This window comes from Streptomyces sp. NPDC005728 (assembly GCF_040630895.1).
In the GTDB taxonomy this organism is placed as follows: domain Bacteria; phylum Actinomycetota; class Actinomycetes; order Streptomycetales; family Streptomycetaceae; genus Streptomyces.
In genome coordinates this window covers 1-57,671 of sequence record NZ_JBEXYL010000061.1, presented here as the reverse complement: position 1 = coordinate 57,671, position 57,671 = coordinate 1, and the positions used below count along the sequence as shown (strand labels likewise).

Here is a 57,671-nt window from a genome sequence, read left to right as displayed (position 1 = left end):
AGGGCTCCGATGGCGCTCACGCTTGGCGCGAACGGGTCCGGCAAGTCCATGTACCAGCGCAACCTGATCAAGGGCCTCGCTCAACTTCCGGTCGGTCTGGTCGGGATCGACTGCAAGCGCGGGGTGGAACAGAACGCCTACGCACCGCGCCTGTCAGCGCTGGTGACCAACCCCGATGAAGCCGCCTCCCTGCTCGCGGTGCTGGTCGCGGAGATGGAAGACCGCTTCGACCTGCTGAGCAAGCTCCGTGTCTCGGACCTGTGGGAGCTGCCGGAGAACCTGCGCCCGGTGCCCCTGGTCGTCCTGGTCGACGAGATCGCAGAACTCTTCCTGATCTCCTCCCGCAAGGACGAGGAACGCCGCGAAAGGCTCGTGACCGCGTTGATCCGGCTCGCACAGATGGCCCGCGCGGCCGGCATCTACCTGGAGATCTGCGGGCAGCGCTTCGGCCACGACCTGGGCAAGGGCGCCACCATGCTCCGTGCCCAGCTCACCGGCCGGGTCGTGCACCGCGTCAACGACAAGCAGACCGCAGAAATGGGCTTGGGGGACGTCGCCCCCGACGCGGTCCCCGCCGCAAGCCTGATCCCGATGAACCGCGCCGGCACCGCCGTTGCGGCGGACACCTCCGGCGGCTGGTCGAAGATCCGTACCCCGGAAACCTCCCGTGACGAAGTCGCCGCCGTCTGCCGGGACTTCCGTCACCTGGTCCCGGACCTCCCGTTCCTCGAACCCTTCCGCCCCGACGCGCTCGCGGAGGCGCCGGCGGACGGCCCGTCGCTGGTCAAGCCGCGACCGGTCACGGAGTAACACCCCTGCTCCACCGGTCGGCGCGACCGCCCTTCGCGCCAGGTCCCTACCCGGCCTATGCCGAAAACCGGAAGGAGGGCACCGCCCGTGGCCACACCTGACACTGCCCCACCCAAGACCGACAGCAAGGAATGCCCGGTCTGTAAGGGCACCGGTGAGGTCTCCCGCACCGTCCGCGTCGGTCGCAAGCGCCGCGCCGTCGGCGAGCAGGCCGGCCTCTGCCTCAACTGCCTCGGCTCCGGTCAGAGCCCCGACTGACCTCCGCCCGCTCCTGGGCTCGACTCCTGTGAAGGGATGTGTCACACATGCCCCGCTCCGCTGTCCGTCCGGATGCGGTCCTGATTCAGGCCGTGATCGCGGGTGCGCTGTCCTTCGCTCACCTGCACGACCTCGCGGCTGCGGCCGGGCAGTCCGGGTGGAAGGCCTGGGCCTACCCGGTCTCCGTCGACCTGCTGTTGGTCGCCGCATGGCGCCGGCTGCGGACCGTCCGGCGTGACCGCTCGGCCTGGACCTGGTTCGTGATCGCGCTGTCTGCCTCGCTCGGCGCGAACATCGCCACCGCCGGACTCCTCGACCTGGGCCAGGTGCCTTCCTGGCTGCGGATCCTCGTGGCCGGCTGGCCCGCCCTGGCCTTCCTCGGCGGAACCCTCCTCGTCCACTCGCCCACAGCCCCGCTCCCGGCTGACCCGATGCCGGAACACCGCACCGAGGAGCTGGCCGTGCCGGAAGTAGAGGTTCGCCGCACCGATGAGCCCGCTCCGGCTCCTGAACTGGACCCGGTGCCCGTGGAGTCTGCCGTTCCTACGCCGGTCGTCCCCGCTGCGTTGCTGGATCACGCCCGCAAGCTCGTGGAAGTTCACCGGGCCTCCACCGGGTCTCCGATGCCTGCCGACGTTCTCTCGGCCCGGCTCGGGCTGCCCGCCGACATGACCCGCGCGATCACTGACCAACTCCAACTTGCCTGAATCGAAGGGAGGTTCATCCGTGAATGCCTACCGCCGCTTTCGCAACGTGATCCGTATCGGGCCCGTCGAGGTCGGCACCTCCTACGACGGCCGCGGCCGCGAGATGCACACCGCCGTCTGTACCGCCCCCGGCTGCGGCTTCGCCTCCGACTACCCGACCCGGGCCGGCGCCGAACTCGCCGCCCGCACCCACCGCTGCAAGGCCTAGAAGGGACACGCCCTGTCATGCAGGTTCCGCTCTGGCTCGCTCTGCTCGCCGTCGGCTACCTCGGCGTCAAGCACGTCCGCCCGCCCTGGTGGCTCGTGGCCCTGCTCCTGATCGGCGGCTACCTCATCGCCGGAAGCTTCCTCGGCCCCGCCGTCGGCACCGTCATCGACAAGTAACCCAACCCGAAGGGACAAGCCTCGTGTTCACCCCGAAGTACCCGCCCCAGGACACCGCACCGCCCCCGACCACCATCCATCCGCAGACCACCACCCCGGCACCCGCCGTCCAGGCCCCGGCCCCGGTCGCCCCGACGGCCCCGGTGGCGAACCGGCCGGTAGTCCAGCTCACCCCGGGCAGCGCGCTCGCCCTCGCTGCCGGTGGAGGCGCCGTGGTCCTCGTCGTTGGCGCGGTCCTGGTCTCCCTGCTCCTGGCGGTCGCCATCACCGGCATGTCCGTTGCCGTGACCGCCGTTGTCCTCCGCTCGCTCGTCAACAACCAGAAGGGTCACTGACATGGGGATCTTCGGCCGCAAGAACAACGACCCCGAGCCTGCCCGCAACGAGGAGATGGTCGAACTCGGCCGCGAGTACGCCATCGCCCGCCGTCACCGTGACACCAAGGCCATGAATCGGATCATGCGGCAGGTCGGCAACGACAAGGACATGACCGACCTCAGCGACTTCCGCGAAGGCCAGGAGTCCTACGACTCCATCCCGCCCATCCGGCGCGGCCGCAACAACCGCCGTCGCTGAACGGCCCCCGGAGCGGCCTCGGTCGCCAAACTTCCGCCGCTCCGGGCGCCTGCCTCCTCATCCAGATCCAACGGACCCGAAAGGGAAGCCCCATCATGCCCCAGCGCGCCCAGAACACGCCCGTCTGCCGTGACTGCGACGGCTTCGCCACCGCCGCGATCACCACCGGCACCCGCAACGGCGACGGCAGCCGCGCCACCCTTACCGTCACCTGCCCGGCCTGCAAGGGCACCGGCAGCCTCCGCGCCTCGCGCACACAGGAGGTGACCGTCTGATGCCCCGCAACTGGAGCCGCGGCATCAGCCGCATCCACTCCGACGGACTCGACGGCGAGTACGAACGCGCGAAGAAGACCGCCAAGGCACACGAGCTGCACGACAGCGGACGCGACACCACGCCGTCCCGCCCCGGCCGCACGGACCTGTCCGGCCCGTCCAGCAGCGACGCCAGCACCCCGCAAAAGCGGCGCTGGGGGCGGTGACCGTGGCCCTTCTCGACTGGCGCTCGCCCGAGCACTTCGACCACACCGGCGACCAGCCGTGCGTGATCTGCACCAAGCCCACCCCGCTCCGCTCCGACCGAGGCAAGCCCGTCCACAAGGTGTGCGCCGAGGACTGGATCGACCGCCACCCGCCCAAGGGGGAGAACGCGTGACCAACGCCGCCACCACGGCGGGCCTGGACCCGGCCACCCTCACCGACCTGCTGAGGCTGGCCGGGTCCACCGGCTTTGACCGCATCCAGGACCAGATCCGCTGCACCGGCGGCTGCACCGACCCCATCCACCTGACCGGCTCCACCGTCACCCGCGACAAGACCACCGGCCAGGTCCTGCACCACTACTCGACCGACACCGAACCCGGCGGCCGACTCCGGATCGCCTGCGGCAACCGCCGCGCCTCCCGCTGCCCCGCCTGCGCCTGGACCTACGCCGGAGACACCTACCACCTCATCCGCGCCGGGCTCATCGGCGACCCCGACAAAGGCACCCCGCACACCATCCGCGACCACCCGCGCGTGTTCGCCACGCTCACCGCGCCGTCGTTCGGCCCGGTCCACAACCGGCCCGGCAACCGGCCCTGCCGCTGCGGCACCCACCACGCCGAAGACGCCTCGGAACTGGGGATCCCGCTCGATCCGGAGACGTACGACTACGCGGGCGCGGTGCTGTGGAACAACCACGCCTCTGACCTGTGGCGCTACTTCACGATCTACCTGCGCCGCGAGATCGCGAAGCGAGCCGGCCTCACCCAGAAGGACGCTCGCGAGGAGTCCCGGGTCTCCTTCGGCAAGGTCGCCGAGTACCAGAAGCGTGGGGCCGTGCATTTCCACGCCGTGATCCGCTTCGACGGACCGGACGGGCCCGACAGCCCGCCTCCGCCGTGGGCTACCGGCGATCTCCTCGACGGTGCGATCCGCGCCGCTGCCGCCCGCGTCGCCGTCGATGTCGACCCCGCTGGGGACCAGCCGGCCCGCACGCTGCGGTGGGGTGAACAGATCGACGTGCGCCCGATCCGGGCCTTCGGCGACGGCGAGGAGATCACCGAACAGGCCGTCGCCTCCTACGTCGCTAAGTACGCCACCAAGGCTGCCGAGACCACCGGCACCGTGGACCGCCGCATTGGCAACAGAGAGGCCCTCGACCTGCTCGGCGTGCCGGACCATCCGCGCCGGTTGATCGAGGCATGCCTCGACCTGCACCCGCTTTACCCCGACCGCAAGCTCCGGGACTGGGCCCACATGCTCGGCTTCCGCGGCCACTTTTCCACCAAGTCCCGCCGCTACTCCACCACCCTCGGCGCCCTCCGCCAGGTCCGCGCCGACTACCGGGCAGCCCAGCAACGCCATGCCCTGGGTCTGCCCGACCCCGACGACGAACCGGAGGCAAGCACCCTGACCCTCGCCCACTGGACCTACGCCGGCCACGGCCACACCCCCGGCGAATCCTGGCTCGCCGCCAACATCCGCCGCGACATCCAGCACAACCGGGAGATCGCCCGCGAAGAACTGCCTGCACAGCTCGCCCTGGAAGGAGCGCACGACCATGAATGAGCGGTACCTCAGCGTTGATCAGGTGGCCGAGATGCTCGGCACGACCGTGCGCTTCCCCCGGCGCCTGATCGAAGAGCGGCGGATCACCTACGTGAAGGTCGGCCGGCACGTACGCATCCCGGAGAGCGCCGTACGCGACTTCATCAGCGCCAACACCGTCGCACCGCGCCGCCGCGTCTCTGTTCGCCGGGCGGTGGCTGCCTGATGGCTGGAAAGCGTCGACAGTTCGGCCGGGTCCGCAAGCTCTCGTCCGGGCGCTATCAGGCCCGCTACGTCGGTCCTGACGGGGTTCTGCGGCCGGCGCCTGACACGTTCCGTACGAAGCGTGAGGCGGATGACTGGCTCGCCGACATGCAGACAGAGCTGCGGCAGGGCGATTGGAGGGACCCGGACGCGGCCAAGGTGCCGTTCGGGAAGTACGCGGTGGCCTGGGTGAATGAGCGTCCACTGGCGGTCAGCACGGCCGAGCTGTACGCGATCCTCGTACGGGTGCACCTGGCGCCCACCTTCGGGCGTCTGGCCATCGCCGACATCACCCCGGCTGCCGTCCGCACCTGGAGGCGTGCACGTCTGGACGCGGGTACCGGCCCGACCACCGTCGCCAAGGCCTACTCACTGCTCCGCACGATCATGGGCACGGCCGTGGGGGACGGTCTCATCCGCCGCAACCCGTGCCAGATCAGGAACGGTGGCACGGTGAGCACCCCGGAGCGGCCCACAGCTGCCGTCTCGGACGTCTTCGCCATCGCCGATGCCTCGCAGCCCCGCTACCGCGCCCTGGTCCTGCTCGGAGCGTTCTGTGCCCTGCGCTGGGGTGAGCTGGTCGCACTGCGCCGACGGGATGTCGACCTGGACGCGGGCATGATCCGGGTGCGCGGCTCGGTGGCCGAGCTGAACACCGGCAAGCACGTCTACAAGGCGCCCAAGAGCGAGGCGGGCAAGCGGTCCGTGGCCATCCCGCGCTCGATCCTGCCGGTGGTCGTCGCCCATATGAAGCAGTTCGCCGAGCTCGGTGCGGACGGCCGGGTCTTCGTCGGCGCGAAGGGCGCCACGCCCCGCCGGAACCACTTCAATGGCCTATGGCACAAGGCGTGCAAGGAGGCGGGCATCGAGGGTCTCCGGTTCCATGATCTTCGGCACACGGGCAACACCTTGGCGTCTCAGACGAACGCCAGCACACGCGAGCTGATGACCCGGCTCGGCCACAGCTCGACTCGCGCGGCGCTGATCTATCAGCACACCTCGGAGAGCCGTGAGCGGGAGATTGCCGACGGCGTGGACGCGGTGATTGTGGACGCTCTGAAGCGGCGTCGCCGGCCGATGGGGCACGCGGGGGACACGGAGGGCTGACCGGCCCCAAGAACGGACGAAGGCCCAGGGAGAGGAAAACACCCTCTCACCTGGGCCTTCGTCAAACAGAGCGGGCGACGGGAATCGAACCCGCGTAGCTAGTTTGGAAGACTAGTGCTCTACCATTGAGCTACGCCCGCAACAGTGCGCCGTCGGTCGGCGACCGCGGCACTGCAGAGCATCGTAGCGGGTCGCCCGCTGCGGAGGCCAACGTGTTGGACTGCGGCGACGCCGCGCGCGTGGCTGTGGGTAAAGCGGCCGACGGAACCGGCCGGGGCATGTACCCTACGTGTCGCACCAGACGGGGTGTGGCGCAGCTTGGTAGCGCGTCCGCTTTGGGAGCGGAAGGCCGTGGGTTCAAATCCCGCCACCCCGACCACCGGCTCACGTCACCGGATTGATCGCCTTTTGGGGCGCTGAGCGGCTGCGGTTACTATGCAAGCTGCGCGCCCGTGTGTCCCGGCCCACTCGGCCTACGAACTCCTCCGGGCGGCTAAATCCGCCGGACCAGTCTGGCTCCGGCAGAACCCAAGAAGTCAGCCACAAGGAGACCGAACCGTGAAGAGCGCCGTGGAGACCCTGAACCCGACCCGGGTTCGGCTCACTGTCGAGGTGCCCTTCGAGGAGCTCAAGGACAGCCTCGACGCGGCGTACAAGAAGATCAACCAGCAGGTCACGGTGAAGGGCTTCCGTAAGGGCAAGATCCCGGCCCGCGTCATCGACCAGCGGTTCGGCCGCGGTGCGGTGCTGGAGGAGGCCGTCAACGACGCGCTTCCGAAGTTCTACACCGAGGCGGTCAACGAGGCCGAGCTGAGCCCGCTGGGCCAGCCCGAGGTCGACATCACCGAGCTGAAGGACGGCGAGACGCTGAACTTCACCGCCGAGGTCGACATCCGCCCGGCCCTGGAGATCCCGGACTACTCCGGTATCGAGGTCGAGGTCGACGCCGTCGAGGTGACCGACGAGGACATCGAGAAGTCGGTGGAGCAGCTCCGTGAGCGCTTCGCCTCCACCTCCCCGGTCGAGCGTGCCGCCGAGGACGGCGACGTGGTCACCATCGACCTGGAGGCCAAGGTCGACGGCGAGGTCCTGGAGGACGGCGTCGCCAACGGCGTCTCCTACACCATCGGCTCGGGCGAGCTGCTGGACGGCATCGACGACGCCGTCAAGGGCGTGGAGGCCGGTGGCGAGGCCACCTTCACCTCCGAGCTGAAGGGCGGCTCCGCCACGGGCAAGGAGGCCGAGGTCACCGTCAAGGTCACCCAGGTCGCCGCCCGTGAACTGCCGGAGCTGGACGACGAGTTCGCGCAGCTCGCCTCCGAGTTCGACACGCTGGACGAGCTGAAGGCCGACAGCCGCAAGCGCCTGGCCAACATGAAGCAGTACGACCAGGCCACGCAGGCCCAGGAGCGCGTCCTGGAGAAGCTCCTCGAGCTGGTCGAGGTCCCGGTCCCCGAGAAGCTGCTCGAGGACGAGATCAACACCCGCAAGCACAACCTGGAGCACCACCAGCTCGGCCAGATGGGCCTCACCCTCGACAAGTACCTGGAGATCCAGGGCAAGACCGCCGAGGAGTTCGAGACCGAGACCCGCGAGGCCGCGGTCAAGGGCATCAAGACCCAGTTCGTCCTCGACGAGCTGGTCAAGAAGGAGAACCTCAACGTCAACCAGGAGGAGCTCACCGAGCACCTCATGCGGCGTGCGGCCTCCTCCGGCATGTCCCCCGACCAGTTCGCCCAGGCCGTCGTCGAGGGCGGCCAGGTGCCGCTCCTGGTCGGCGAGGTCGCCCGCGGCAAGGCCCTGGCCGTCGTGGTCGAGGCCGCCACGGTGAAGGACACCAACGGCGAGGTCGTCGACCTGGACGACGAGGACGAGACCGAGGCCGCCATCGAGACGGTCGAGGCCGCCGAGGGCTCCGCCGAGGACGCGGACGAGGAGAAGGCCGAGGGCTGAGTCCCACGGCGTCTCTGACGACGTAGACGGGCCCCTGGGGACTTTCCCCGGGGCCCGTTTGTCGTACCGGGGGCGAGGTCCTGCTCAGGGGCGCCGGGCTGATCGACATGCGGCTCCGCCGCGGGGCGCGACAAGCCACAACGCACCCGCAGCCGACCATGACGGATTGGCACCACGGCGCTACGCCCCCGGCGAACACTGGCTTCTCCGGGATTCCCCGAAGGGGCCGTCGCGTTAGGGTCCATGAAAGGCAGAACAATGAGACGGCCCGGCGCCGTCGTAAGACGAGCAGGTGGATACGTGACGAATCTGATGCCCTCCGCCGCCGGCGAGCCTTCCATCGGTGGTGGCCTCGGCGACCAGGTCTACAACCGGCTGCTCAACGAGCGGATCATCTTCCTCGGCCAGCAGGTTGACGACGACATCGCCAACAAGATCACCGCGCAGCTGCTGCTCCTCGCCGCCGATCCGGCCAAGGACATCTACCTCTACATCAACAGCCCCGGCGGCTCGGTGACGGCCGGCATGGCGATCTACGACACCATGCAGTACATCCCGAACGACGTGGTCACGATCGGCATGGGCATGGCGGCCTCGATGGGCCAGTTCCTGCTCACCGGCGGCACCGCCGGCAAGCGCTTCGCCCTGCCGCACACGGACATCATGATGCACCAGGGCTCTGCCGGCCTGGGCGGTACGGTCTCGGACATCAAGATCCAGGCCCAGTACCTGCTGCGGACCAAGAAGACCATGTCCGAGCTGACCGCGCTGCACTCCGGCCAGACCGTCGAGACGATCGTCCGCGACGGCGACCGCGACCGCTGGTTCACCCCGGAAGAGGCCAAGGAGTACGGTCTCATTGACGAGATCATCACGCACGCCTCGGGTGTTCCGGGAGGCGGCGGCACCGGTGCCTGACCGGCCCGGCCACGCCACGCACCGCCACGACCCCAGCCCCCAGAACGCCACCAGGACGGTGAACACCCTCATGAGCAACTTCCACGGCGCCGCCAGCGGCATGTACGAAGGTCCCCGGCCCGACAGCCGCTACGTCATCCCGCGCTTCGTCGAGCGCACCTCCCAGGGCATCCGCGAGTACGACCCGTACGCGAAGCTCTTCGAGGAGCGCGTGATCTTCCTGGGCGTCCAGATCGACGACGCCTCCGCCAACGACGTCATGGCGCAGCTGCTGTGCCTGGAGTCGATGGACCCGGACCGGGACATCTCGATCTACATCAACAGCCCCGGTGGCGACATGACGGCCCTCACGGCCATCTACGACACCATGCAGTTCGTGAAGCCCGACATCCAGACGGTGTGCATGGGCCAGGCGGCCTCCGCCGCGGCCATCCTGCTCGCCGCCGGTACGCCGGGCAAGCGCATGGCGCTGCCGAACTCGCGCGTGCTGATCCACCAGCCGGCCGGCTCCACCGGCCGTGGTCAGCTCTCGGACCTGGAGATCATCGCCAACGAGTTCACCCGGATGCGTACGCAGCTCGAGGAGATGCTCGCCAAGCACACCAACCGGCCGATCGAGAAGGTCCGCGAGGACATCGAGCGCGACAAGATCCTCACGGCCGAGGAAGCGCTGGAGTACGGCATCGTCGACCAGATCATCTCCACCCGGAAGATGAACAACGAATCGGTCCGCTGACGCGGGTCGACGCAACTGTCGACGTATTCTCTGTCCCTCTTGGCACGGTGCACGTCAAAGTGAACCCTGCCAAGGGGGGCCCGAACACGGGGCCCGGCAAGGTACCGTCGGACATAAGGCAGCACCAGGAGCCGCTGGATTCGAAAGCGTCCAGGCGTCTCCCAGGCGAAGGGGAAGCACACCGTGGCACGCATCGGTGACGGCGGCGATCTGCTCAAGTGCTCGTTCTGCGGCAAGAGCCAGAAGCAGGTCAAGAAGCTCATCGCAGGGCCCGGTGTGTACATCTGCGACGAGTGCATCGATCTCTGCAACGAGATCATCGAGGAGGAGCTCGCGGAGACGAGCGAGGTCCGCTGGGAGGAACTCCCGAAGCCCCGCGAGATCTACGAGTTCCTCGAGGGCTACGTCGTCGGCCAGGAGGCCGCGAAGAAAGCCCTCTCCGTCGCGGTGTACAACCACTACAAGCGGGTCCAGGCGGGCGAGAACGGCGGCGCCCAAGGCCGTGACGACGCCATCGAGTTGGCGAAGTCCAACATCCTCCTGCTCGGCCCCACGGGCTCCGGCAAGACCCTCCTCGCGCAGACCCTGGCGCGGATGCTGAACGTCCCGTTCGCGATCGCCGACGCCACGGCGCTGACCGAGGCGGGCTACGTGGGCGAGGACGTCGAGAACATCCTCCTGAAGCTGATCCAGGCGGCCGACTACGACGTCAAGAAGGCCGAGACGGGGATCATCTACATCGACGAGATCGACAAGGTCGCGAGGAAGAGTGAAAACCCTTCCATCACCCGCGACGTCTCGGGCGAGGGTGTCCAGCAGGCCCTGCTGAAGATCCTGGAGGGCACCACGGCCTCCGTCCCGCCGCAGGGCGGCCGTAAGCACCCCCACCAGGAGTTCATCCAGATCGACACGACGAACGTCCTGTTCATCGTGGGTGGTGCCTTCGCCGGTCTGGAGAAGATCATCGAGGCGCGCGCGGGCGCCAAGGGCATCGGTTTCGGCGCGACCATCCGCTCCAAGCGGGAACTCGCCTCCAAGGACATCTTCGAGGACGTCATGCCGGAGGACCTGGTCAAGTTCGGCATGATCCCCGAGTTCATCGGCCGGCTGCCCGTGATCACCTCCGTCCACAACCTGGACCGCGAAGCGCTCCTCCAGATCCTGGTCGAGCCCCGCAACGCCCTGGTGAAGCAGTACCAGCGCCTCTTCGAGCTCGACGGCGTGGAGCTGGACTTCGAGCGCGAGGCCCTGGAGGCCATCGCGGACCAGGCCATCCTCCGCCAGACCGGCGCCCGCGGCCTGCGCGCCATCATGGAGGAGGTCCTCATGTCGGTGATGTACGAGGTCCCGTCCCGCAAGGACGTGGCGCGGGTCGTCATCACGGCGGACGTCGTTCACTCGAACGTGAACCCGACGCTGATTCCGCGGGATGCGCGGGGCCGGGGGCCGGGAGAGCAGAAGACGGCGTAACAGCCCCGTACGACGCCGAAGGGGCGTCCCGACCGGAATTTCCCCGGCGGGACGCCCCTTCGGCGTACGGGCAGGGCCGCTCAGGCGCCCGCTGCGGCGCCGGAGCGGTGCAGGGCGGTGCACACGGCCCGCAGCGACGCGGTCTCCGTGTCCGGCGCGAAGCCGCAGCCCCAGTGGGGCCGGCCGCCGACCTCGCAGCGTGCGTACACGAGGGTGCCCTCGACCCCGGCCAGGGTGACGCGCTGGGCGCTGTGCTCCAGCACCTCCACCGGCCGCCCGTCGCCCCCGAGCGCGTCGGCGAACGCGGACGCCACGTCCGCACCCGAACCGCTCACCGTCCGGGACTCACCGTCGACGGCCAGCTCCGCCTTCAGCGCGGTCACCCCCGACGGCCCCGCCGACGTCTCGTACCGCAGCAGCGCGACCCGCGGAGCTTCGGGCAGCAGCTCCCCCGCGAACACTGCCCACAGCTCCTCCGCCGGCACCTCCCGGCCCTCCCCGTCGGACAGCGCCTGCACCAGGGCCGACACCTCCGCCTGGAGCCCGCGGGGCAGCCGCAGCCCGTACAGCGAGCCGAGCAGGTAGTCCACGCCGCCCTTCCCCGACTGGCTGTTGACGCGGATGATCGCCCGGTAGGACCGCCCGATGTCCTTGGGGTCGACGGGCAGATACGGCACGTCCCAGCCGAACTCGGCCAGCGGCACGCCCGCTTCCGCCGCGTCCTGCTCCAACGCCTTCAACCCCTTGTTGATGGCGTCCTGGTGGGACCCGGAGAACGAGGTGTGCACCAGCTCGCCCGCGTACGGGTACCGCTCGTGCACCCGCATCCGGGTGCAGTCCTCCACCACCTCGCGGACCGAGTCGAGGTCGGAGAGGTCGATCTGCGGGTCCACGCCCTGGGTCATCAGGTTCAGCGCCAGGATGACCAGGCAGACGTTGCCGGTGCGCTCGCCGTTGCCGAACAGGCACCCCTCGATGCGGTCCGCCCCGGCGAGCAGCCCCAGTTCGGCGGAGGCCACCCCGGTGCCGCGGTCGTTGTGCGGGTGCAGCGACAGGCACACGTGCTCGCGCCGGGACAGGTTCCGGCTCATCCACTCGACCTGGTCGGCGAACAGGTTGGGGGTCGAGCACTCCACCGTCGACGGCAGGTTGAGGATGATCTCCCGGTTCCGGTCCGGCTCCCACGCGTCCATGACGGCCTCGCAGATCTCCAGCGCGAAGTCCGGCTCCGTCTGCGAGAACGACTCGGGCGAGTACTGGAAGCCGATCCGTCCGGGACGGCGGTCGGCCAGCTCCCGGCAGAGCCTCGCGTGGTCCACGGCCAGCCGGACGACCCCGGCCCGGTCCATGCCGAAGACCACCCGGCGCTGTGTCGGCGAGGTCGAGTTGTACAGGTGGGCGATGGCTTGCGGGGCCCCCTCCAGCGCGTCGAACGTGCGCCGTATGAGGTCCTCGCGGGCCGGCACGATGGCCTGGACGAGCACGTCCTCGGGGATCTCGTCGTCCTCGATCAGCCGGCGGACGAACGCGAACTCGGTGTCGCTCGCGGCCGGGAAGCCGACCTCGATCTCCTTGTAGCCCAGCCGCACCAGCAGCCGGAACAGGCGTGTCTTGCGCTCCAGGTCCATCGGGACCGGGAGGGCCTGATTGCCGTCCCGCAGGTCGGTGGAGAGCCAGCGCGGCGCCCGGGTCAGGCGCCGCCGGGGCCAGGTGCGGTCGGCCAGGTCCACCGTGGGGGCCGGCCGGTAGCGCGCGTACGGCAAGGAAGTGGATCGCTGCCGGGGGAAATCCACCGGAAACGTGTCTTTGCTCATGAGCGTTCTCCCTGAAACGGATGCGATCGGCTCATGGGGCCACGGCGAACCGTCCGGCGCTCCCTCGGGCCGGTCAGTCGGTGTCGCTGCCCGGTTGCTTCCTCCGGACCGCCCGCAGAGCGTCGGGGCCGCAGGCCAGGGCCCCGATGACGATGGCGCAGATGGGCAGGGCCATGCCGAGCCGCAGGACATCGGCATAGGCGGCCGACGCGTCCGGAGTGCGGCCCGCCATGCGCTGCTCGATCAGCAGGTTGACCAGGGTCACCGCGATGACCGGGCCCAGCTGGCGCACGGTGTTCAGCACACCGGAGGCCGCCCCCGCCAGCTGGGGTGGCATCCCGCGCATGGCGACCGCGGCCAGCGGGGCGATCAGCAGGCCGTTGCCGAGCCCGATGACCACCATGGGCGGCAGGAACTGGGCCCAGGCCGTGTCGACGTCCATGACCGCGGTCGTCCACACCATGCCGACGACGGTCAGGACCAGACCGGCCAGCAGGATCGACCGCGCCTCGAAGCGGTCCGTGAACCGCCCGGCGAACGGCGCGAGCGCGGTCGAGATCAGCGCCGGAGGGGCCAGGGCGAAGCCGGCCCGCAGCGCGCTGAAGCCCAGCACGGACTGGAAGTACAGGGTCAGCAGCAGCATCAGCGCGATGATCCCGAAGGCCACGGAGGCCGCCACGACCAGCATGGCCGAATAGTTCCGGTCCCGGAACAGCGCGAACGGCACCAGCGGCTCCGACTCCTGCCGGCGCCGTTCGTGCACCACGAACCCGGTGCCCAGCACGAGGGAGGCGGCCAGCAGGACGAGCACCCAGGGTGCCCAGTCGTAGCGTGCGCCCTCCATGAGCGGGAAGGTCAGACAGAACAGCCAGGCCGCCGAGAGGCCGATCCCGCCCAGGTCGAGCCGGTGCCGGCGGTCGAAGCGGAGGTCGGGCACCGCCAGCAGGGTCAGCACGACGGCCGCCGCGCCCACGGGGACGTTCACGAAGAAGATCCACTGCCAGCTCAGCGTGGTGACGAGCACACCGCCGAGGGAGGGACCGACGACGGCGGCGACACCGCCGACAGCCCCCCACACCCCGAGCGCCAGCCCGCGCCGCTCCGCCGGGAACAGGCTGACGATCATCGACATGGTCTGCGGCAGCAGCAGCGCGGCACCGAGGCCCTGGAACGCCCGTGCGGCGATCAGGGCACCGATGCTGTCCGCCAGACCGCAGACCAGGCTGAACACCGTGAAGACGATGACGCCCAGGAGAAAGAGCCGACGGGGACCGTACAGGTCGCCCAGCCGTCCCGCCGTGATCAGCAGGACGGCCACCACCAGGACGTAGGCGTTGACCGCCCACAGCACGTCGCCGAGCGACGCGCCTAAGTCCTGCCGGATGTCGGGGATGGCGATGTTGACGATCGACACGTCGAGCATCGTCAGGAAGAACCCCAGGGCGAGCACGACCAGGCTCGTCCACGGACTCGTCCGCCACCCTCGTCGCGCGTCGGCCTTCTGCTGGACCGATGTCATGCGTCCCTCCACACAGCCGGTGGCACCTTGTTGGTGCGCTCCACCCGGCTGAGTCTGCCCACACGGCGTGCCGTGATCGAGCCCGGATAGCGCGTGTGCACGGCGGCCAGGTGGTAGAACTCGGCCGTCAAGTGCTGCCGCACGTCCTCGGGTTCGGCGCCGCCGGTGAACTCCAGGGTCAGCGCCGTGGCCGCCCTCAGCTCGTCGGTGGCCCGCGTCAGCACCAGCTGTGCCTCGTCCACGCCGGGCAGCGTGCGCGCCCGGGCGAGCACCTCGCCGACGCTGAACAGGGCGCTGCGCAGACTCACCGCGTCGTCGGCACGGCCCAGCACCCGCAGCGCGTCCGGCCGTCCGCAGCGGCACTCGGCGGCCGCCAGCCGGTCCCCGAGCCGGTAGCGCACGGCCGGCATGGTCCAGCCGTCGCCGATCCGGGTGAGCAGGGCGCCGGCCTCCTCCAGCTCCAGCATCTGATCCGGCATCAGATGCAGCGTCTGCAGGTCGCAGGCCGGGGTGTTGGTGCCGATGATGTACGTCTCCACCGAGCCGTAGTTGGCCCAGAACCCCGCATCGGGGAAGGCCTTGACGACGCTGCTGTGCTTGGCGTCCGTCCAGGGCTCGGCCATCCAGATGATGCCGCGGACCGGGAGCGGTTCGCCGGCCAGCAGGACACCCTCGGCGAAGTCCGCGAGCGCCGTCGGAGTGCCGGCGAGGGTGTCCACGCCGATCTCCCGGAACATCGGCAGCCACCCGCCGACGTCCTCCGGGGCGAACGGCCCGGACGGTACGACGGTGCAGCCGACCTGTTCGGCGAGGGTCTGCATGTAGTAGTGGGAGGCCCACAGACGGCCGGGATTGAACAGGTTGAGCATGACGCTGTCCTGCGTCAGCGGCCGCCACTGCTCCAGCAGCCGCCCGCACGCCTGGTGGTAGGGCACGTACGTGAGCTTCGGCTTGCCGGTGGTGCCCCCGCTCGACATCACGACCGCGCCCCGCCCGGGCGCGGCCTGCCGGGTGACCTCCAGGATCTCCTTCGGGCCGGTCACCGCCAGATCGGCCGGGCCGGAGGCGTCCGCAGGCACCTGCGCGCCGCCGCGGGACTGCAGCTCCCGGGCCCGGGCCAGCACGTCCTGCCAGGCCAGGTCGCCGATGACCGCGGTCATGCGGAGGCCTCCGCGCGCTCGGCGATCCAGCGGGCGTGAGCCTCGACGTAGGCGCGGAAGCGGCCCTCGATGACCGCGTGCTGGATCTTGGCGACCTCCTCGGTGGTGGCGTAGCCGCACGCCCCGTCCGGCTCGACCTCCGACAGCCAGAACTGCTTGCCGTCCCACAGGAAGTCGGCGCAGAAGTACGGCATGTCCAGCTTGGCGGCGATGTAGTCGATGGAGCTCTCCAGCTCCTTGGGCAGCTCCGGGTACTCCAGCCGGCCGCCGTTGACGAGGTTGGCGGTGAGCGAGGCACCCTGCGGGATGCGCCGCAGCACGGTGTGGGCCTTGCCGTCGATGACGTACACCCGGAAGTCGTTGACGCCCTCGCCGAGGTAGGGCTGCACGACCAGAGCCGTGTCGGCGCCGCCGGCCAGGCCGATGACACCGCGCAGCTCGTGGTCGTTGCGGACGAGGCACACGCCCTGGCCCATGCCCCAGTAGGCGGGCTTGACCAGCAGCGGGTAGGTGAGGCCGGTCAGCGCGGGCTTGTAGTGCCGGCTGATGGAGTCGCGGCCCGAGCCGATGCGGACGGTGGGCACCCGGGGGACGGGGCAGTCCCGCAGGAAGAGCATCGTCGCCATCTTGTCGGTCGTGATGTACGACGTGTGCGGGGGGATCGGCAGATAGAACCCGGCCTGCTCCAGGATCGTGTAAGCGAACAGCTGGTTGCAGACCTCGGGGACCTGGTGCGGCAGCGACCACAGCGAGGTCACCAGGATGGTGTCCTGCGGGGTGATCCGCTCGCCGTCGAGGAACACGGCCGGCTCGCCGTCGCCGGTGGCGTCCACCGAGAGCGCCTCGGCCTTGTGCAGGGACATCCGCAGGCCGCAGTCGGCGGCGATCTTCGTGTACGTCGTCCAGATGGCCGCGGCCTCGGCCTCCCGCTGGCGCAGGGTGCCGCGGTCCGGGTAGATCCAGCACAGCCGGCTGGCGAGCTGCCCGGTTGCTGCTTCGGTCATGGCGGAGTTCACCTTTCCGTCGTCTCAGGGGCCAGGAATGCGCGGACCGTGCCGCAGAACCGCTCCGGCTGCTCCAGGAAGCAGAGGTGCCCGGAGTCCTCCAGAAGCTCCAGCCGGGCCCGCGGGAACGCCTTGGCGAGCCAGGTGCCGACCTCGGGCGGGTAGACCTGGCTCCGGGCGCCGTGAACCAGCAGGGTCGGGACGTCGATCCCGCCCACCCGTGGGCGCCAGTCCTCGCGCAGTACGTCACCGAGCAGCCCTTGCAGGGAGGCGGGCGAGGTCCGCCGGGCGCGCTCCACGAGCGGTTCCACCACGGCCGGGTCCGGCGTCGTACCGGCCGCGAAGGAGCCGCGCACCAGGTTCTCGGCGACCGCGCCCGGGTCCGACCCGGCGCTGGCCAGCAGGCCGGCGGCGGCCTCGGCGTCGAGGGTGCCGAAGGCGGCGTACGGCCAGCCGTCCTCGGCCAGCAGCCACGGCGTCTGCTCGACGGAGACCAGCGCCCGCACCCGCCCGCTGCCGTACTGCTCCAGATACGTCCAGGTGACGGTCGCGCCCAGGGACCAGCCGAGCAGGGCCACGTCCTGGAGGCCGAGCCCGTCGAGGACCTCGGCGAGACCGGCGGCGGCCGCGGCGAGCGTCGGGGCGTCGCCCGCCGGCGAGCCGCCATGGCCCGGCAGGTCCACGCTCACCACCGTGTGGTCGCGGGCCAGGCCGGCCACCACGGGGGCGAAGAACTCCTGGTCCGCGGCGAGCCCGTGGACCAGCACGACGGCAGGACCGCTGCCGGTGCGTTCGTGGTTCAGCATCGCTTCTCACCCACCCGTCCGGTTACCGGTCAGCGCGAAGCGTGCCCGCAGCCGCGGCTTGTCGATCTTGCCGACCGGGGTGCGGGGAATCGCGTCGACCACGTGTACGGCGGCGTCCAGCCCGTGGCCGGACAGCACCGCGTCGACCTGCTTGAGCGTGTCCTCGGCCGGTCCTTGCGGGGCCGGCCGGACCACCACCACGACCCGGTCGGTGAACGACCCCGGGTCGACCGGCAGCACCACGGCCTCGGTACCCGGGCAGGCCTCGGCGATCTCGGCGTCCAGGACCGGTGCGAGGACGGGCCCGCCAGGAGTGGTCAGGACCTCGGAGACGCGGCCGACGATACGGAACCCGCCGCCCGGCACCTCCTGCGCCACGTCCCCGGTCCAGAACTCGCCGTCCCGGAAGGTGCGCGCGTTGGCCTCGTCCGCGAACAGGTAGCCCTCGCTCGTGCAGTCCGAGCGCAGCACCAGCTCACCGGTGTCCGGGACCCGCTCCGACAGCGGCGCGATCCGTGCACCCACCCCGCGCACCGGCACCATCGCCCCCGACGTCTGCACCTCGTCGGCCATGTTGCCCAGCGCGATGCCGAACTCCGTGGAGCCGTAGATCTGCCGGATGCGGATGCCCAGGACCTCTGCCGCCTCCCGTACGACGGCCGGGCTGAGGTAGGCGCCGCCGCACAGCGGCCGGCGCAGTGCCGACAGGTCCGCGTCCGGCCGGATCCGCGCGGCCTCGACCAGGCACGCGTAGTGGCTCGGCAGGGCGCTCGTCACGGTCGCCCGCTGCTCGCCCAGCCGTCGCAGATGGTCCTCGGCCGGGGCGGTGGGGTCGGCCAGCACCAGCCGGGCCCCGCTCAGCAGAGCGGCGAAGACGTGCAGGTCGGTGGCGTGGGCGACGTCCAGTGGGTGGCGGCAGTAGAAGACGTCGTCGGCCGTCACACCGGTGTCCGCGATCCAGCGGCGCCGCTCGGTGACGAACTTGTCCTGCCGCCAGACCATCATCTTCGGGAAGCCCGTCGACCCCGAGGTCCACAGCTGCCGGAACAGGCCCGCGTGCGGCTGTGCGGGCAGCGGGGCGGGCGGCGCGGCGGAGTCCGCCACCGCCGCCGGCGGGACCGTGCGGACGGCGTCCGCCGCCGCGTGATGCGGCCGGTCGGCCACCAGCAGGACCGGCCGGGCCAGTTCGAGGGCGCGGGCCGTCTCCTCCGGGGTGAAGTCGCCCATCAGCGGCACATAGCGGGCGCCGAGCCGGGCCGCCGCGAGGATCAGTCCGACGTAGCGGGCGCTGTTGGGCAGGGCGAAGGCGAGGGTGTCGCCCGGACGCACCCCGTGGGCGTGCAGCCCGGCGGCGAGCCGTTCGACGAGCGGGAGCAGTTCGCCGTAGCGGACCTCGCTCCCGTCCACGTCGGTGATCGCGACGTCGTCGGGCCGCCGCGCGGCGGCCCCGGCCACCGCCTGGCACAGCACCGCACCCGCGCGGCCGGTCACGGTGTCCGTCATGAGGCGACCCAGGCGGCGTAGGTGCCGTAGCGCCAGTCCTTGGCCAGGCAGTCGACGTGGCTGAAACCGACCTTGCGCAGCCACTCGAACTGCATCTCCAGCGTGGCGCAGATGTCGATCTTCATGCGCTCCTTGCCCGCCTCCCACTCGTCGGGCGGGCACTGCTCACGCTGGACGTGGGCCTCGTGCTGGTAGTCGTACATCGCGTCGACGGCGGCGTTCGGACCGCAGAACTGCTCGACGTTGACGAAGATCCCGCGCGGGGTGAGGACCTGGTGGATGCGCCGGAACAGGTCCTCCTTCTCCGCGTGGGTGAGGTGGTGGATCGCGAGACCGGAGACGACCGCGTCGAACGGCCCCTGCGGCAGCGGGTCCTTCATGTCGGCGACCCGGACCGTGACGCGCGGGTTGTCTGCGAACCGCTCCCTGGCCTTCTGAAGCATCGCCGACGAGTGGTCCACGAGGACGAGTTCGGCCTCGGGGAGCCGTTCCAGCAGGGCCCCGCCGAGCAGCCCGGTGCCGGCGCCGAGGTCGAGGATGCGGGCCCGCTCGGGCACCGTCTCCACGACCGCGTGGACACCGCTGGCGTAGATCAGGTCGAAGGAGGGGATGAGCTTGCGCCGCATCGAGTCGAAGGTGCTGGAGTTCCAGATCTCGGGCTTCTTGGCCGTGGTCATTGCGTGATCTCTCCGTTTCTCTGAGCTGAACAGGCGGGGGAGGCCGGCCGGTTGGCGGACGGCCACCGCACGGCCGGGTGCGGCACCGATGTGGTCGGTGCTGCGGTGGTGCACTCCGGCCCTGACCCGGGCATCGGCGGTGTCCTCGGCGAGCCGGCCCAGTGGGTGCTGGTGCGCAATTCGGTTCCTTGTCGGCAGGTCGGGCGAGCGTGGGTCACGGGACGCGTGGACGGACGGTCCCGGGCGCCCGGGACCGTGCCGGGCCCGGGCACCGCGAGCGGACGGGACACGGCGGTCAGCGGCGCGGGGCCGCCGGCGCCTCGGCGGTGCCGGGGTTCAGCACCAGAGCGCGGAGTTGAAGTACGGGTCCTGGTCCGGGCGTCGGCCGGCGAGGCGGTGCGCGACGAGTGCCGCGAGGCCTTGCGTGCCCTCGGGGGACATGACCGAGTAGTGGTCTCCGTCCACCAGGCACGGCTTCACGTCGCCGTCCAGGCCCTGCTCCAGCGGGACGAGCCCGGGGAACGTCCGGCCGTCGCTGCCCCGCGCCCGCACCAGCAGCAGCTTGGCGGGGACCCCGACCGGCCGGTGGGCCTCCAGCAGCGCGGAGTTGCTCGCGTACACCTCGAACAACCGGAGCAGATCCTCCTCGGCCAGCGGCCCGCCCAGCAGCCCGGCGGCCACCACGGACTCCTGCACGGAGAGCAGGCACGCCGCCCGGTCGTCCCGCTCGGACAGACCCTCGGGGACGTGCGCCCGCGCGTCCGCGCCCTGGGCCAGGTCGGAGAAGAAGCCGGTGACCCGTTCGCGGAAGGTCGCCGGGGGTACGCCGGGATCGCCGGTGAAGGAGTCGATCGCCGTCACCGACGCCACCGAACGGCCCCGCGCCGCGAGCCGGCCGGCCAGACTGACGGCGATCGTGCCGCCCATCGACCAGCCGACCAGGTGCAGTTCGCCGTACGGGAGCGCCTCCTGCAGAGCGCTCGCGTAGCCCGCCACCAGTTCTGCCATGTCGCCCGCCGGACGTTCGCCCGGCAGCAGGCCCGGGGCACGCAGCCCGTGCACGGCGACGCCGGCCGTCACCGGGTGGTCGCCCAGCGCCCGCACCAGCCGCTCGTAGCACAGCACGTCGCCGCCGACCGGGTGCACGACCACCAGATGGCGCCGGGTGCCGGTCCCCTCCTCGGCGTCCTTGACGCGCACCAGCGACGAGACGGACTGCCGCACCTCGGCGTCACCGCCGAGCTGGGCGGCCTGCTCGGCGACCGTGCGCCCGCGCATCAGCGCGGCCAGCGGGAGGGCACGGTCGAACGTCTCCCTGATCCGGTGGAACAGGCGCACGGCCAGCAGGGAGTTGCCGCCCAGGGCGAAGAAGTCGTCCGTGACGCCGCGCACTTCGGTGCCCAGCACCTCCTGCCACAGGGTGAGCAGCCGGCCTTCCTCGGCGGTGCGCGGCGCGACACCCGTCCCGGACCGGCCCCCGGACGACGCCGGCGCCTCGGCCGCGGAGGTGTGCCGTTCCAGCAGCGCCTTGCGGTCCACCTTGCCGTTGGAGCTGAGCGGGAGCTCGGCCACGGTGTCGATCGTGGCCGGGACCATGTACGGCGGCAGCTGCGCGGCGAGTCGGGCGCGCAGATCGGTGGGATCGGGCCGGGCGCCGGGCGCCGGGGTGACGAACGCCGCCAGGTAGGAGTTGCCCGGGGCTCCCGCGACCACGGCCACCGCCGTCTCCACGTCGGGCCGGGCCGCCAGCCGGGTCTCGATCTCGCCCAGCTCGATGCGATGTCCGCCGATCTTGACCTGGTCGTCCTCGCGGCCCAGGAACTCCAGGACACCGCCGGGCCAGTAGCGGGCCCGGTCACCGGTGCGGTACAGGCGTTCCCCGGTCCCGGGGCGGGCCACGAAGGAGGCCTTCGTCAGCTCGGGCGCGTTGCGGTAGCCGTCGGCGAGCCCCACGCCGCCGATGTAGAGGTCGCCGGGGACCCAGACGGGAGCGTCGGCCAGCTCACGGTCGAGGACGTGCATGCTCTGGTTGTCGAGCGGAAAGCCGTACGGCACGCTCGACCAGCCGTCCGGCTGCTGCTCGGTCCAGAAGTGGTTGGACCAGATGGACGCCTCGGTGGCGCCGCCCATGGCGAGCACCCGGGCGGACGGGCACACCCGCGCGATGCGGTCCAGCAGCGGCAGCGGGATCCAGTCGCCGCTGAGCATGATGAGCCGCAGCGAGCCGAGTACGTCGGCGGCCCGGTCGCCGAAGTACTCGAGGGTGAGCTGGAGCAGCGCGGGCACCGAGTTCCACACGGTGACCCGGTGGCGTCGGCACAGCTCCCCCCAGCTCTCCGGATCGGGGACCTCGCTCTCGGGCGGGACGACGACGGTGCCGCCGGTCCCGAGGATCCCGAAGATGTCGAACACGGACAGGTCGAAGGCGAGCGAGGAGACCGCGAGCACCCGGTCCGCGCCGCTCAGCTCCAGCCGTCCGGCCAGGTCCCGCAGCGTGTTCGTGGCGGCCCCGTGCGAGATCACCGCGCCCTTGGGCGTGCCGGTCGAGCCGGAGGTGTAGATGACGTAGGCGGTACGCGCACGGCCGCCGCCGGGCCCGCCGGGCCCGCCGAGCCCGTCGGGCGCCGGGGCCGTCCCGGCCGGGACGGCGGGGTCGGGCAGCTCGACCACCGGAAGGCCGGCGAGGCCCTCCTGCGGTGCGCCCGGGAGCGTGACCACCGCCGCGGCGCCGCTCTGCCGGAGCACCTCGGTGACGCGCGGGGCGGGCCAGCTCGGGGCCATGGGCAGGTAGGCCCCGCCGGCCCGCAGGATGCCGAGCACGGCCACGCTCTGCTGCCAGGACCTGGGCATCCGGACGGCGACGAGGTCGGGCCGGGCCGGTTCGCGGCCGATGCCCGCCTCGCGCAGCCGGGTCGCCAGGACGCCCGAGAGCCGGTCGAGATCGGCGGCGCTCAGTGCGCGTTCGGCGTCGACCACGGCGACCGCGTCGGGACGGCGGCGCAGTTGGTCGAGGGCGGCCTCGTGCAGTTCGCCGTCGAGGCCCTCGGCGGCCGTGTCGTTGGCGCGCCGGCGCTCGGCGAGCTGTTCCTCGGGCAGCGGTGCGGGTTCGGTGCGGTGCCAGGCGTGGCCGTCGCCCGCCAGCTCCCGCAGCCTGCGCAGATGGTAGGCGGCGAGTTCGTCGACGAGGCCCGGCGGGAAACTCGCCCGGTCGTGGTCGAAGTTGCAGACCAGGTCCCCGGACTGCTCGTAGACCTGGTGGTCGAGCAGGATCTCCGGGGTGCTGATGGCGCTGTGGACGAGCGTGGCGCCCGGCAGGTCGAGGCGGAAGCCGTCGGTGATCCCCTCGACCAGGTCGAGTCCGCTGCTGAAGACCACGGGGACGGGGTTGCCGCTCTGGCCGCGCCGCCGGTTCAGCCGGCGCCCGACCTCGACACCGGAGACCTCACCGGCCTCCAGGGAGGTGTAGAGGTACTCCTGGTAGGCATGGCACCGCTCGGCGAAGGAGCCCTCCTGCGGGTCGTAGGGGACGATCACCGTGCTGCCGCCGCACCCCCACATGCGCTCGGCGCCGAGCCGGCCGCCCGGCCGGTGCGAGGCGAGCACGGTGACGCTGCCGGAGCGGCCGCCCGACCATCGGAGCAGGCATTCCACATACAGCCCGAACAGCGCCGCGCCCGGGGACAGACCCGCTTCGGCGGCGTGCCGGCGGAAGCGGTGCCAGGTGTGGGGGGCGAGGCGGTGCCCGGTGCGGTGCAGGGCCTTCGCGCCGATGGCGCCGGGGCCGTCGCCCGCCGCGGCCCGGGCTTCGTCGACCGCCGAAATGCGGGGCAGGTCCGGTGCGGGCGGAAGGGAGGCGAGCCGCTCGTCCCACTGGCGCGAGGCCGCTCTGTAGGCGGCGGAAGAGGTGCGGTTCTCCTGTCCCCGGAGATATTCCTCGAAAGTCAGGACCTCGAGTTGCGGCCGATACGCGGGATCCTTGTAGCAGCGGGCGAGTTCCGCGAAGAAGAGCTGGATCGTGACGCCGTCGAATGCGGTCAGCCGGAGGGCGATCTGGAGATGCGCAGATCCGTCCGGCAAGGACACCAGGCGCAGCAGGAACGGGAATCCGGTCTCGTGCCCGGGTATGTCCGACGGAATGGAATTCCGTAATTTCTCAAGTTCTTCTCGAGCGCCGTTCGAGGGAAACCGCGAAAGGTCGTACAGGGCGAGCGGAGAGGCGTTCTCACCGGTGTCCGGCGAAGAGGTGAAGGATTGCGTTCCGTCGGCGGCGATCCTCAGCCGGAGTGCCGGGTGTGCCTGTCGCATCCGGGTCAGCGCGGCGCCGAGGCGCGCGGGGTCCGGGGCGGTGCCGGCCGGGAAGCGGTACTCGTGGATGTAGAGGGCCGGGGCGGCCAGTCGGCCCACGCCCTGCTCGCCGACGAAGTACGCCTGCTGGAGATCGGTGAGCGGAAGACCGCCGGCCGGGCTCTCCGTCTTTTCCTTCAGGAGCGAACTGAGTTCATCGATACAGGATTGGATCACTGCCCTGGCACGTTCGTCGATACATCGGTCCAGGGCTCGCGAAGTGGATTGAATGTATTCGGAAAGATCGCTTTCTCCGTGGTGCGCCATGGACACATTACCCCCTGCTGGCATGTCCGAAAGCGTCTGGATGGCTGATCGCCAAAGTGATTGAAGAGAGAAGGGCGGAATGCGACCGTAGTCGCTTGAACACCGGGAGGCGAGAGAACCACATGTGACGTACGTCACTCTGTTGGCGGAATGGTTCACTCACGATGAGACCATGTTGTCGCCCATGGGAATGAATATTTCCGGTACCACAGGCGCCCGTATCGGTGAGATCGAATTGCAGCGCGACACGAGCGAAAGTCAAGCGTATTTGGAGCCGATGCGGACCGCCTTACGGAACTCGAGGGTCGGCTCTCCGGTCTGGAGATCATCGCCGACGAGTTGCATCAGGTCAGGGGTGACCGGATCGAGCCGTCGTTCCGGCGGGAACCGGAGTTCGCCCTGCTCTCATGGGCAAATCCGCCCGACCGAGTCGGACGTTCGTTCGAACATCTGGCTGTGCAAGCGGGAGGACTCCAAAATGACTTCCCAGAGGGCGAAGCGCTTGGCGGCAGCGGCCGGTGTGGTGGTCGCGGCAAGGGCCCTGCCGATCCTCGTGGCCTCACCGGCGAGCGCCACGCAGAGCGCCTGCACCAACTACGTGGCCACCCATGGATACTTGGCCGGCCCGAAGGCGAAGGGGGTCTGTAGCAACGGCGCGATCGACACCGGCGCAGGAAAGATGACCAACCCCGCCTGCGTCGAGGCCCTGGGCAGGGTCGGCGCGAAGGCCGAGGTGTCGCTGCCGGCCTGCAGGCGGGCCTGATCGCACGGCAGAAGGCGGCTCATCGTGATGAGCCGCCTTCTGTGAGGGGGATGCCGGTCCGCGGGCCTCAGGCCTTGACGCGCACGTCGTTGCGGAGCTTGGCGGCGAGGTCGGCCGTGGTGTCGATCGAGCCGCTCTCACCTGCGGCGAGAGCGGCGAAGCTGAAGGCCGAGACGTCGGCAACCGTGCTGTGGTCACCCCAGATGCAGAAGGGCACCTTGATGGTCTTCGCGGCACCGGCGGCCGACGCGGAGGAGTCGGTGTTGTCGATCTGCGCCATCTGGCACTTCATGATGCCGTCGAAGCCCGAGGGGTGGACCGTCTCCGGGCTGCCCAGGAGCTTGCCCTTGGTCGAGTCCCCGCTCTGGTCCTTCTCCGATTCCGACTTGACCTTGGCGAATGCGGCGTCCACCACGGCCTCGGGATTGTCGATGGTGCCGTAGACGCCGCTGAAGGACAGGCCCTTGGCGGTCAGACCGGTCCCGTTCTCGTACGAGGCGCCGGCGTGCTGGGGGTTCTTCACGCCCCACTTCTTGAAGTCGGCCAGGTCACCGTCGCTCATCGAGTCGTCGGAACCACTGTTGGACGACTTCTTGTACGTACCGTTGATCACGTTCGCCGGCGTCGTCAGCTTGTGCGGGCCGTCGTCCGCGACATCACTGCTGCCGCTGCCGCCCGCGAGGACGAAGTACGCGCCCACCGCGATCGCCGCGACGACCGCCACCGCCCCGATGACCAGGCCCGTCTTCTTCTTCCCGCCGGCCGGGGCCGGGGGCTGCGGAACGGCGTACGGGGCCTGGCCGTAGGGCTGCTGCTGGCCGTACGGGTTCGGCTGCGGCGGCACACCCTGCTGCGGCGCGCCCTGCTGCGGGTAGCCGTATCCGGGCTGCGGGGCCGGAGGGGCCTGCTGGGGGTAGCCGTAGCCGGGCTGGGGTGCCTGCGGCTGCTGCTGGCCGTAGGGGCCCGGCTGGCCGTACGGACCAGGCTGCCCCGGCTGGCCGTAGGGCGGCTGCTGGCCGTACGGGCCCGGCTGGTTGTTGCTCATTCCTGGGTTCCCCTCCAGATGCTTATGTGTTCCTGACATCCTGGCCCAGGCCCAGGAACCACACGGCACCGGGGGCCGCACCGTTACAGAACAAACGCGTTTCGGGACCACCCCGTGACACCTCTAAACTGACCCCCGTGACCGAAAACGCTCAGCAGCAGCCACCCGCGCCCGACACCGAACTGCCGACCCAGTACGCGCCGGCCGATGTAGAGGGGCCGCTGTACGAGCGCTGGGTAGAGCGCGGTTACTTCGAGGCGGACGCGAAGAGCGACAAGACGCCGTACACCGTCGTCATCCCGCCGCCGAACGTCACGGGCAGCCTCCACCTGGGCCACGCCTTCGAGCACACCCTCATCGACGCGCTGACCCGTCGTAAGCGCATGCAGGGCTTCGAGACGCTGTGGCAGCCCGGCATGGACCACGCCGGTATCGCCACGCAGAACGTCGTCGAGCGGGAGCTGGGCAAGGAGGGCAAGTCCCGGCACGACCTCGGCCGTGAGGCCTTCGTCGAGCGTGTCTGGCAGTGGAAGGCCGAGTCCGGTGGGCAGATCTCCGGGCAGATGCGCCGCCTGGGTGACGGAGTCGCCTGGTCCCGCGAGCGGTTCACGATGGACGAGGGCCTGTCCCAGGCCGTCCAGACCATCTTCAAGCGGCTGTACGACGACGAGCTGATCTACCGCGCCGAGCGCATCATCAACTGGTGCCCCCGCTGTCTGACGGCGATCTCGGACATCGAGGTCGAGTACCAGGACGACGACGGCGAGCTGGTCTCCATGAAGTACGGGGACGGGGACGAGACGATCGTCGTCGCCACCACCCGTGCCGAGACCATGCTCGGTGACACCGCCGTCGCCGTTCACCCCGAGGACGAGCGCTACAAGCACCTCGTCGGCAAGCTCATCAGGCTTCCGCTGACCGACCGCTCCATCCCGGTCGTCGCCGACACGCACGTCGACCCCGAGTTCGGCACCGGCGCCGTCAAGGTCACCCCGGCCCACGACCCGAACGACTTCGAGATCGGCCAGCGGCACGACCTGCCGGCCATCACGATCATGGACGAGCACGCCGTCATCACCGCCCACGGCCCCTTCCAGGGCCTGGACCGGCTCGAGGCCCGCTCCGCCATCGTCGCCGCGCTGCGCGCCGAGGGCCGGATCGTCGCCGAGAAGCGGCCGTACGTCCACAGCGTCGGCCACTGCTCGCGCTGCAAGACCACCATCGAGCCGCGCCTGTCCATGCAGTGGTGGGTCAAGGTCGGCCCGCTGGCGAAGGCCGCCGGTGACGCCGTCCGCGAGGGCAAGGTCAAGATCCATCCGCAGGAGATGGAGAAGCGGTACTTCGACTGGGTCGACAACCTGCACGACTGGTGTATTTCACGGCAGTTGTGGTGGGGTCACCGGATCCCGGTCTGGTACGGCCCGGAGGGTGAAGTCGTCTGCGTCGGCCCCGACGAGGAGCCGCCGTCCGGCGAGGGCTGGCACCAGGACACCGACGTCCTCGACACCTGGTTCTCCTCCGGCCTGTGGCCCTTCTCCACCCTCGGCTGGCCCGAACAGACCGAGTCGCTCGCGAAGTTCTACCCGAACTCCGTCCTGGTCACCGGCTACGACATCCTCTTCTTCTGGGTCGCCCGGATGATGATGTTCGGCCTGTACGCGATGGACGGCACCCCGCCGTTCCACACCATCGCCCTGCACGGCATGGTCCGCGACCAGTTCGGCAAGAAGATGTCGAAGTCCTTCGGCAACGCGGTCAACCCGCTGGACTGGATGGACAAGTACGGCTCCGACGCGCTCCGGTTCACCCTGGCCCGTGGCGCCAACCCCGGTGTCGACGTCCCGATCGGCGAGGACTGGGTCCAGGGCTCCCGCAACTTCGCCAACAAGATCTGGAACGCGACGCGCTTCGCGCTGATGAACGGCGCGACGGTGGACGGCCCGCTGCCCGAGCCGTCGGCGATGGCGGCGACGGACCGCTGGATCCTGTCCCGCCTCAACTCCGTCATCGCCGAGGTCGACGCGTACTACGACGACTTCCAGTTCGCCAAGCTGTCCGACGCCCTCTTCCACTTCGCGTGGGACGAGGTCTTCGACTGGTACGTCGAGCTGTCCAAGACGACGTTCCAGGCGGGCGGCGCGGCGGCCGAGGTCAGCAAGAGGGTCCTGGGCGAGGTCCTCGAGGTCACCCTCAAGCTGCTGCACCCGGTGGTCCCGTTCGTCACGGAGACCCTGTGGACCACCCTTACGGGCGGTGAGTCGGTCGTCATCGCGGACTGGCCGACCGACAGCGGCTTCCGTGACACGGCCGCCGAGCGGGAGATCGAGACCCTCCAGGCCGTCATCACCGAGGTCCGCCGCTTCCGCGCCGACCAGGGTCTGCAGCCGGGCCAGCGCGTCCCGGCCCGCCTGACGCTGGACGGTACGGCGCTGGCGCCCCACGAGGCGGCCATCCGTCAGCTCCTGCGCCTCCAGCCGGAGGGCGAGGCCTTCACGGCCACGGCCACCCTCCCGGTCTCGGGCGCCGAGGTCGCCCTCGACCTCTCCGGCACGATCGACGTCGCCGCCGAGCGCAAGCGCCTCGCCAAGGACCTGGCCGCCGCCGAGAAGGAGAAGGCCCAGGCCACGGCCAAGCTCGGCAACGAGGCGTTCCTGGCGAAGGCCCCGGACAACGTGGTCGACAAGATCCGCACCCGCCTGTCCAAGGCGGACGAGGACATCGCCCGCATCCAGTCCCAGCTGGACAGGCTCCCGCCGGCGTAGGGATTCGTACGAAGGTGAAGGGCCCCCGGTGCTGATGCAGCGCCGGGGGCCCTTCACCTACCTAGGGGCGCGGGGCTGTATCGATATGCGGCTCCGCCGCGTGGGCGCGAGCGGCCGCCGGCGACCCGCACCCGAACGACATGCGAAACCACCCCGAACCGGCCAAAAGAGCCACCGCACCCTTTGTCACTCCGGCTCCGTAGACTGGTCTCGTGAGCGAAGCGCCCGGCACCAGTGACACGCCCGACCCCCTCGACGCCTTCGAAGAGATCATCGCCGAAGAGACCGACCGCGACCCCGACCTCGCGGTGATCGAGGCCGGCAGCCGTACCCTGCGCACCCAGGGGGGCCGGCCGCAGGCCGACGTACCCGCGCGGCCGGAGGACCCCGAGGTCGACAAGGCCCTGCGCGAGGTCGAGACGGAGCTGGCCACCCGCTGGGGCGAGACCAAGTTGGAGCCCTCCGTCAGCCGGATCGCCGCGCTGATGGACGTGCTGGGCGAGCCGCAGCGGTCGTACCCCTCGATCCACATCACGGGGACGAACGGCAAGACCTCCACCGCCCGCATGATCGAGGCCCTGCTCGGCGCCTTCGAGCTGCGCACCGGCCGGTACACCAGCCCGCACGTGCAGTCGATCACCGAGCGGATCAGCCTGGACGGCGCCCCGATCTCCGCCGAGCGGTTCGTCGAGACGTATCAGGACATCAAGCCGTACATCGAGATGGTGGACGCCTCGCAGGAGTACCGGCTGTCCTTCTTCGAGGTCCTCACCGGCATGGCGTACGCCGCGTTCGCGGATGCGCCGGTGGACGTCGCCGTCGTCGAGGTCGGCATGGGCGGCAGCTGGGACGCGACGAACGTGATCGACGGCGACGTCGCCGTGATCACCCCCATCGGCCTCGACCACACCGACCGGCTGGGCGAGACGCCGGGCGAGATCGCCGGTGAGAAGGGCGGCGTCATCAAGCAGGACGCGACCGTGATCCTGGCGCAGCAGCCGGTGGACGCGGCGCAGGTGCTACTGAAGAAGGCCGTCGAGGTCGACGCCACCGTGGCCCGGGAGGGGCTGGAGTTCGGGGTCGTCTCCCGGCAGGTCGCGGTCGGCGGACAGGTCCTCACCCTGCGCGGTCTCGGCGGCGAGTACCCCGAGGTGTACCTGCCCCTGCACGGCGCCCACCAGGCGCACAACGCGGCCGTGGCGCTCGCCGCCGTCGAGGCGTTCTTCGGCGTCGGCGCGCTGCGCGCGGAGCCGCTGGACATCGACACCGTGCGCAAGGCCTTCGCGGCCGTGACCTCGCCGGGACGGCTGGAGGTCGTACGGCGGTCTCCGACGGTCGTGCTGGACGCCGCCCACAACCCGGCGGGCGCCGAGGCCACCGCCGAGGCCGTGCGCGAGGCGTTCGACTTCAGCCGGCTCATCGGTGTGGTCGGGGCGAGCGCCGACAAGAACGTACGGGGGCTGCTGGAGGCCTTCGAGCCGATCTTCGCCGAGGTCGTCGTCACGCAGAACTCCACGCATCGCGCCATGGATGCGGACGAACTGGCGGCGATCGCCGTCGAGGTGTTCGGCGAGGAGCGGGTCCAGGTCGAGCCGGAGCTGCCGGAGGCGCTGGAGGCCGCGATCACGCTGGCCGAGGAGGAAGGCGAGTTCACCGGCGGCGGCGTACTGGTCACCGGGTCGGTCATCACGGTGGGCGAGGCCCGCCTGTTGCTGGGGAAGGGCTGAGTTTCCGTCGTGCGCACGCTCTGTTCGTCAACGCTGATCGGCGAGTTCTTCATCATCGGGTTCGCCGGCCTCGTGGCCATGAAGGACCCGGACCTGTCCACCACGACGGTGTGGCTGGTCAGCGGCATCGCCATGGTCCTGTGCGTGCTGCTGTGCGGCATGGTGACCCGGCCGGGCGGCGTCGCCCTCGGCTGGGCGCTCCAGCTCACACTGATCGCGTCCGGCGTCTTCGTCCCGACCATGTACTTCATGGGCGCGGTCTTCGCCGCCCTGTGGTGGGCGTCGGTGCACTTCGGGCGGAAGGTCGACGAGGCCAAGGCCCGCTTCGCGGCGCAGTCGGACTCCTCCTCTACACCTGACGCTGCGTAACAGCGCCGCGGACACGCCCTGTAACCTCGTCCCACCGCACATGCCAGTCGTAAGGAGCCCCCGTGACTCAGCGCACCCTCGTCCTGCTCAAGCCCGATGCCGTTCGTCGGGGCCTGACCGGCGAGATCATCAGCCGTATCGAGCGCAAGGCCGGCTGGCAGATCACCGCGCTGGAGCTGCGCACCCTGGACCGCGGCACGCTGGAGCAGCACTACGGCGAGCACGTCGGCAAGCCGTTCTACGAGCCGCTGGTGGAGTTCATGGCCTCCGGTCCGGTCGTCGCGCTGATCGTCGAGGGTGAGCGGGTCATCGAGGGGCTGCGCGCGCTCGCCGGTCCGACCGACCCGATCGCGGCCGCCCCCGGCTCCATCCGGGGCGACTACGGCGTCATCGTCCGCGAGAACCTGATCCACGCGTCCGACTCGGAGGAGTCCGCCGAACGCGAGGTGAAGATCTTCTTCCCCGGGCGCGCCTGAGCGACCACCTGGCGGATTTTCCGCGAATTTTTCTGAGGGGGCGTCAGCTCCGCTCGGAGTCCTGACCAGGGACGGCCGTACGTTTTCGGCCGTCCCTTGGCATATGCGTTGCCGATCGGGGGAACGTGTGCCTCCGATGGGCCGTCTCCACAAGCGAGGCGATGCGCCATCTGCTGACAATGGCGAAGACCCTCGCGCAGTGTTCGTGCAGGCGCGTTTACGATGGAAGCCTTCACGTCACAGCACCCGCCTCGCCGACCTGAAATGCCCTCAAAGCTTCGGAAGGCCAGATGAATCCGGATGGGGAACTCAATGTCGTTCATCGGCCGTGACATGGCTGTCGACCTCGGGACCGCCAACACGCTGGTGTACGTCAGGGGTCGCGGAATCGTACTCAACGAGCCGTCCGTCGTCGCGATCAACACCAACACCGGCGGCATCCTCGCGGTCGGTGCCGAAGCCAAGAAGATGATCGGCCGGACGCCCGGGAACATCGTCGCCGTGCGACCGCTGAAGGACGGCGTGATCGCCGACTTCGAGATCACCGAGCGGATGCTCCGCTACTTCATCCTGAAGATCCACAAGCGGCGGTATCTCGCCCGGCCGCGGGTCGTCGTCTGTGTGCCCTCGGGCATCACCGGCGTCGAGCGCCGCGCCGTCATCGAGGCGTCCTCCCAGGCCGGCGCCCGCCAGGTGCACATCATCGAGGAGCCCATGGCCGCGGCCATCGGCTCGGGCCTGCCGGTCCACGAGGCCACCGGCAACATGGTGGTGGACATCGGCGGCGGCACCACGGAGGTCGCGGTCATCTCGCTCGGCGGCATCGTCACCGCCCAGTCCATCCGTGTCGCGGGCGACGAACTGGACAACGCGATCATCCAGCACATCAAGAAGGAGTACAGCCTTCTGCTGGGTGAGCGGACGGCCGAGCAGATCAAGATCACGATCGGCTCGGCGTACGACCTCGACGCCGACGAGCACACCGAGATCCGCGGCCGGGACCTGGTCTCCGGACTGCCGAAGACCGTCGTCATCTCGGCCGCCGAGGTCCGCAAGGCGATCGAGGAGCCGGTCAACGCGATCGTCGACGCCGTCAAGACGACCCTCGACAAGTGCCCGCCGGAGCTGTCCGGCGACATCATGGACAGGGGAATCGTTCTGACCGGCGGCGGAGCGCTGCTGCGCGGTCTGGACGAGCGGCTGCGACGGGAGACCGGCATGCCGATCCACATCGCCGAGGACCCGCTGGACAGCGTGGCGCTCGGCTCCGGCAAGTGCGTCGAGGAGTTCGAGGCGCTCCAGCAGGTCCTGGACGCCCAGCCCCGCAGATGACGAACTCTTCGATTCCGCCGTACGAGATGATCTCCCCTCGTACGGCGGATCGTTGATATAGAGGCATAAGCTCCCACAAATGGACCCCTTGGGTCTGCGCTTCGCGAGGGGCGCCTTGAGGGGTTCCCGAATTCCTACTGAGGAAGGGCACGGCCGCCGCACGTGAGGGACACGAAAGAGAGCCGGCTGCTCCTGGTCCTGCTGGTCGCCATCGCATTCGCGCTGATCACGGTGGACATCCGCGGCGGCCGGAACTCGCCGGTCGAGGGTGCCCGGCAAGCCGCGGCCACGGTGTTCGGCCCGATCGAGAACGGGCTGTCCTCGGCGGTCGACCCGGTCGGCAACGCCGTCTCCGCCGTCCGTGACTCCAGCAGCCGCCACGACCGGCTCGCGATGCTGGAGAAGGAGAACGCGGCCCTCAAGGCGAAGCTCGGCAGCGACGACCGCAACCGCAGCCGCCTCAAGCAGCTCGACAAGATGCTGAAGATCGCCGGCGAGGGCCAGTACGGGATCAAGGGCGCCCAGGTCATCGCCATAGGGTCGGCACAGGGCTTCTCCTGGACCATCACCATCGACATCGGCGCGAACGACGGCGTCAAGCGCGACATGACCGTACTGAACGGTGACGGGCTCGTCGGCCGGGTCACCACCGTCGGCCCCGGCACCTCCACCGTGCTGCTCGCCAACGACCCCGACTTCACCGTCGGCACCCGCATGGAGGCCGGCGACGAACTCGGCTTCGCCTCCGGCCAGGGCGACCGCCCGCTGCGGGTGGAACTGCTCAACGGCAAGGCCGAGGTGAAGAAGGGCGACCGGCTCGTCACCTTCGGCTCCCAGGCCGACAGGCCGTTCGTGCCGGGTGTCCCGGTCGGCGTCGTCTCCCGCGTCGACCCCTCCGGCGGCGGCCTCACCCGCACCCTCTACGTCACGCCGTACGTCAGCTTCACCCAACTCGACATCGTCGGCGTGGTCGTCGAAGCACCGAAGAGCGACCCGCGCGACGAGGTCCTGCCGGCCAAGCCCAAGCCGGTCCCGACACCGACGGTGACCGTCACGGTCACACCGTCCGCCGACGCGAACGCCACCGACGAGCAGCAGCAGTAGGAGCTGAATCCCCATGCGTTTCAACCGGATCCTGCTCTCCAGTGCGCTGGTGGTCGTCGCCCTGGTGATCCAGGTGAGCGTCCTCGCCCGGCTGCACCTTCCGGGCGCCGTCCCCGACCTGCTGCTGCTCACCGTCCTCGGACTCGCCATGGTCTACGGCCACGTGGGCGGCGCCCTCGTCGGCTTCGGCGCCGGCCTGCTCGCCGACCTCGCCCCGCCCGCCGACCACGCGGCCGGCCGCTACGCCCTCGTGCTGTGCGTCATCGGCTACGCCGCCGGACTCATCAAGCCGGAGAACGGCCGCCTGAAGTCGGCGACCGGCCCGATGGCCGTCGTGGTCGCCGCCGCGGTCGGCTCCACCCTGCTGTACGCGAGCGTCGGCGCCCTGGTCGGTGACACCGCCGCCCGCCATGTCGGCCTGACCGGGCTGCTGTTCTCGGCCGCCCTGTACGACCTGCTGCTCGCGCCGTTCGTGGTCCCCGGGATCATGTGGCTGGCCCGCCGCTCCGACAACGACCCGCTCGCCGAGGCCGGCCCCACCGCCAAGGCCGGCGACATCTCCTCCGGCTGGCTCTCCTCGGGCACCGGCCTGCGGATCGGCAGCCAGCGCGGCGGCTTCGGCGGGCTCAAGGCCAAGGCCCGCACCCGCTCGACCCGGGTCGGCCGCATCAAGGGGGTCAAGCGTCTGTGAGCACACGGGAGTTGCTCGGGGGCACGCACAGCTTCGTCGTATATGACACGTACACGTACTGAGAGGGGGAGACAGCCGCAGTGACCGATGCCCGCCCGTCTCCCACCACCACCCTTCCAAGGAATGGGCTTCGCCCATGACCAATATTCCCGAGACCGGACGGACCCCACGCGTCCAGACCCGGCTCGTAGTGATCCAGATCCTCGTCCTCTCCCTCCTGGGCACCCTCGGCGGCCGCCTGTGGTACCTCCAGATCCGCGAGGGCGCCGAGTACCAGAAGGAGGCTTCCGGCAACCACGTCCAGCAGGTCGTCGACCCCGCGGTGCGCGGTGACATCCTGGACGCCCGGGGCGTGCCGCTCGCCGACAACGAGACCCGCCTGGTCGTCTCCGCCTCCCGCACCGACCTGCTGAAGCAGAAGGACGACGGCAAGGCCGTCCTCGCCAAGCTGTCCGGCGTCCTCGGCATGAAGCCCGCGGAGGTCATGCAGAAGGTCCGGCTGTGCGACGCGAAGACCCCTCAACCCTGCTGGAACGGCTCGCCGTACCAGCCGATCCCGATCACCGACGAGGCAACGCCCAAGCAGGCCCTGCAGATCCGCGAGCGCGCCGAGGACTTCCCCGGCATCACCGCCGAGCCGGAGGCCGTGCGCCGCTACGCGGGCCCGGGCAAGTCCAACACCGCCCAGGTCCTCGGCTACCTCTCGCCGGTCACCGACAACGAGATCCAGCAGGCCAAGGACACCGACTCGCCCTACCTGCGCTCCGACATGGTCGGCCGCTCGGGACTGGAGCGCCAGTACGACAAGGTGCTGCGCGGCAAGGCCGGCGTCACTCGCTACGAGGTGGACAACCTCGGCCGGGTCATCGGCAAGGCCAAGTCGGATGCCGCCGAGTCCGGCTCCAACCTGGTCACCAGCATCGACTCCCGGGTCCAGCGGGTCGCCGAGTACGAGCTGAACAAGGCCATGAAGAAGGCCCGCGAGCAGTTCGACAAGATCACCGGCGAGAACTACAAGGCCGACTCCGGTGCCGTCGTGGTGATGGAGGCCAAGACCGGCCGGATCGTCGCCATGGCCTCCGCCCCGACCTACGACCCGAACGTCTGGGTGGGCGGCATCTCCGCCAAGGACTACAAGACGCTCACCGGCAAGAACAGCGACTACCCGCTGCTCAACAGGGCCATACAGGGTCAGGCCGCGCCCGGTTCGACGTTCAAGGTGGTCTCCACGGCCGCCGCGGTCCAGGCCGGCTACGCGTGGGACGGCGGCTATCCGTGCACCAGCTCCTACTCCGTCGGCGGCCAGGTCTTCAAGAACTTCGAGGGGGAGAGCTTCGGCCCGATCTCGCTCGGCCGGGCGCTGGAGGTCTCCTGCGACACCGTCTTCTACGGCCTCGCGGACCGGGAGTGGAAGAAGGACGGCGGCATCAACCCCAAGAAGGGCGAGCCCAAGGACTACTTCTTCAAGACCGCCCACCAGTTCGGCCTCGGCAAGGAGACCGGCGTCGACCTGCCCAACGAGGTCACCGGCCGCGTCCCCGACCGCCAGTGGAAGCTCGACTACTGGAAGGCCAACAAGGACGCCTGGTGCAAGTCCGGTAAGAAGGACGGCTCCTACGTCGAGAAGATCGCGTACGAGAACTGCCTCGAGGGCAACAAGATGCGCGAGGGTGACGAGATCAACTACTCCATCGGCCAGGGCGACACCCTCGTCACGCCGATCCAGGAGGCCGTGATCTACGGAGCCGTCGCCAACGGCGGCACCATGTACGAGCCGACCATCGGCAAGGCGGTCGTCAGCGCCGACGGCAGGGCCGTGCAGGAGATCAAACCGAGGAAGAGCGGCAGGCTGCCGGTCAGCCGGGCCACCCTCAGGGGCATGAACGACGCCTTCGCGGGCGTCATCACCCGCGGTACCGCCGCCTGGAAGTTCGGCGGCTGGCCGCAGGACAAGATCGCGCTGCACGCCAAGACCGGTACCGCGGAGGTCTACGGCAAGCAGACCACGTCCTGGCTGGCCACCTACTCCAAGGACTACACGGTGATCATGACGATCGCCCAGGCCGGTACGGGTTCCGGAGCCTCCGGTGAGGCCGTGCGCAACATCTACAGCGCGCTCTACGGCGTTCAGGGCGACGGCTCCATCGACAACAAGAAGGCGCTGCTGCCGCAGCCGCAGAAGAGCCTGCCGAAGGTCCGCACGGACGGCACGATCGCCGCACCGAAGATCAAGGGAGACCCGGCCAAGGACGCCGAGGCCTCCCAGAAGGACAACCCCACCAACGGGGACGACCAGCAGGCCGCCACCTCACCCTCGCCCAGCACGGGCAACAGCAACACCCGCAGGCGGCCGCGCCGGAGGGGAAGCCGGAGGACGCTCACATGACCGGCAACAGCTTCTCCGTCTCCGGGTACGGCCCCGAGCGGGCCGGCTGGACCAGGATCTTCGCCCGCGACTCGCTGGCCCGTCGGCTCGACCTGCCGATGCTGTTCGCGGCCACCGCGCTGTCGCTGATCGGCTCCCTGCTGGTGTACTCGGCGACCCGCAACCGCACCGAGATCAACCAGGGCGACCCGTACTACTTCCTGCTCCGGCACCTGATGAACCTCGGCATCGGCCTCGCGCTGATGGTCGGCACGCTCTGGCTCGGCCACCGGGCCCTGCGCAACGCCGTGCCGATCCTCTACGGCACCTCGCTGCTCGGGGTGCTGCTGGTGCTCACCCCGCTCGGCGCCACCATCAACGGCAGCCGCAACTGGATCGTCTTCGGCGGCGGCTTCTCGCTCCAGCCCGCCGAGTTCGTGAAGATCACGATCATCCTGGGCATGGCGATGATACTGGCGGCCCGGGTCGACGCCGGTGACAAGCCGTACCCCGACCACCGCACGGTCCTGCAGTCGCTGGGCCTGGCCACCGTGCCGATCCTGATCGTGCTGCTGATGCCCGACCTCGGGACGGTCCTGGCCATGGTGGCGATCATCCTGGGCGTGCTCCTCGCCTCCGGCGCCTCCAACCGCTGGATCTTCGGCCTGCTCGCCGCCGGCGTGAGCGGCTGCATCGCCATCTGGCAGCTGCACATCCTGGACGAGTACCAGATCAACCGCTTCGCCGCCTTCGCCAACCCCGACCTCGACCCGGCCGGCGTCGGCTACAACACCAACCAGGCCCGCATCGCGATCGGCTCCGGCGGGCTGACCGGCGCGGGCCTGTTCCACGGCTCGCAGACCACCGGCCAGTTCGTGCCCGAGCAGCAGACGGACTTCGTCTTCACGGTCGCGGGGGAGGAACTGGGCTTCGTCGGAGCGGGCCTGATCATCCTCCTGCTCGGCGTGATCCTGTGGCGCGCCTGCCGCATCGCCCGCGACTCGACCGAGCTGTACGGCACGATCGTCGCCGCCGGCATCGTCGCCTGGTTCGCCTTCCAGGCGTTCGAGAACATCGGTATGACGCTGGGCATCATGCCGGTCACCGGCCTGCCCCTGCCGTTCGTGTCGTACGGCGGATCGTCGATGTTCGCGGTGTGGGTGGCGGTGGGACTGCTCCAGTCGATCAAGGTGCAGAGACCCATGTCCGCGTAAGGGCGTTCACCGGGGGAATGAGGGGAGTTTTCCTGCCATTCACCTGGGATGCCCCCTGCCTTCCCGGCTCGACTGCCACTAGATTCGGTTCATGGCGGATACGAAGCGCGAGATCGAGCGCAAGTACGAGTCCGAGGACAGCGGGCTGCCCGACCTGACCGGCGTCGGCGCGGTGGCGGACGTCCTCGACAAGGGCCTCGTCGAACTGGACGCCACCTACTACGACACGGCCGACCAGCGCCTGGCCGCCGCCTCCCTCACCCTGCGCCGCCGAACCGGAGGCTCGGACGCCGGCTGGCACCTGAAATTCCCCGTCGCCCCCGGAGTCCGCGACGAGATCAGGGCACCGCTGTCCGACTCCGTACCCGACGAGATCGCCGCGCTGGTCCGCTCCCGGGTCCGCTGCGCCGAGCTGATCCCGGTCGTCAGGCTCCGCTCCGCCCGCGACGTGCGCCACCTCGTGGACATCGACGGCGGGCTGCTGGCCGAGGCGAGCGTCGACACCGTGACCGCCGAACTGCTCATCGGCAAGGGCGGGAGCACCCAGTGGACCGAGATCGAGGTGGAGCTGGCGGACGACGGCGACCCGGCCTTCCTCGACCGGGTGGACAAGCGCCTGCGCAAGGCGGGTGTACGGCCGTCGGCCTCGGAGTCCAAGGTGGCCCGGGCCCTGGAGCAGACCGGCGGCCGGCGGCCCGACTCCGGGCGCCGGGCCAAGCCCGTGACCGCAGGCGACCATGTCCTCGCCTACGTGCGCGAACAGCGCGAGGCGATGCTCGCGTACGACCCGGGCGTCCGCCGGGACGTGCCCGACTCCGTCCACCAGATGCGGGTGGCCACCCGCCGTATGCGCAGCACCTTCCGCACCTTCGGCACGGTCCTCGACCCCGCCGTCACCACCCCGATCGCGGCCGAGCTGAAGTGGCTGGCGGGCGAGCTGGGCGCCGACCGGGACCAGGAGGTCCTGGCCGAGCGCCTGACGACCGTCCTCGGCGGTCTCCCGCCCGCCCTGGTCTCCGGGCCCGTGCACCAACGGCTCGACAGCTGGGCGAGCGCCCGGCACGGCAGCACCCGCGGCCACCTCATCGCCATCCTGGACTCCGCCCGCTACCTGGCCCTGCTCGACAGTCTGGACGCCCTGCTCGCCGACCCGCCGCTCCGCAAGAGCGCGGCCCAGAAGCCGGAGAAAGTGCTCGCCAAGGCCGTACGCAAGGACTTCGCGAAGGTCATCGGTCTGGTCACCCAGGCACTGGACGATCCGCCCGGCGAGGAGCGCGACGTGGCCATCCACGAGGCCCGCAAGAAGGCCAAGCGCACCCGGTACGCGGCCGAGGCGGCCATCCCCGCCCTCGGCGGCCCCGCCCGCTCCCTGGCCAAGTCCACGAAGTCCCTGACCAGCCTGCTCGGCGAACACCAGGACAGCGTCATGGCCCGCCACACCCTGCGCGAGCTGTCCGCGGTGGCGCACGCGGCAGGGGAGAGCGCGTTCACGTACGGGCTGCTGTACGGCAGGGAGGAGGCACGGGCGGCGGCCGTGGAGGCGGACCTGCCGGGCCTGTGGAAGGAGATCCGGACCGGGATGTCGGTCTGATCGTGCGGGGGAGTCCTCCGGGCGGGTTACGCTTGGTGGTCACCCCTGTCAGCTCACAAAGGTTCCCCCGATGTCTGTCGAGTCGGTGTTCCCGCAGCTCGAAGCCCTGCTGCCGCATGTGCAGAAGCCGATCCAGTACGTGGGCGGCGAGCTGAACTCCACCGTCAAGGAGTGGGACAGCTGCGACGTCCGCTGGGCACTCATGTACCCGGACGCGTACGAGGTCGGCCTGCCCAACCAGGGCGTCATGATCCTCTACGAGGTACTCAACGAGCGGGAGGGTGTCCTCGCCGAGCGCACGTACAGCGTGTGGCCGGACCTGGAGGCGCTGATGCGGGAGCACGGCGTCCCGCAGTTCACGGTGGACAGCCACCGCCCGGTCAAGGCCTTCGACGTGTTCGGCCTGTCCTTCTCCACGGAGCTGGGCTACACGAACATGCTGACCGCCCTGGACCTGGCCGGCATCCCGCTGGAGTCCAAGGACCGCACGATCGACGACCCGATCGTGCTGGCGGGCGGCCACGCGGCGTTCAACCCCGAGCCGATCGCGGACTTCATCGACGCGGCGATCATCGGCGACGGCGAACAGGCCGTGCTGGACATGACGAGGATCATCCGTGAGTGGAAGGCCGAGGGCTGCCCCGGCGGCCGCGAGGAGGTCCTCTTCCGCCTGGCGAAGACGGGCTCGGTGTACATCCCGGCGTTCTACGACGTCGAGTACCTCGCCGACGGCCGTATCGCCCGTGTGGTCCCCAACAAGTCGGGCGTCCCGTGGCGCGTGTCCAAGCACACGGTGATGGACCTGGACGAGTGGCCGTACCCCAAGCAGCCCCTGGTGCCGCTCGCCGAGACGGTCCACGAGCGCATGTCGGTCGAGATCTTCCGTGGCTGCACCCGAGGCTGCCGCTTCTGCCAGGCAGGCATGATCACGCGCCCCGTCCGCGAGCGCTCGATCACCGGCATCGGCGAGATGGTCGAGAAGGGCCTCAAGGCGACGGGCTTCGAGGAGGTGGGCCTGCTGTCCCTCTCCTCGGCGGACCACTCGGAGATCGGCGACATCGCCAAGGGCCTGGCGGACAGGTACGAGGAAGACAAGATCGGCCTCTCCCTCCCCTCCACCCGCGTGGACGCCTTCAACGTCGACCTGGCGAACGAGCTGACGCGCAACGGCCGCCGCTCCGGTCTGACCTTCGCCCCCGAGGGCGGCTCCGAGCGCATGCGCAAGGTCATCAACAAGATGGTCTCGGAAGAGGACCTGATCCGGACCGTCGCCACCGCTTACGGCAACGGCTGGCGCCAGGTGAAGCTGTACTTCATGTGCGGCCTGCCGACGGAGACGGACGACGACGTCCTCCAGATCGCCGACATGGCGATGCACGTGATCCAGAAGGGCCGCGAGGTCTCCCGGTCGAACGACATCCGCTGCACGGTCTCCATCGGCGGTTTCGTCCCGAAGCCCCACACCCCCTTCCAGTGGGCCCCGCAGCTCTCGGCCGAGGAGACGGACGCCCGCCTGGAGAAGCTCCGCGACAAGATCCGCGGCGACAAGAAGTACGGCCGCTCGATCGGCTTCCGCTACCACGACGGCAAGCCCGGCATCGTCGAGGGCCTGCTCTCCCGTGGCGACCGCCGCATCGGCGCGGTCATCCGCGCGGTCTACGACGACGGCGGCCGCTTCGACGGCTGGCGCGAGCACTTCTCCTACGACCGCTGGATGGCCTGCGCGGACAAGGCGCTGGCCCCCTTCGGCGTCGACGTCGACTGGTACACCACGCGCGAGCGCACCTACGAGGAGGTCCTCCCCTGGGACCACCTCGACTCCGGCCTCGACAAGGACTGGCTGTGGGAGGACTGGCAGGACGCCCTCGACGAGACCGAGGTCGAGGACTGCCGCTGGACCCCGTGCTTCGACTGCGGCGTCTGCCCGCAGATGGACACCCACATCCAGATCGGCCCGACCGGTAAGAAGCTGCTGCCCTTGACGGTCAAGAAGCCTGCGACCAGCGGAAACGTGAACCGGTCTTGAGTGACGCGTTACGACGCGTCGTCAACGCTATGACGGACGTCACTGAAGGTGAAGTGGATGCGGTGCTGACTGCACTTGGTCTCGCGGGCAGGAAGCAACAGCCTGCCCGCGAGGCGCGCCGGACGCCGCTGCCGTCACCTGGGAGCGCGCCTGGCATTCTCTCTCGGAGAATTGAGTGGGTCTGAGCGCGTGCGTGGTGACGTATCGCGAAGCCTGCGCCAAGTTTTGACTTGTCGCCGTACGCTCGAATCATGAGCGCCGACATCGGCAAGCTGCTCCCTCCGGTGCCGCCGGTCTCGCCCGGGACGACGTTGCCGCGTCCCGGAAGCAGCTCGCAGATCGTCTCCGAGGTGGAGTGGATCTGAGGCTCGTTCCAGAGCCGGGCGTGGCTGCCTGCCTGTTGAGCCCCTTCCGCCGAGAAGGGGCTCTTTGGTTGTCAGTGCCGTGTGGGTGACGGTACTGATCTTCCGGGTGCGCAAGTGCTGTGCATATGTCTTAGATGTAAGAGAAGTGCACGGATGGGAAGGTGGCGCGTGGCCCGTGAAAGCCGGTGCGAGGGTGTCGGTCGGCTGGCTGGGCGTGACGGAAGGCGGGTGCCGAAGTGGTGGAAGCGGCTGCGCCGGGCCCCGAGGGCAGGGACGACTCCGCCGCCCTCGGGGGCTATCAACAGGAGCTGAAGCGGACGCTCGGCTCCTTTCAGGTGTTCGCGATCTCGTTCGCGTTCATCTCGGTGGCGGTCGGCATCTTCTCGACCTACGACGATGTGCTGCAGAACGCGGGACCGGTGGGGATCTGGCTGTGGGTCGTCGCGACGGTGGGGCAGGTGCTGGTGGCCCTGGTCGTGGCGCAGCTTGCGGGGCGTATCCCGCTCAGTGGCTCGTCCTACCAGTGGGCCTCGCGGCTGGCCAACCCGAAGGTCGGCTGGGGATTCGGCTGGCTGAGCTTCTGCTACCTGGCCATCGCGGTGGTGGCGATCGACAATGCGCTCGCGAGTCAGGCGTTCATGCCGCTCGTGGGTATGCGGCCGGACGAGGACACCGCGCGGATGATCACCCTTGTGATTCTGCTGGTCCAGGCCTTGGTCGTCGTGGCCTCGACACGCCTCGTCAGCCTGATCAACACGAGCGCGGTGGGGCTGGAGCTGGCGTTGGTCGTGGTGGTGGCGCTCGCCCTTGCCATCGCGGTGGCGGTCACCGGCCGTGGCGCGGCCGGCAACCTGACCTCGCGCGGCATCACCGAGCATGCCCCGCACTACTTCGACGTCGGCGGCGGGCTGATGATCGCGATGATCATGGGCCTCGCCACGCTCGTCGGCTTCGATTCCGCGGCGAACCTGGCCGAGGAGGCCAAGGACCCCTTCCGCACCGTCCCGCGCGCGATCGTGGGGTCCGTCGTGGCCGCCGGTGTGCTGGGGATCGTGTTCCTGATCTGCCTCACTGTCGCGATCGAGGACATCCCACGGATCACCGCGAGCGAGTCGCCCGTTGCGGCGATCATGCGTGAGCAACTGGGGCCGCCGATGGAGAGAGTGCTCCTGGTGGCCATTGCGATCGCCTTCTTCGGCGCCGGGACGGTGGTGATGACCGCGTGCTCACGGATGGTCTTCGCGATGTCGCGCGACGGGCGCTTCCCTGCCCACCAGCTCATGCGTCGGGTCAGCCCTCGCACACAGACGCCGGTCCCCGCGACGGTGCTGATTCTCGTCGTGGGTGTCCTCCTGATGGTCGCGCTGCCGGGCGCCGCGCTGCTGAAGCTGATCACGGCGTCCACGATCCTTCCGGCGATCATCTACGGCGCGACGATCGTCCTGTACCTTGCGGTGCGCCGCCGGTTGGACCGCAAGAAGGGCGCGTTCGACCTCGGGCGGTTCGAGTTGCCGGTCGCGGTCTGCGCGCTGGTGTGGACGCTCGCGGCTCTGTTCGTGCTGGTGTCGCCGGCTGAGGCACTTGTTCCCGTGCTGATCGTGGTGGGCCTCCTCGTTGTGGGTGGACTGTTCTTCGTCGGCTTGCTGCTGCTCAATCGCCCGGCGTTGGAGACCGAGCCCGGAGATGTCAGTGTCTTCGAGCACTGACATGGTGTTCCTGCAGCCCGGTCGACTGACCCGACGTCGCGGCGGACTGTTGTTGGCTGAGGTTCGGACGACCACGTTGCGGCTGCTGCATCAGGGGCGCGCGGCGGCGGTCGCCTGATTGTGGTCGGTCAGCAGAATGCGGGCGGGATGCTCTGCTCGTACTGAAACACGTTCTGGGGGTCGTACTGCGCCTTGATTGTGCGCAGCCGGTCGAAGTTGTCTCCCCAGTAGGCGGTCTCCCAGTTCTGCATCCCGGCGTTTGGAACGTTGACGTAGGCGCCGTTCACGTAGGGCCGCAGTGCCTGGCTGAACTCCGCGATCCACGCCTGGGCCTGCGTAGTCAGCTCGTTGCCGCTGCTCGGTACTCCGCGTTTTCCCCAGCCGGCACCGGGCTCGGAGTAGAAGAGCGCGTCGCGGTGGGGGAACGACGTACCACCGCGGGGGCTCTTCCTGACAGCCCCGCCAAAGGCCTGGGTGAAGAAGTTGCTGTCATCCGTAGGTGCGTCATGCATGAACGAGGCGATCACGCTGATCGCTGTCCTCGGGAACGGCGTGTTGGTGAATTGCGAGCAGAACTTCCAGTTCGCGGGTTCGTCCCCGGTCGGGATCTGGAACGCCGAGTACACGTCGCCCCAGTTGCCGACCTGCACCGTGCTGGTGGGGTCACCGACCGACAGGATCGGGGCCAGCGCCTTCTTCGCCTCCGCTGGTGTTCCTTCCGCGAGGACTGCGAACAGCAGGATCTGGGTCCTGCGAATTTCGAGCTGGGCGCCGAGGCGGTCGTCGGCGACCGGCGCCGTGCGCTGCCATGCCTCGAAGACCCCCTGCAGATCTCCGATGCCGTTCCACGTCGCCTGCAGGTAGGTGACGCTCTCCAGCGGAGTCACCTTGTAGGTCAGGGACGTGACGATCCCGAAGTTGCCGTTGCCTGCCCCACGGAGGGCCCAGAGCAGGTCGGAGTGGTTCTCCAGGTCGGCGTTGATCACCTTGGCGCAGCTTGCGCCTTCCGCGACGACGATCTCGGCGCCGATCAGGCTGTCGCAGGCCATGCCGAGGTAGCGGGTGAGGAAGCCGAAGCCGCCTCCGAGCGTCGCGCCGGACAGACCGACGCTTCCCTCCGTTCCGGTCGTCACTGCAAGGTTCTTCTTCGCGAGCGTGGTCACCGCTTCCAGCTGGCTGAGCCCGGCGCCAACCGTCGCCGTGCGAGCGGTGGTGTCAAGGTGAGCCGACTTCAGTTCACTGACATCGATCACGATGCCGTTGTCCACGTTCGACCAGCCCTCAAGGCTGTGGCCGCCGCTCCGCACCCGCAGCGCAACGTCATGCTGCCGTGCCCATGTGAGGGCGTTGACCACGTCCTGAGCCTTCTGGGCGTAGACGATGACCAAGGGATAGTGGACGAACAGCTCGTCCCAGCCCAGACTCGCCTCGGCGTAGTCGGGGTCGCTTTGACGAACGATGCGTCCGGTCAGCTTCGCTCGCGGGCACTTCACACTCTCGGTTCCTTCGCTCAGGCCCTGGGCCTCCGCAGCCGCAACGCCCGGGACGACGACCGCGCCGGCGCCGGCAGCGCCGTCGCCTTGAGGAGTCCGCGACGAGCAAAGTCGTTCACGGTCTGTGTCCTCTCTACCATCAGCTGATGAAAATTATCCCCTTATGGGTGATTCGGGCGAGGCGGACAACGGCAAGGGTGAGCACGGCTGAGGGCGCCGACACGCTCGCAACCATGGCCCGGGCGCTCAAAGCCGCCGCGGATGGGGCGGCCAGGTCCGGAGCGGAATCCCTGAGGCGAGCCGAGGGAGGCGTCGCAGGAAGTGAGCCCCTTGCCGGCGCAACCCGCGGCAACCACTGGCGGCGCGTTGCATCACAAGAGAGATGCGGCCATGCAAATCGGCCAGACCGGCGAGAGGTTGTCGTGGTGCAACCTCGGCGCCGTCAGGAACTCAGAATGTCGATGCCGTCCCCCAGCAGCTTCAGCCCGAACACGAAGAAGAGAACGGCCATGACAGCTGTGTTGTGCCGGGCGGCCCAGTCCTTCCAGTTGCCCAGCATGTTCCTGGCCCGCTCACCCATGATCAGGAAGACGCCCAGCGGAGTCAGCAGTCCGATGGAGGCGACGACTACGAAGATCGCCAGCGCGGCGATCTGATGTCCGACGGGCAACCCTGACGCACTGATGGACGCCCCTGCTGCGATGGTCAGCGGGGCGTTCTTCAGGTTCCCGGCCGACAGCAGGAGAGCAAGAAGGAAGATCTTCACCGGCGTGAAGCGGTCGATCGCAGCCATCCATTGAGGCAATTGCGCTTGTGAGACATCGGCAGGGCGGTGACGCCATTGCCGCACGGCAAGAAGAACCAGTGCCACGCCCAACGCGAGCTTGAGAGCTCCCACCCAGTCGGCCGGCTGCCCGTGGTCCGTGGCACTGTCTTGGCTGCCGATGACCAGCATCACCCCGCCCAGGGCCGAGAGACCGAGCAGCCAGCCGGCGGCGAACAGCAATCCGTTGAAGCGTCCACGAGGCGTCGCCAGGACGATGATGATGGCGATGATCGGAAGCGGACTGACGGCGACACCGGCCGCCAAGCCCAGCACATCACCCAGCACTGCACCCACGCCTGCCTCCGTCACATCGACAAACTGAACTGGACGCGTAAAGAATCATCGGCAACTCGCGGTCCGTGTCGCGTCGGCACGCGGCATAGGGGTGAATGGCCCACGCTTTCCCCGGGTGCGGGTGATGTGCGCGCGGGCTAGGCTTTTACGGCAAGTTCAGGTTCTCCAGGCGGTTGTACCGCCGGTCGCCCTGACGGCGATGATCAATTCTCACTGCGGAGACCCGACGAGCGCGGTGCACCCCCTCGCACCTTCGCAGGGGTGGACAGCGGCCGAATCCCCTCCCTCCAGGTCTGTCGCGCTGTGCGTGCCGGAGTGGCACCGGCTTCAGGGTCCGCAGCTTGCAGTTCCTGTGGAGGTCGGGATGAGAATTGTCGTTGATCTTTCTCGATGCGAAGGGTACGCGCAGTGCGCGTTCCTGGCTCCGGACGCGTTCCGGATGCACGGCGAGGAAGCCCTGATGTACGACCCGAACCCCGATGACGCCCGGCGCGATCAGGTTCTGCGCGCCGCGGCGGCCTGCCCGGTCCAGGCGATTCTGGTCGACCAGCTGGAGGGACGGGACGCAGCGGTGGAGGCGTCGACGTCATGACCAGCGCCGACAACCTGCGTGCGTTCAAGCGCGACGGCCGCATCGTGGTCGTCGGGGCGTCACTGGCGGGACTGCGGGCCGCGGAGGCGCTGCGCGACGAGGGTTTCACCGGATCGTTGACCATGATCGGTGACGAGTTGGGCGAACCCTACGACCGGCCTCCCCTGTCCAAGCAGGTACTCACCGGGTGGGTGCCGGCCGACGGCACCAAGCTGCCGCGGCGTCGTGACATCAATGCGGAGTGGCTGCTGGGCGTGCCCGCCAGCGGGCTCGACCTGGCGACCAACCACGTGCGGCTCGCCGACGGACGCGAGGTTCCCTTCGACCGGGTGCTGATAGCCACCGGGGTACGGGCCCGTCCCTGGTTCGTCGAGAGCGAGGCAGCCCTGGACGGAGTGTTCGTCGTCCGTACACGCGAGCACGCCGAGGGCCTGCAGCGAGCCCTCGCCGCCGGGCCCTCCCGCGTACTGGTCATCGGTGCGGGATTCACCGGCTCCGAGATCGCCTCCATCTGCCGCGAGCGGGACATCCCCGTGACCGTCGCCGAACTCGCGCCGGCCCCGCTCGTCGGGGCGCTCGGTGCCATGATCGGTGAGATCGCGGCGGACATGCAGCGCGCTCACGGCGTAGACCTGCGCTGCGGCGTCAAGGTCACCCGGCTGGAGGGCGACGCGCAGGGGCACTTCCGGCGTGCCCACTTCGACGACGGCAGCACCATCGACGCCGACGTGGCCGTGGTGGCACTCGGAGGCATCCGCAACACCGAGTGGCTGCGGGACTCGGGCCTGGCGGCGGGTGTCTGGGGAATCGCCTGCGACACGGGCTGCCGCGCCCTCGACCTCAACGGCCTGATCACCGACGACGTCTTCGTCGCCGGAGACGTGGCACGCTGCCCGAATCCGATCTACGAGTACCGGCTCATCTCGCTGGAACACTGGGCCAACGCCGTGGAGCAGGCCGAGGTCGCGGCGCACAACATGGTCAGTGGACAGGCGGACCGCTGGCCCCATCTGTCCATCCCGGTGTTCTGGTCGATCCAGTTCGGCGTCAACATCAAGTCCGTCGGCGTGCCGACCTTCGCCGACGAGGTGGTCGTCACCCAGGGGTCGGTGTCCGACCACCGTTTCGTCGCCGCATACGGCTACCGGGGCCGCGTCACCGCCGCGGTCAGCTTCAACAACGCCAAGTGGCTGGACCACTACCGGCAGCTGATCGAGACGGCCGCACCCTTCCCACCGCCCTGCCCCACGCCCGACCAGCCCGTCGACACGAAGCCGGTGCCCGTCGACTTCCCCGGCCCCACCCTGCTCGCCCAGGGGGCCACTGTGGTCGTCACCGGCCATGACCCGGGTGAACGGCGCGTCACGTCCGCGCAGCAGCACCACCGGTAGGAGGGAGAGCGAGATGACCACGACCGAGACGCCCGACACGCTGCGCCGGATCCTCGACTATTCGTCACGTGCCGACCCGTACTCGCTGTACGCCGAGTTGCGCAAGACGCCGGTGGCCCGGCAGGAGGACGGCAGCTACGTCGTCAGCACCTATCGCGAGCTCACGGAGCTGCTGCACAACCCGCACCTGAGCTCCGACGTCCGCAATCTTTCGCGTCCGATGGAGGCAGCCCAGGGGCGGACCACGCCGGCGTTCATCAACCTCGACCCGCCCGAGCACGACCGCTTGCGGCGTATGGCGATGCGCCACTTCGGCCCGCCGCACACCCCGGGGCTGGTGGCCGGCTTGGAACCCGTCCTGACCGCCACCGTCGGCAGTCTGATCGATGACTTCGCGGGCAAGGAGCAGATCGACATCGTCGACGACTTCGCCTACCCGTTCCCCGTCACCGTGATCTGCCACCTGCTCGGCGTGCCACCCGAGGACGAACCGAGGTTCCGCGTGTGGGTCAACGCCATCATCGAGTCGATCGACTACAACCCCAAGATCGATCCGAAGGAGAAACTGGAGAATGGCGTGCAGGCCACCAAGGACTTGCGCCAGTACCTCGGCGGGCTGCTGGAGCAACGCCACGGACGGCCGGGCGACGACCTGTTGGCACGGCTGGCCAACGACGACGGGCCCGACGGGCGGATGACCGACGAGGAAATCGTCAGCACCGCCAACCTGTTGCTGATCGCCGGCCACGAGACCACCGTCAACCTCATCACCAACGGCATGCTGACGCTGCTGCGCAACCCGCAGATCCTGCAGCGACTGCGTGACGAACCGGACTTGGTCGTTCAGTTGGTCGAGGAATTGCTGCGCTACGAGCCCCCCGTGCACATCATTCCCTGGCGGGCGGCGTACAGCGACATCACCGTCGCCGACACCGTCATCCCCAAGGGCTCGCAGATCATGCTCATGCTGGCCTCGGGCAGCCGCGATCCGAACCGTTTCCACGATCCCGACCGCTTCGACCCGGACCGGCATGACAACCAGCACCTCGGCTTCGGCAGCGGCATCCACCTGTGCTTCGGCGGCCCGATGGCCCGGCGGGAAGCCCAGATCGCACTGAGCGAGCTGGCACGCCGCATCGACGGGCCCAGACTGATCGCCGACCCGCCGCCGTACCGGCGCAGCCCCGTGCTTCGCGGTCCGATCCACCTGCCCATCGAGCATGACGGAGAAGGCGACGGCCGAGGGCACTAGGGGCGCCTGCTCGGCGGGAGTTGGGCACCGTCGGATGTGTCGGCCTCGGTCCTGTCGGCTGGGGCCGGTGGCTCGGGGCAGCCGGGCAGGAGCAGGCAGAGCGGTACGGCGACGGCGGTGAAGGCGACCGACCACCAGAAGGCGTCGCCGAAGCCGTCGGCCAGGGCGCCCGGGGTGCGGGCGTCGCCGGTGGTGTGCTGGAGGATGACGGCGAGTACGGCGGTGCCCACCGAGCCGCCGATCTGCTGGGCGACACGGGTGATGATGCTGGCGTCGGGGATCTCCTTGTGTCCCAGGCCGATGTAGGCGGCGCCGGTGAGCGGGATCATGGTGACGCCCATGCCGATGCCGCGCACGAGCAGTGCGGCCATGAGCAGCACCTTGCTGGTGTCGGCGGTGGCGAAGGCGAACGGCACGGTGGCCGCGGTGACGAGAGCGAATCCGGTGAGGGCGACCCAGCGGGGGCCGATGCGGTCGGTGTAGTTGCCGGCCCGGGTGCGCGCGATGAAGGCGCCGACGCCCTGCGGGATGAGCAGCAGTCCGGCGCCGAGCGCGTCCTCGCCGCGGACCTGCTGCCAATACAGCGGCAGCAGCAGCATCGCCCCGTACAGGGTCATGCCGGCCAGGAAGCCCAGGGCGGAGGAGGAGGCCGGCGCGCGGTGGCGGAAGAGCCGCAGATTGACCAGCGCGCCGGCGCGCGGCAGTGCCCAGGCGGTGAAGCCGCCGACCAGGGCGAGCCCGACGGTCAGCGGCACCAGCACCTCGGCGCTGGTGAAGCCCGCGCTGCCCTCGACCCGGGACAGTCCGTAGATGAGGGCGGCAACCCCCGGGGAGAGCAGGAGCAGGCCGACGATGTCCAGCCAGGCGCGGGGACCGTCGGGTGCGGGACGGTCGTCGGGCAGGTTGCGCCAGGCGAGCCAGCCGCCGACGACGCAGAAGGGGATGTTGACGAAGAAGATCCAGCGCCAGTCGGCCAGACTCAGGATGACGCCGCCCAGGACCGGGCCGAGGATGGGGCCGAGCGCGGTGGGCAGGGTGACGGTGGCCATGACCTTGCCGATGTTGCGGCCCTTGGCGGCCTGAACGACCAGCGTGGCCATGAGCGGCATCATGATGCCGCCGCCGATGCCCTGGACGACGCGGAAGGCGATGAGGCTGGTCGCGTTCCACGCCAGTGCACACAGGACGGAGCCGAGCAGGAACATGCCCAGCGAGGCGATCCACAGGCGTTTGCCGCCGAGCCGGGACTGGGCCCATCCGGCGAGAGGGATGGTGATGAATACGGCCAGCAGGTAGCCGGTGCTCACCCACTGGATCGTGGACAGCGGAGCGCCGAGTTCCTTGGCCAGGTCGGCCAGGGCGACGGTGACGATGGTGGTGTCGAAGACGACGGCGAGCGCACCGACGATGATGGTGAACGCCAGGCGCCACACGGCAGGATCGATGTGGTCGGGGTCCGGCGCCGCGGACGCGGTCCCGGCCCTGTGGGGAATGCTCACGAAGAACCGCCCTAAGATATAGAGTCCTATCTTGCGAGCGTCAGGGTAGGGCGTCGAAATAAGATAGGCAAGTCTATCTAGTGGAGGTGTGTGGATGCCCGAGCGGCGCCGCGGGGCGGCACTGGAGAAGGCGCTCCTCGATGCGGCCTGGGAAGAGCTCACGGCCGGCGGCTACGCCAGGTTCACGATGGACGCCGTCGTCCAGCGCGCCGGCACCAGCCCTCCCGTGCTCTACCGCCGCTGGTCCGACCGCGACGGGCTGGTCCGGGCGACCGTCGCCCACGTCCTGGAGGAGTCCCGAGTCGACATCCCCGACACCGGGAGCCTGCGCGAGGACGTCCTCACCCTCATGCGGACGATCAACGCCACCCGCGTCCAGCTCGTCACCGTCATGGGCGTGCACCTGGCCGGCTACTACCAGGAGACGGGCACCGGCCCCGGCGACCTCCTCGCCACGGGGCGCGAGAAGTCTGCCGACGTGCTCTTCGACCGCGCCGTCGGCCGCGGCGAGATCGAGCCGGAACGCCTCAGCGAACGCATCAAGTCCCTCCCCTTCGACCTGCTGCGCCACGAGATCCTCACGACCTTCGCCCCCGTGCCCGACCACGTCCTCGAAGAGATCGTCGACACGATCTTCCTCCCCCTCGTGCGCTGACCGCAGCACCTCTCGCAATCGGCCGACAAATCATTTTCCCAACATCGCCACGTGGTTGATGGCGTGTCAATCAAGTCACCCCGACATTTGTCAGTACCGTGTGATATAGCCGAGCATCACCGCAGGTCAAGCGCTCGGGTGACCTTCAATTGGCCTTTGTTTTTCGGCTGGGACCATCCATCCCGAAAGAGTGTTTCTGCTCTTGAGGGAGAGTCCTCGGGCGCACCCTCCAAGTAACCAAGGAGGACTATGTCCATTCAGGGTTTCGGTGGACCGTCCGCACTCGACGTCCATCCACTCCAAGCCGTTGCGTGCGGGACTGGCAGCCGGCACAAAACCATGATCACCCTGGCAGGTGCACTGGCCTGCGTGGTCAACGGCGACACGATGACCAGTGTGCTGCGCCAGGCCACCTGGCTGGTGGTGGCGATCACCGTCCTGGTCCTCGTGCAGCTGGTCGCGGCCTGCCTTCCTGAGGCTCGCCGAGCCTCTCGCCGCACCTGACATCAGCAACCGGTGCCCCCGGACCGATCGTGGTCCGGGGGCCTCTTTCGTCGATGACGAAGAGTGAGCTGACGCCACATACGGTTAATCGGTGAGGAAGGCTCCCCAGAGTGGACGAACTCGCCTAAGTTAGTCCGATTAGTATGTATTTGGCGGATGTAGATCGTTACCGGTCCACACCCGATTACATGCAGCCCAGTGGGTGAGCGGAGGCGACAGTCGGCAGTGGTGAATACCCGAAGTGGCGATGCGAACAACACCGACCCGTCCATGCCCCGCGCCCCCCGTCCGCTGCACCAGCCGCAGGGCCGGCGGACCATACGGGCCGTGCCGTCCTTGGAGCGACACCGCATGCGGATGCAACTGCTCGACGCCGTCGACGAGGACCGGCGCGATGTCGAAGTGCTGCTGACCGCGCTCCAGCAGGCGGTAGCCGAGGTGCACGGCCTGGGCGGCATGGTCCATCTCCCGGGCGGCGGCATGAGCGGCATCCTCTACCTGGTCGCCGACAGCGGCCTGCCGGAGTCGATGACCAGGCCCTGGCTGATCATCCCGGTACGGGGCACGGCGCCGCCCAGCAGTGCCGCCCGCAACGACACCATCACCTGGCAGCCCGACCTGGCCCCGCCCGACCCGGTGCCGGGCCGGGACCCCGTCGCCCTGTGGCCTTCCCGGCTCCCCGACGGCATCGGTCACCTGGCCGTCCCCGTTCCGGGCGGTGGCGGGCGACGCGGTGCGCTCTCCGTCCTCTTCTCCCCGGGCGCCGAGCCCGGCCCGGCGGAGCGCGCGTTTCTGAACGAGGTGGCGGCCTGGATGTCCGGGAGGCTCAAGTCGTCCGGGATCCTCAATCCTTCCCCCACCCTGCTGCGCGCCCTGGAGAACGGGCCAGGACCGGGAGAGGCCACCCCGTGGGACGCGGAAGGGGTGCACCCCCTCACGTACACCTGGGACCTGCGCACCGGTGAGCTGACCTGCGACCGACCCGTCGAGGAAGTGCTGGCCGGCATCGACCCGGAGGTGATGGCCGGCGGCATCGAGGCGTGGGCCGCGCTGATCCACCCGGACGACCTGCCAGGGGCGGTGGCCGGCTTCGACACGGGCATCCAGCTCCGCGGCGGCTTCCAGAACGAGTACCGGATCCGGCGCCAGGACGGCACCTACCTCTGGATCGAGGCCCGCGCCCGGACGATCACGGACGCGGAGGGGGCACCGGTGAAGGTGATCGGCACCCTCCGGGACAGCAGCGAAACGCACGCCGCCGCCGAGTCGGTGGGGCGGGCGCTGCAGCACCTGAGCGACGGCTTCGTCTCCGTGGGCACGGACTGGCGCATCGGATTTCTCAATCAGGCCGCCGAGGGGCTCTTCGGCGCCGCGGGAGACGTGGCCGGAGCCCTGCTCTGGAACATTCCCGCGGTACGTGCCATGCCGGGGCTGGAGCAACGGTGCCGGGCCACGGCGGCCGAGGGCCGGCCGGCCGGATTCGACGTACCGGGACCGGACGGGACGTCCTGGTACCACCTGCGGCTGGTACCGGTTCCGGAAGGCCTCACGCTCTACATCACCGACACCACCGAGCGGCATCTGCGGGAGGCCGAGCGGGCCGCCGCCGAGCGGGCGGCCGCGGAGCGGGCGGCCCTGGTCCAGCGGATCACGCGGGAGCTGGCCGAGGCGGTCACGGCCCAGGACGTGATGGCGGCGGTGGCCGACGGCGTGATGACACCCCTCGGGGCCACCGGACTCGTCATGCTCGGCGTGGTCGGCGACCGGCTGACCGTGGTCGGCTCCCGGGGATATTCGGAGCGCTTCACCCGAGTGCTGGACGGGCAGTGGACACTGCGGGACACCTCGAGCCCGGTGGGGGACGCCCTGCGCACCCGCACCCCCCTCTGCATCTCCTCCCCGGAGGAGTTCCTGAAGCGTTACCCGGGGACCGAGACCCTGATCCGGGAGGGCGACAAGCAGGCGTGGGCCTTTCTGCCGCTGGCGGTATCAGGGCGCGGGATCGGCGCTGCGGTGCTCTCCTTCGGCCGACCGCGGGTGCTGGACGATGACGAACGCACGCTGCTGACCGCGCTCAGCGGACTGATCGCGCAGGCCCTGGAGCGCGCCGGGCTCTACGACGAGGCGACGACCCGGGCCCGCACCCTCCAGCGCGGCCTGCTGCCGCAGGCACTGCCCAAGCTGCCCGAGGTGACGACGGCGGCGCGCTACCAGCCGGCCAAACAGGGAGCCGACGTCGGCGGCGACTGGTACGACGTGATCCCGCTCTCCGCGGCCCGGGTGGCGCTCGTGATCGGCGATGTCATGGGCCACGGCATGGCGGAGGCCGCCACCATGGGCAGGCTCCGCACGGCCGTCCGTACTCTCTCGGAACTGGAGCTGCCGCCCGACGAAGTCCTCGGCCACCTCAACGACATCGTCGGCGAGCTGGGCAACGATGCCTTCGCGACCTGCCTCTACGGCATCTACGACCCGGTGAGCCGGCGTCTGTCGTACGCCAGCGCCGGTCAGCCGCCCCCCGCGGTGGCCCACCCCGACGGCACCGTCACCTTCCTGTCCATGGCCCCGGACCCGCCACTGGGAGTGGCCGCTCCCCCCTTCGAAATCCTCGAGACCCTGCTGCCCGCCGACAGTCTGCTCGCCCTCTACAGCGACGGCCTGGTCGAGAGCAAGGAGAGGGATGTCACCACGGGCATGAACGACCTCGCCGAGCTCCTCTTCCAGTCGGTGAACGCCATGCCGGCCTCACCGGCGGACGCGTCCGACCTGGACGCCCTCTGCGCCGGCCTCACCTCCGCTCTGCTCCCCGCCCACGGTGCGCTGACGGACGACGCCGCCCTGCTGCTGGCCCGCACCCACCCGCTGGACGCGGAGAACGTCGCCGAGTGGCCGTTGCCGGAGGACCCGGTGGCGGCGGGCCAGGCCCGTGATCTGGTCCGCGCCCAGCTCGCCGAGTGGGACCTGGCCGACGAGGACCTGATCATGACCACCGAACTCCTGGTCAGCGAGCTGGTCGGGAACGTCGTCCGGCACGCCTGCGGCCCCATCCGGCTGCGCATGCTCCGCAGCCGCGCACTGATCTGCGAGGTCTCCGACGCCAGCCTGACCACGCCGCACATCCGCCACAGCTCCGCCACCGACGAGGGCGGCCGCGGCCTGCAGCTCATCTCCGCACTCTGCCAGCGCTGGGGCACCCGCCACACCCGCACCGGCAAGTCCATCTGGACCGAACAGCCCCTCCCCACAACCTCGGTCTGATCTTCAGCCCCGCTGCTGAAGGGGATCCTGTCCGATGTTGTGCCGGTCCGCGAGGATCATCGCCACATCGTCCGCCAAGTCGCCCTCGGTATGGCGCAGCAGCGCCTGATGGAGCAGCTCCAGGAATTCTCGTGGGGTGATGTCGGCGGGTATCCCCTCCATGGTCTTCGGCAGATCGAAGAATTCGCCGTCGCGGTTGCGGGCCTCGATCACGCCGTCGGTGTACAGCAACAGGCGGTCACCGGGGACGAACGGATAACTCTCGGGCTTGGCGGGGAGGTCGTCGGTGAGGTCTTCGAGACCGAGAGGCGGCAGGTGCGAGGACGGCATCAGGGCCGTAGCCGTGCCTCGGTGCAGCAGCAGCGGCGGCGGATGCCCACGGTTGATCAGCTGCACCACCGGCTCGTCCGGCACCTGCGCGATGAGCGCCGTGGTGAACCCTTCCAGAAGAACTTCCTGCTCGCACGCACCCGGCACGGCGACTTCCCGTCGCAGCGCAGCCGCGCAGCGCGTCATGACCTCCACGAGCTCGTCCTCGTAGTGCACGGCTTCCCGGAACGCACCCAACGCCACGGCAACAGCCCGGATCGCGGACAGCCCCTTGCCTCGGACGTCCCCCACGATCATGCGGACGCCGTACCGCGTCTGCACGGCCTCGTACAGATCACCGCCGACCCGTGCCCCTGTCCCGGCCGCCAGGCACAGGCTGCCCGCCAGCACGGGGCCCAGGCGCGCGGGCACGGGCCGCAGCACGACCTCCTGGGCCGCCACGGCGATCCGGCGGACCTGGTCGAGCTCCCTCTGCCTGCGCGCCTGCACGGCACTGCTGGTGATGAAACCAGCCACGGAGACCAGGGCCAGAGCCAGGAAATTGGAGTAGACCTGCAGGGTTCCCCAAGCCTCGTTGTAGGTCGCGGTGGTCACGCCGATGGCCAGCGTGAGAGCCGCCGCCGCGGTGGTGCCCTTGGGCCCCATCGTCACCGCCGCCAGTGCCGGTACCGCGGTGAGGAGGGGGCCGGTGTAGAGGAAGTGCGCAGGCGTGAGCTCGATGACCAGCACGGCCAGCGCGATCGAGAAGGGCACACACTGCATCAGCGTGAAGAGCACCCGGCTACGACCGCCTGCTCCTGGCCGAGGGGCTGAGCGCAAGAGCGGCTGCATGCACCAAGCCTGCCTCGCTGACGCCCACGGCTCCACTCTGCACGCGAGCCGGACGAGGCCGCCGCCGAGCCCGTACCGCCGCCGTGGGAAGCCGGGTTCCCCCTCTACTCGGATGCCGCGCTCGGCCAGGTGCGGGTCGCGGGCCCGCTCCTGGCCGAGCGCGGACGGTTCAGCCGGCCAGTCCCTTCAGCTTGATCGGCTGGCCGTTGCCGATCTGCGCGCGGCCGTCGTCGTAGACGCCGGCGGACACCTGGCTGCCGTCGTGCTGCACGTGCAGCACGTACTGGATGCAGCCGCGGTCGCCGGCCGAGGTGTACGCGTGCAGGTCGCTGCGGAAGGTCATGGTCCTGCCGTTCTCCGTCAGCGTGCCGGTGATCGCCCAGGAGGGCTTGCTGGGCATGGGGTCCTGCGGCAGGACGCGCCCGTAACTGGCGTCCACCTGGCCGGTGAACTTCCAGCCGGCCGGCGCGCGGAACACCTGCTTGACGTTGGCGGCACGGACCGGTTTTCCCGGGATGGGGCTCATCCCGATGTCGACGGCCTCGATGTCCGGCCTTGCCGTTGCCGTTGCCGTTGGTGTTGGCGTTGTGGCCGGCCTTGACGGTCACCGGGAGGGCTATCGCGTTGTCGCTGGGGCGGGTCTCGTTGACACGGGCGATCGAGACGGTCGCGGTGACGAGCCCGCTCGCGGTGCCTGTCGCGCGGACGCCGAGGACTCCGTCAGGTTGCCGTAGGGGTGGTGGAACGCGCACAGGTCGTACGGCGGCACCGTCGCAGCGAGAAGGCCCCGCCGGAGGAATCCGGCGGGCGGGCGGGCTGCGGCTGTGCGTCACCGCCGGAGCCCCGTGCCCCGCGGAACTGCGCGCCTCCGTCGAGGAGTTGCTGGGGGCGCCGCTGTTGGAC

The 57,671-nt window shown here is 69.7% G+C and carries 51 protein-coding genes and 2 tRNA genes (1 of these 53 running past the window's edge); 37 read left to right on the top strand and 16 right to left on the bottom strand.

Annotated elements, in window-relative coordinates; all coding sequences use genetic code 11:
• From ABZ471_RS32170 to ABZ471_RS32110, 13 genes are all read left to right on the top strand, one after another.
• Positions 1-810, top strand: the 3' portion of a protein-coding gene (locus tag ABZ471_RS32170) for an FtsK/SpoIIIE domain-containing protein (RefSeq protein ID WP_359071366.1). The gene continues 531 nt to the left of window position 1, outside the view; the window shows 810 of its 1,341 coding nt (coding positions 532-1,341); the start codon falls outside the window, past its left edge; the stop codon is at positions 808-810.
• A gap of 87 nt (positions 811-897) precedes the next feature.
• Entirely contained in the window at positions 898-1,068 is a 171-nt protein-coding gene (locus ABZ471_RS32165) for a hypothetical protein (RefSeq protein WP_359071364.1), read from the top strand.
• 47 nt (positions 1,069-1,115) lie between these two features.
• Positions 1,116-1,775, top strand: a complete 660-nt coding sequence (locus ABZ471_RS32160; protein ID WP_359071363.1) for a DUF2637 domain-containing protein — start codon at positions 1,116-1,118, stop codon at positions 1,773-1,775.
• A gap of 19 nt (positions 1,776-1,794) precedes the next feature.
• Entirely contained in the window at positions 1,795-1,983 is a 189-nt protein-coding gene (locus tag ABZ471_RS32155) for a mobile element transfer protein (RefSeq protein WP_359071361.1), read from the top strand.
• Positions 1,984-2,000: 17 nt separating this feature from the next.
• The gene (locus ABZ471_RS32150) at positions 2,001-2,159 is read left to right on the top strand and encodes a hypothetical protein (protein ID WP_359071359.1); all 159 of its coding nucleotides are present in this window, start codon (positions 2,001-2,003) and stop codon (positions 2,157-2,159) included.
• A 23-nt stretch (positions 2,160-2,182) separates the two neighbouring features.
• Positions 2,183-2,494 carry a SpdD protein gene (locus tag ABZ471_RS32145; RefSeq protein ID WP_359071357.1) on the top strand — a complete coding sequence of 104 codons (312 nt, stop codon included), beginning with the start codon at positions 2,183-2,185 and terminating at the stop codon, positions 2,492-2,494.
• Position 2,495: 1 nt separating this feature from the next.
• Positions 2,496-2,735 (top strand): hypothetical protein, encoded by a 240-nt coding sequence (locus tag ABZ471_RS32140; RefSeq protein ID WP_359071355.1) that lies wholly within the window; start codon positions 2,496-2,498, stop codon positions 2,733-2,735.
• Positions 2,736-2,830: 95 nt separating this feature from the next.
• Positions 2,831-3,010 carry a hypothetical protein gene (locus ABZ471_RS32135; protein WP_359071353.1) on the top strand — a complete coding sequence of 60 codons (180 nt, stop codon included), beginning with the start codon at positions 2,831-2,833 and terminating at the stop codon, positions 3,008-3,010.
• Positions 3,010-3,216 (top strand): hypothetical protein, encoded by a 207-nt coding sequence (locus ABZ471_RS32130; RefSeq protein WP_359071351.1) that lies wholly within the window; start codon positions 3,010-3,012, stop codon positions 3,214-3,216. The genes ABZ471_RS32135 and ABZ471_RS32130 overlap by 1 nt, the downstream gene beginning before the upstream one ends.
• The gene (locus ABZ471_RS32125; RefSeq protein WP_359071378.1) at positions 3,213-3,389 is read left to right on the top strand and encodes a hypothetical protein; all 177 of its coding nucleotides are present in this window, start codon (positions 3,213-3,215) and stop codon (positions 3,387-3,389) included. Before ABZ471_RS32130 ends, ABZ471_RS32125 begins: the two co-directional genes overlap by 4 nt.
• A complete protein-coding gene (gene repSA / locus ABZ471_RS32120; protein ID WP_359071349.1) occupies positions 3,386-4,786 on the top strand; it encodes a replication initiator protein RepSA in 1,401 nt (466 codons plus the stop codon). Before ABZ471_RS32125 ends, repSA begins: the two co-directional genes overlap by 4 nt.
• On the top strand, positions 4,779-4,991 hold the full coding sequence (locus ABZ471_RS32115) for an excisionase family DNA-binding protein (protein ID WP_359071348.1): 213 nt from the start codon (positions 4,779-4,781) through the stop codon (positions 4,989-4,991). Before repSA ends, ABZ471_RS32115 begins: the two co-directional genes overlap by 8 nt.
• Positions 4,991-6,136 carry a site-specific integrase gene (locus ABZ471_RS32110; RefSeq protein WP_359071346.1) on the top strand — a complete coding sequence of 382 codons (1,146 nt, stop codon included), beginning with the start codon at positions 4,991-4,993 and terminating at the stop codon, positions 6,134-6,136. The genes ABZ471_RS32115 and ABZ471_RS32110 overlap by 1 nt, the downstream gene beginning before the upstream one ends.
• A gap of 69 nt (positions 6,137-6,205) precedes the next feature.
• Here the strand turns inward: ABZ471_RS32110 and ABZ471_RS32105 are convergent.
• Positions 6,206-6,276 (bottom strand) — tRNA-Gly (locus tag ABZ471_RS32105).
• 162 nt (positions 6,277-6,438) lie between these two features.
• Here ABZ471_RS32105 and ABZ471_RS32100 point away from each other — a divergent pair.
• From ABZ471_RS32100 to clpX, 5 genes are all read left to right on the top strand, one after another.
• Positions 6,439-6,515: transfer RNA gene (locus ABZ471_RS32100), tRNA-Pro, on the top strand.
• A gap of 179 nt (positions 6,516-6,694) precedes the next feature.
• Positions 6,695-8,089 (top strand): trigger factor, encoded by a 1,395-nt coding sequence (gene tig / locus ABZ471_RS32095; RefSeq protein WP_359071345.1) that lies wholly within the window; start codon positions 6,695-6,697, stop codon positions 8,087-8,089.
• Between the two features lie 312 nt (positions 8,090-8,401).
• Positions 8,402-9,007 carry an ATP-dependent Clp protease proteolytic subunit gene (locus tag ABZ471_RS32090; RefSeq protein WP_359071376.1) on the top strand — a complete coding sequence of 202 codons (606 nt, stop codon included), beginning with the start codon at positions 8,402-8,404 and terminating at the stop codon, positions 9,005-9,007.
• A 70-nt stretch (positions 9,008-9,077) separates the two neighbouring features.
• Positions 9,078-9,743: an ATP-dependent Clp protease proteolytic subunit gene (locus ABZ471_RS32085; protein ID WP_359071374.1), complete on the top strand. Its 666-nt coding sequence runs from the start codon at positions 9,078-9,080 to the stop codon at positions 9,741-9,743.
• A 183-nt stretch (positions 9,744-9,926) separates the two neighbouring features.
• A complete protein-coding gene (gene clpX, locus ABZ471_RS32080; RefSeq protein ID WP_359071343.1) occupies positions 9,927-11,213 on the top strand; it encodes an ATP-dependent Clp protease ATP-binding subunit ClpX in 1,287 nt (428 codons plus the stop codon).
• 80 nt (positions 11,214-11,293) lie between these two features.
• Here clpX and leuA read toward each other — a convergent pair whose 3' ends face one another.
• The 8 genes from leuA to ABZ471_RS32040 form a co-directional block, all read right to left on the bottom strand.
• Entirely contained in the window at positions 11,294-13,027 is a 1,734-nt protein-coding gene (gene leuA / locus ABZ471_RS32075) for a 2-isopropylmalate synthase (RefSeq protein ID WP_359071341.1), read from the bottom strand.
• A 73-nt stretch (positions 13,028-13,100) separates the two neighbouring features.
• Positions 13,101-14,546 carry an MFS transporter gene (locus ABZ471_RS32070; protein ID WP_359071339.1) on the bottom strand — a complete coding sequence of 482 codons (1,446 nt, stop codon included), beginning with the start codon at positions 14,544-14,546 and terminating at the stop codon, positions 13,101-13,103.
• Complete coding sequence (locus ABZ471_RS32065) at positions 14,543-15,706, bottom strand: AMP-binding protein (RefSeq protein WP_359071338.1); 1,164 nt, start codon at positions 15,704-15,706, stop codon at positions 14,543-14,545. The genes ABZ471_RS32070 and ABZ471_RS32065 overlap by 4 nt, the downstream gene beginning before the upstream one ends.
• Entirely contained in the window at positions 15,703-16,710 is a 1,008-nt protein-coding gene (locus tag ABZ471_RS32060; protein WP_359071337.1) for a hypothetical protein, read from the bottom strand. Before ABZ471_RS32060 ends, ABZ471_RS32065 begins: the two co-directional genes overlap by 4 nt.
• Before the next feature lie 8 nt (positions 16,711-16,718).
• The gene (locus ABZ471_RS32055) at positions 16,719-17,516 is read right to left on the bottom strand and encodes an alpha/beta hydrolase (RefSeq protein WP_359071336.1); all 798 of its coding nucleotides are present in this window, start codon (positions 17,514-17,516) and stop codon (positions 16,719-16,721) included.
• A 6-nt stretch (positions 17,517-17,522) separates the two neighbouring features.
• A complete protein-coding gene (locus tag ABZ471_RS32050) occupies positions 17,523-19,019 on the bottom strand; it encodes a class I adenylate-forming enzyme family protein (RefSeq protein WP_359071334.1) in 1,497 nt (498 codons plus the stop codon).
• Positions 19,016-19,696: a methyltransferase domain-containing protein gene (locus ABZ471_RS32045; RefSeq protein WP_359071332.1), complete on the bottom strand. Its 681-nt coding sequence runs from the start codon at positions 19,694-19,696 to the stop codon at positions 19,016-19,018. Before ABZ471_RS32045 ends, ABZ471_RS32050 begins: the two co-directional genes overlap by 4 nt.
• A gap of 336 nt (positions 19,697-20,032) precedes the next feature.
• Positions 20,033-24,217, bottom strand: a complete 4,185-nt coding sequence (locus ABZ471_RS32040; protein ID WP_359071331.1) for an amino acid adenylation domain-containing protein — start codon at positions 24,215-24,217, stop codon at positions 20,033-20,035.
• A 568-nt stretch (positions 24,218-24,785) separates the two neighbouring features.
• Here ABZ471_RS32040 and ABZ471_RS32035 point away from each other — a divergent pair.
• Positions 24,786-25,070, top strand: a complete 285-nt coding sequence (locus ABZ471_RS32035) for a hypothetical protein (RefSeq protein WP_359071329.1) — start codon at positions 24,786-24,788, stop codon at positions 25,068-25,070.
• Positions 25,071-25,137: 67 nt separating this feature from the next.
• On the opposite strand, the gene ABZ471_RS32030 is transcribed toward ABZ471_RS32035, so the two are convergent.
• Entirely contained in the window at positions 25,138-26,115 is a 978-nt protein-coding gene (locus ABZ471_RS32030; protein ID WP_359071327.1) for a hypothetical protein, read from the bottom strand.
• 137 nt (positions 26,116-26,252) lie between these two features.
• Here ABZ471_RS32030 and ABZ471_RS32025 point away from each other — a divergent pair, with 137 nt between their 5' ends.
• The 12 genes from ABZ471_RS32025 (at position 26,253) to ABZ471_RS31970 (ending at position 43,843) form a co-directional block, all read left to right on the top strand.
• Complete coding sequence (locus ABZ471_RS32025) at positions 26,253-28,877, top strand: valine--tRNA ligase (RefSeq protein WP_359071326.1); 2,625 nt, start codon at positions 26,253-26,255, stop codon at positions 28,875-28,877.
• Positions 28,878-29,089: 212 nt separating this feature from the next.
• Entirely contained in the window at positions 29,090-30,604 is a 1,515-nt protein-coding gene (locus ABZ471_RS32020) for a folylpolyglutamate synthase/dihydrofolate synthase family protein (protein WP_359071325.1), read from the top strand.
• A gap of 9 nt (positions 30,605-30,613) precedes the next feature.
• Positions 30,614-30,973 carry a DUF4233 domain-containing protein gene (locus tag ABZ471_RS32015; RefSeq protein WP_359071323.1) on the top strand — a complete coding sequence of 120 codons (360 nt, stop codon included), beginning with the start codon at positions 30,614-30,616 and terminating at the stop codon, positions 30,971-30,973.
• Positions 30,974-31,035: 62 nt separating this feature from the next.
• Positions 31,036-31,449 carry a nucleoside-diphosphate kinase gene (ndk, locus tag ABZ471_RS32010; protein ID WP_359071321.1) on the top strand — a complete coding sequence of 138 codons (414 nt, stop codon included), beginning with the start codon at positions 31,036-31,038 and terminating at the stop codon, positions 31,447-31,449.
• Between the two features lie 312 nt (positions 31,450-31,761).
• Complete coding sequence (locus tag ABZ471_RS32005; RefSeq protein ID WP_004931372.1) at positions 31,762-32,781, top strand: rod shape-determining protein; 1,020 nt, start codon at positions 31,762-31,764, stop codon at positions 32,779-32,781.
• 162 nt (positions 32,782-32,943) lie between these two features.
• Positions 32,944-33,885 carry a rod shape-determining protein MreC gene (mreC, locus tag ABZ471_RS32000; protein ID WP_359071319.1) on the top strand — a complete coding sequence of 314 codons (942 nt, stop codon included), beginning with the start codon at positions 32,944-32,946 and terminating at the stop codon, positions 33,883-33,885.
• 13 nt (positions 33,886-33,898) lie between these two features.
• On the top strand, positions 33,899-34,576 hold the full coding sequence (gene mreD / locus ABZ471_RS31995; protein ID WP_359071317.1) for a rod shape-determining protein MreD: 678 nt from the start codon (positions 33,899-33,901) through the stop codon (positions 34,574-34,576).
• A 136-nt stretch (positions 34,577-34,712) separates the two neighbouring features.
• A complete protein-coding gene (gene mrdA, locus ABZ471_RS31990; protein WP_359071315.1) occupies positions 34,713-36,962 on the top strand; it encodes a penicillin-binding protein 2 in 2,250 nt (749 codons plus the stop codon).
• Complete coding sequence (gene rodA, locus ABZ471_RS31985; protein WP_359071313.1) at positions 36,959-38,155, top strand: rod shape-determining protein RodA; 1,197 nt, start codon at positions 36,959-36,961, stop codon at positions 38,153-38,155. Before mrdA ends, rodA begins: the two co-directional genes overlap by 4 nt.
• Positions 38,156-38,246: 91 nt before the next feature.
• Complete coding sequence (locus ABZ471_RS31980; protein WP_359071311.1) at positions 38,247-39,746, top strand: CYTH and CHAD domain-containing protein; 1,500 nt, start codon at positions 38,247-38,249, stop codon at positions 39,744-39,746.
• Between the two features lie 70 nt (positions 39,747-39,816).
• Entirely contained in the window at positions 39,817-41,772 is a 1,956-nt protein-coding gene (locus ABZ471_RS31975) for a TIGR03960 family B12-binding radical SAM protein (protein WP_359071309.1), read from the top strand.
• A 601-nt stretch (positions 41,773-42,373) separates the two neighbouring features.
• On the top strand, positions 42,374-43,843 hold the full coding sequence (locus ABZ471_RS31970) for an amino acid permease (RefSeq protein ID WP_359071307.1): 1,470 nt from the start codon (positions 42,374-42,376) through the stop codon (positions 43,841-43,843).
• A 128-nt stretch (positions 43,844-43,971) separates the two neighbouring features.
• On the opposite strand, the gene ABZ471_RS31965 is transcribed toward ABZ471_RS31970, so the two are convergent.
• Together ABZ471_RS31965 and ABZ471_RS31960 are read right to left on the bottom strand one after the other, a co-directional pair.
• Entirely contained in the window at positions 43,972-45,198 is a 1,227-nt protein-coding gene (locus ABZ471_RS31965) for an FAD-binding oxidoreductase (RefSeq protein ID WP_359071305.1), read from the bottom strand.
• A 580-nt stretch (positions 45,199-45,778) separates the two neighbouring features.
• The gene (locus ABZ471_RS31960) at positions 45,779-46,456 is read right to left on the bottom strand and encodes a GAP family protein (protein ID WP_359071303.1); all 678 of its coding nucleotides are present in this window, start codon (positions 46,454-46,456) and stop codon (positions 45,779-45,781) included.
• 364 nt (positions 46,457-46,820) lie between these two features.
• On the opposite strand from ABZ471_RS31960, the gene ABZ471_RS31955 reads away from it, so the two are divergent.
• From ABZ471_RS31955 to ABZ471_RS31945, 3 genes are read left to right on the top strand one after another with little or no spacing between them, the layout of a single operon-like run.
• Positions 46,821-47,048 carry a ferredoxin gene (locus tag ABZ471_RS31955; protein WP_359071302.1) on the top strand — a complete coding sequence of 76 codons (228 nt, stop codon included), beginning with the start codon at positions 46,821-46,823 and terminating at the stop codon, positions 47,046-47,048.
• Positions 47,045-48,439, top strand: a complete 1,395-nt coding sequence (locus tag ABZ471_RS31950; RefSeq protein ID WP_359071300.1) for an FAD/NAD(P)-binding oxidoreductase — start codon at positions 47,045-47,047, stop codon at positions 48,437-48,439. Before ABZ471_RS31955 ends, ABZ471_RS31950 begins: the two co-directional genes overlap by 4 nt.
• A 13-nt stretch (positions 48,440-48,452) precedes the next feature.
• The gene (locus tag ABZ471_RS31945; protein ID WP_359071298.1) at positions 48,453-49,691 is read left to right on the top strand and encodes a cytochrome P450; all 1,239 of its coding nucleotides are present in this window, start codon (positions 48,453-48,455) and stop codon (positions 49,689-49,691) included.
• Here ABZ471_RS31945 and ABZ471_RS31940 read toward each other — a convergent pair.
• Positions 49,688-51,190, bottom strand: a complete 1,503-nt coding sequence (locus ABZ471_RS31940) for an MDR family MFS transporter (RefSeq protein ID WP_359071297.1) — start codon at positions 51,188-51,190, stop codon at positions 49,688-49,690. The two genes, ABZ471_RS31945 and ABZ471_RS31940, sit on opposite strands and share 4 nt — an antisense overlap.
• 94 nt (positions 51,191-51,284) lie before the next feature.
• Between ABZ471_RS31940 and ABZ471_RS31935 the strand changes: the two genes are divergently transcribed.
• From ABZ471_RS31935 to ABZ471_RS31925, 3 genes are all read left to right on the top strand, one after another.
• Positions 51,285-51,845, top strand: coding sequence for a TetR/AcrR family transcriptional regulator (locus ABZ471_RS31935; RefSeq protein ID WP_359071295.1), 561 nt, complete (start codon positions 51,285-51,287; stop codon positions 51,843-51,845).
• Between the two features lie 339 nt (positions 51,846-52,184).
• Entirely contained in the window at positions 52,185-52,349 is a 165-nt protein-coding gene (locus tag ABZ471_RS31930) for a hypothetical protein (RefSeq protein WP_359071293.1), read from the top strand.
• A 270-nt stretch (positions 52,350-52,619) separates the two neighbouring features.
• On the top strand, positions 52,620-55,607 hold the full coding sequence (locus tag ABZ471_RS31925; protein WP_359071291.1) for a SpoIIE family protein phosphatase: 2,988 nt from the start codon (positions 52,620-52,622) through the stop codon (positions 55,605-55,607).
• 3 nt (positions 55,608-55,610) lie between these two features.
• Here ABZ471_RS31925 and ABZ471_RS31920 read toward each other — a convergent pair whose 3' ends face one another.
• The 3 genes from ABZ471_RS31920 to ABZ471_RS31910 form a co-directional block, all read right to left on the bottom strand.
• The gene (locus ABZ471_RS31920) at positions 55,611-56,699 is read right to left on the bottom strand and encodes a PP2C family protein-serine/threonine phosphatase (protein WP_359071372.1); all 1,089 of its coding nucleotides are present in this window, start codon (positions 56,697-56,699) and stop codon (positions 55,611-55,613) included.
• A gap of 238 nt (positions 56,700-56,937) precedes the next feature.
• A complete protein-coding gene (locus ABZ471_RS31915; RefSeq protein WP_359071289.1) occupies positions 56,938-57,294 on the bottom strand; it encodes a hypothetical protein in 357 nt (118 codons plus the stop codon).
• 194 nt (positions 57,295-57,488) lie between these two features.
• The coding region (locus tag ABZ471_RS31910) for a hypothetical protein (RefSeq protein WP_359071287.1) at positions 57,489-57,671 on the bottom strand (183 nt) is incomplete at its 5' end.

Excerpts from the sequence above, each read along its gene's own strand:
- ABZ471_RS32160 (WP_359071363.1), top strand. The coding sequence starts at position 1,116 with ATGCCCCGCTCCGCTGTCCGTCCGGATGCGGTCCTGATTCAGGCCGTG.
- ABZ471_RS32150 (WP_359071359.1), top strand. The coding sequence starts at position 2,001 with ATGCAGGTTCCGCTCTGGCTCGCTCTGCTCGCCGTCGGCTACCTCGGC.
- ABZ471_RS32140 (WP_359071355.1), top strand. The coding sequence starts at position 2,496 with ATGGGGATCTTCGGCCGCAAGAACAACGACCCCGAGCCTGCCCGCAAC.
- ABZ471_RS32135 (WP_359071353.1), top strand. The coding sequence starts at position 2,831 with ATGCCCCAGCGCGCCCAGAACACGCCCGTCTGCCGTGACTGCGACGGC.
- ABZ471_RS32130 (WP_359071351.1), top strand. The coding sequence starts at position 3,010 with ATGCCCCGCAACTGGAGCCGCGGCATCAGCCGCATCCACTCCGACGGA.
- ABZ471_RS32115 (WP_359071348.1), top strand. The coding sequence starts at position 4,779 with ATGAATGAGCGGTACCTCAGCGTTGATCAGGTGGCCGAGATGCTCGGC.
- ABZ471_RS32110 (WP_359071346.1), top strand. The coding sequence starts at position 4,991 with ATGGCTGGAAAGCGTCGACAGTTCGGCCGGGTCCGCAAGCTCTCGTCC.
- ABZ471_RS32090 (WP_359071376.1), top strand. The coding sequence starts at position 8,402 with ATGCCCTCCGCCGCCGGCGAGCCTTCCATCGGTGGTGGCCTCGGCGAC.
- ABZ471_RS32085 (WP_359071374.1), top strand. The coding sequence starts at position 9,078 with ATGAGCAACTTCCACGGCGCCGCCAGCGGCATGTACGAAGGTCCCCGG.
- leuA (WP_359071341.1), bottom strand. The coding sequence starts at position 13,027 with ATGAGCAAAGACACGTTTCCGGTGGATTTCCCCCGGCAGCGATCCACT.
- ABZ471_RS32070 (WP_359071339.1), bottom strand. The coding sequence starts at position 14,546 with ATGACATCGGTCCAGCAGAAGGCCGACGCGCGACGAGGGTGGCGGACG.
- ABZ471_RS32065 (WP_359071338.1), bottom strand. The coding sequence starts at position 15,706 with ATGACCGCGGTCATCGGCGACCTGGCCTGGCAGGACGTGCTGGCCCGG.
- ABZ471_RS32060 (WP_359071337.1), bottom strand. The coding sequence starts at position 16,710 with ATGACCGAAGCAGCAACCGGGCAGCTCGCCAGCCGGCTGTGCTGGATC.
- ABZ471_RS32055 (WP_359071336.1), bottom strand. The coding sequence starts at position 17,516 with ATGCTGAACCACGAACGCACCGGCAGCGGTCCTGCCGTCGTGCTGGTC.
- ABZ471_RS32050 (WP_359071334.1), bottom strand. The coding sequence starts at position 19,019 with ATGACGGACACCGTGACCGGCCGCGCGGGTGCGGTGCTGTGCCAGGCG.
- ABZ471_RS32045 (WP_359071332.1), bottom strand. The coding sequence starts at position 19,696 with ATGACCACGGCCAAGAAGCCCGAGATCTGGAACTCCAGCACCTTCGAC.
- ABZ471_RS32035 (WP_359071329.1), top strand. The coding sequence starts at position 24,786 with ATGACTTCCCAGAGGGCGAAGCGCTTGGCGGCAGCGGCCGGTGTGGTG.
- ABZ471_RS32030 (WP_359071327.1), bottom strand. The coding sequence starts at position 26,115 with ATGAGCAACAACCAGCCGGGCCCGTACGGCCAGCAGCCGCCCTACGGC.
- ABZ471_RS32005 (WP_004931372.1), top strand. The coding sequence starts at position 31,762 with ATGTCGTTCATCGGCCGTGACATGGCTGTCGACCTCGGGACCGCCAAC.
- mreD (WP_359071317.1), top strand. The coding sequence starts at position 33,899 with ATGCGTTTCAACCGGATCCTGCTCTCCAGTGCGCTGGTGGTCGTCGCC.
- mrdA (WP_359071315.1), top strand. The coding sequence starts at position 34,713 with ATGACCAATATTCCCGAGACCGGACGGACCCCACGCGTCCAGACCCGG.
- rodA (WP_359071313.1), top strand. The coding sequence starts at position 36,959 with ATGACCGGCAACAGCTTCTCCGTCTCCGGGTACGGCCCCGAGCGGGCC.
- ABZ471_RS31980 (WP_359071311.1), top strand. The coding sequence starts at position 38,247 with ATGGCGGATACGAAGCGCGAGATCGAGCGCAAGTACGAGTCCGAGGAC.
- ABZ471_RS31975 (WP_359071309.1), top strand. The coding sequence starts at position 39,817 with ATGTCTGTCGAGTCGGTGTTCCCGCAGCTCGAAGCCCTGCTGCCGCAT.
- ABZ471_RS31955 (WP_359071302.1), top strand. The coding sequence starts at position 46,821 with ATGAGAATTGTCGTTGATCTTTCTCGATGCGAAGGGTACGCGCAGTGC.
- ABZ471_RS31950 (WP_359071300.1), top strand. The coding sequence starts at position 47,045 with ATGACCAGCGCCGACAACCTGCGTGCGTTCAAGCGCGACGGCCGCATC.
- ABZ471_RS31945 (WP_359071298.1), top strand. The coding sequence starts at position 48,453 with ATGACCACGACCGAGACGCCCGACACGCTGCGCCGGATCCTCGACTAT.
- ABZ471_RS31935 (WP_359071295.1), top strand. The coding sequence starts at position 51,285 with ATGCCCGAGCGGCGCCGCGGGGCGGCACTGGAGAAGGCGCTCCTCGAT.
- ABZ471_RS31930 (WP_359071293.1), top strand. The coding sequence starts at position 52,185 with ATGATCACCCTGGCAGGTGCACTGGCCTGCGTGGTCAACGGCGACACG.
- ABZ471_RS31925 (WP_359071291.1), top strand. The coding sequence starts at position 52,620 with ATGCCCCGCGCCCCCCGTCCGCTGCACCAGCCGCAGGGCCGGCGGACC.
- ABZ471_RS31920 (WP_359071372.1), bottom strand. The coding sequence starts at position 56,699 with ATGCAGTGTGTGCCCTTCTCGATCGCGCTGGCCGTGCTGGTCATCGAG.
- ABZ471_RS31915 (WP_359071289.1), bottom strand. The coding sequence starts at position 57,294 with ATGAGCCCCATCCCGGGAAAACCGGTCCGTGCCGCCAACGTCAAGCAG.